Origin of the sequence: Eubacterium oxidoreducens (assembly GCF_900104415.1) — a bacterium.
Lineage (GTDB): Bacteria > Bacillota > Clostridia > Lachnospirales > Lachnospiraceae > Eubacterium_C > Eubacterium_C oxidoreducens.
The window spans coordinates 57,672-115,342 of the sequence record NZ_FMXR01000012.1 but is presented as its reverse complement, the minus strand read 5'-3'; the positions used below and the strand labels follow the sequence as shown (position 1 = coordinate 115,342).

Annotated in this window: 52 protein-coding genes and 1 other annotated feature (2 of these 53 cut by a window edge); of the genes, 17 read left to right on the top strand and 35 right to left on the bottom strand. The window is 41.4% G+C overall.

What is annotated here, in order from left to right; all coding sequences use genetic code 11:
• From rpsG to BLS20_RS08865, 4 genes are all read right to left on the bottom strand, one after another.
• Nucleotides 1-189: the start of a 30S ribosomal protein S7 gene (gene rpsG, locus BLS20_RS08880; RefSeq protein WP_207645156.1), read on the bottom strand. 282 nt of this gene lie to the left of the window's left edge; 189 of the gene's 471 nt are visible here — the first part of the coding sequence; its start codon is at nucleotides 187-189; the stop codon falls past the left edge of the window.
• Between the two features lie 193 nt (nucleotides 190-382).
• Complete coding sequence (gene rpsL / locus BLS20_RS08875) at nucleotides 383-805, bottom strand: 30S ribosomal protein S12 (RefSeq protein ID WP_090174019.1); 423 nt, start codon at nucleotides 803-805, stop codon at nucleotides 383-385.
• 222 nt (nucleotides 806-1,027) lie between these two features.
• A complete protein-coding gene (locus BLS20_RS08870) occupies nucleotides 1,028-2,971 on the bottom strand; it encodes a PEGA domain-containing protein (protein WP_090174018.1) in 1,944 nt (647 codons plus the stop codon).
• Between the two features lie 318 nt (nucleotides 2,972-3,289).
• Entirely contained in the window at nucleotides 3,290-5,287 is a 1,998-nt protein-coding gene (locus BLS20_RS08865; protein WP_090174017.1) for a hypothetical protein, read from the bottom strand.
• A gap of 236 nt (nucleotides 5,288-5,523) precedes the next feature.
• Here BLS20_RS08865 and BLS20_RS08860 point away from each other — a divergent pair, with 236 nt between their 5' ends.
• The 6 genes from BLS20_RS08860 to BLS20_RS08835 all read left to right on the top strand — a co-directional run bounded on the left by BLS20_RS08860 (nucleotide 5,524) and on the right by BLS20_RS08835 (nucleotide 11,463).
• On the top strand, nucleotides 5,524-6,222 hold the full coding sequence (locus BLS20_RS08860) for a response regulator transcription factor (protein ID WP_090174016.1): 699 nt from the start codon (nucleotides 5,524-5,526) through the stop codon (nucleotides 6,220-6,222).
• A complete protein-coding gene (locus BLS20_RS08855; RefSeq protein ID WP_090174015.1) occupies nucleotides 6,222-7,463 on the top strand; it encodes a sensor histidine kinase in 1,242 nt (413 codons plus the stop codon). The genes BLS20_RS08860 and BLS20_RS08855 overlap by 1 nt, the downstream gene beginning before the upstream one ends.
• A 115-nt stretch (nucleotides 7,464-7,578) precedes the next feature.
• A complete protein-coding gene (locus BLS20_RS08850; protein ID WP_090174014.1) occupies nucleotides 7,579-8,685 on the top strand; it encodes an FAD:protein FMN transferase in 1,107 nt (368 codons plus the stop codon).
• Between the two features lie 12 nt (nucleotides 8,686-8,697).
• On the top strand, nucleotides 8,698-10,074 hold the full coding sequence (locus BLS20_RS08845) for an FMN-binding protein (RefSeq protein WP_090174013.1): 1,377 nt from the start codon (nucleotides 8,698-8,700) through the stop codon (nucleotides 10,072-10,074).
• A gap of 30 nt (nucleotides 10,075-10,104) precedes the next feature.
• Nucleotides 10,105-10,572: an FMN-binding protein gene (locus BLS20_RS08840; protein ID WP_242870560.1), complete on the top strand. Its 468-nt coding sequence runs from the start codon at nucleotides 10,105-10,107 to the stop codon at nucleotides 10,570-10,572.
• 9 nt (nucleotides 10,573-10,581) lie between these two features.
• Nucleotides 10,582-11,463 (top strand): 4Fe-4S binding protein, encoded by an 882-nt coding sequence (locus BLS20_RS08835; protein WP_090174012.1) that lies wholly within the window; start codon nucleotides 10,582-10,584, stop codon nucleotides 11,461-11,463.
• 39 nt (nucleotides 11,464-11,502) lie between these two features.
• Here the strand turns inward: BLS20_RS08835 and hydF are convergent, their stop codons facing one another.
• From hydF to hydG, 4 genes are read right to left on the bottom strand one after another with little or no spacing between them, the layout of a single operon-like run.
• The gene (gene hydF / locus BLS20_RS08830) at nucleotides 11,503-12,708 is read right to left on the bottom strand and encodes a [FeFe] hydrogenase H-cluster maturation GTPase HydF (RefSeq protein WP_090174011.1); all 1,206 of its coding nucleotides are present in this window, start codon (nucleotides 12,706-12,708) and stop codon (nucleotides 11,503-11,505) included.
• Nucleotides 12,705-13,751, bottom strand: coding sequence for a [FeFe] hydrogenase H-cluster radical SAM maturase HydE (gene hydE / locus BLS20_RS08825; protein WP_242870559.1), 1,047 nt, complete (start codon nucleotides 13,749-13,751; stop codon nucleotides 12,705-12,707). The genes hydF and hydE overlap by 4 nt, the downstream gene beginning before the upstream one ends.
• A gap of 39 nt (nucleotides 13,752-13,790) precedes the next feature.
• Nucleotides 13,791-14,045, bottom strand: coding sequence for a TM1266 family iron-only hydrogenase system putative regulator (locus BLS20_RS08820; RefSeq protein ID WP_090174009.1), 255 nt, complete (start codon nucleotides 14,043-14,045; stop codon nucleotides 13,791-13,793).
• Nucleotides 14,046-14,056: 11 nt separating this feature from the next.
• Nucleotides 14,057-15,475: a [FeFe] hydrogenase H-cluster radical SAM maturase HydG gene (gene hydG / locus BLS20_RS08815; RefSeq protein ID WP_090174008.1), complete on the bottom strand. Its 1,419-nt coding sequence runs from the start codon at nucleotides 15,473-15,475 to the stop codon at nucleotides 14,057-14,059.
• Between the two features lie 513 nt (nucleotides 15,476-15,988).
• On the opposite strand from hydG, the gene BLS20_RS08810 reads away from it, so the two are divergent.
• Together BLS20_RS08810 and BLS20_RS08805 are read left to right on the top strand one after the other, a co-directional pair.
• On the top strand, nucleotides 15,989-17,824 hold the full coding sequence (locus BLS20_RS08810) for an NAD(P)-binding protein (RefSeq protein WP_090174036.1): 1,836 nt from the start codon (nucleotides 15,989-15,991) through the stop codon (nucleotides 17,822-17,824).
• Nucleotides 17,818-19,578: a [FeFe] hydrogenase, group A gene (locus BLS20_RS08805; RefSeq protein WP_090174007.1), complete on the top strand. Its 1,761-nt coding sequence runs from the start codon at nucleotides 17,818-17,820 to the stop codon at nucleotides 19,576-19,578. Before BLS20_RS08810 ends, BLS20_RS08805 begins: the two co-directional genes overlap by 7 nt.
• Nucleotides 19,579-19,749: 171 nt before the next feature.
• On the opposite strand, the gene BLS20_RS08800 is transcribed toward BLS20_RS08805, so the two are convergent.
• The 14 genes from BLS20_RS08800 to BLS20_RS08735 all read right to left on the bottom strand — a co-directional run bounded on the left by BLS20_RS08800 (nucleotide 19,750) and on the right by BLS20_RS08735 (nucleotide 36,660).
• Nucleotides 19,750-20,436 carry a DUF554 domain-containing protein gene (locus tag BLS20_RS08800; protein ID WP_090174006.1) on the bottom strand — a complete coding sequence of 229 codons (687 nt, stop codon included), beginning with the start codon at nucleotides 20,434-20,436 and terminating at the stop codon, nucleotides 19,750-19,752.
• A gap of 66 nt (nucleotides 20,437-20,502) precedes the next feature.
• On the bottom strand, nucleotides 20,503-21,039 hold the full coding sequence (locus BLS20_RS08795) for a histidine phosphatase family protein (RefSeq protein ID WP_090174005.1): 537 nt from the start codon (nucleotides 21,037-21,039) through the stop codon (nucleotides 20,503-20,505).
• A complete protein-coding gene (locus tag BLS20_RS08790) occupies nucleotides 21,036-22,388 on the bottom strand; it encodes a cobyrinic acid a,c-diamide synthase CobB (protein WP_090174004.1) in 1,353 nt (450 codons plus the stop codon). Before BLS20_RS08790 ends, BLS20_RS08795 begins: the two co-directional genes overlap by 4 nt.
• Nucleotides 22,389-22,495: 107 nt before the next feature.
• The gene (gene rpoC, locus BLS20_RS08785) at nucleotides 22,496-26,479 is read right to left on the bottom strand and encodes a DNA-directed RNA polymerase subunit beta' (protein ID WP_090174003.1); all 3,984 of its coding nucleotides are present in this window, start codon (nucleotides 26,477-26,479) and stop codon (nucleotides 22,496-22,498) included.
• Between the two features lie 18 nt (nucleotides 26,480-26,497).
• Entirely contained in the window at nucleotides 26,498-30,379 is a 3,882-nt protein-coding gene (rpoB, locus tag BLS20_RS08780; RefSeq protein WP_090174002.1) for a DNA-directed RNA polymerase subunit beta, read from the bottom strand.
• Nucleotides 30,380-30,623: 244 nt separating this feature from the next.
• A complete protein-coding gene (locus BLS20_RS08775) occupies nucleotides 30,624-31,457 on the bottom strand; it encodes a hypothetical protein (protein ID WP_090174001.1) in 834 nt (277 codons plus the stop codon).
• Nucleotides 31,458-31,603: 146 nt separating this feature from the next.
• Nucleotides 31,604-31,981, bottom strand: a complete 378-nt coding sequence (gene rplL, locus BLS20_RS08770; RefSeq protein WP_090174000.1) for a 50S ribosomal protein L7/L12 — start codon at nucleotides 31,979-31,981, stop codon at nucleotides 31,604-31,606.
• A gap of 78 nt (nucleotides 31,982-32,059) precedes the next feature.
• Nucleotides 32,060-32,653, bottom strand: coding sequence for a 50S ribosomal protein L10 (gene rplJ, locus BLS20_RS08765; protein WP_090173999.1), 594 nt, complete (start codon nucleotides 32,651-32,653; stop codon nucleotides 32,060-32,062).
• Nucleotides 32,654-32,740: 87 nt separating this feature from the next.
• Nucleotides 32,741-32,873 (bottom strand) — a sequence feature (ribosomal protein L10 leader region).
• Nucleotides 32,874-32,920: 47 nt separating this feature from the next.
• Nucleotides 32,921-33,613: a 50S ribosomal protein L1 gene (rplA, locus tag BLS20_RS08760; protein ID WP_090173998.1), complete on the bottom strand. Its 693-nt coding sequence runs from the start codon at nucleotides 33,611-33,613 to the stop codon at nucleotides 32,921-32,923.
• 66 nt (nucleotides 33,614-33,679) lie between these two features.
• Entirely contained in the window at nucleotides 33,680-34,105 is a 426-nt protein-coding gene (rplK, locus tag BLS20_RS08755; protein WP_090173997.1) for a 50S ribosomal protein L11, read from the bottom strand.
• A gap of 36 nt (nucleotides 34,106-34,141) precedes the next feature.
• Entirely contained in the window at nucleotides 34,142-34,693 is a 552-nt protein-coding gene (gene nusG / locus BLS20_RS08750) for a transcription termination/antitermination protein NusG (protein ID WP_090173996.1), read from the bottom strand.
• 16 nt (nucleotides 34,694-34,709) lie between these two features.
• Nucleotides 34,710-34,916: a preprotein translocase subunit SecE gene (secE, locus tag BLS20_RS08745; RefSeq protein WP_090173995.1), complete on the bottom strand. Its 207-nt coding sequence runs from the start codon at nucleotides 34,914-34,916 to the stop codon at nucleotides 34,710-34,712.
• Nucleotides 34,917-34,942: 26 nt separating this feature from the next.
• Nucleotides 34,943-35,092 carry a 50S ribosomal protein L33 gene (rpmG, locus tag BLS20_RS08740; RefSeq protein ID WP_143010247.1) on the bottom strand — a complete coding sequence of 50 codons (150 nt, stop codon included), beginning with the start codon at nucleotides 35,090-35,092 and terminating at the stop codon, nucleotides 34,943-34,945.
• Nucleotides 35,093-35,301: 209 nt separating this feature from the next.
• Nucleotides 35,302-36,660, bottom strand: a complete 1,359-nt coding sequence (locus BLS20_RS08735) for an Ig-like domain-containing protein (protein WP_090173994.1) — start codon at nucleotides 36,658-36,660, stop codon at nucleotides 35,302-35,304.
• A 274-nt stretch (nucleotides 36,661-36,934) separates the two neighbouring features.
• Between BLS20_RS08735 and fliD the strand changes: the two genes are divergently transcribed.
• The 4 genes from fliD to BLS20_RS08715 all read left to right on the top strand — a co-directional run bounded on the left by fliD (nucleotide 36,935) and on the right by BLS20_RS08715 (nucleotide 41,669).
• Nucleotides 36,935-38,242 carry a flagellar filament capping protein FliD gene (gene fliD / locus BLS20_RS08730; RefSeq protein WP_090173993.1) on the top strand — a complete coding sequence of 436 codons (1,308 nt, stop codon included), beginning with the start codon at nucleotides 36,935-36,937 and terminating at the stop codon, nucleotides 38,240-38,242.
• Between the two features lie 73 nt (nucleotides 38,243-38,315).
• Nucleotides 38,316-39,335: a tetratricopeptide repeat-containing glycosyltransferase family 2 protein gene (locus BLS20_RS08725; RefSeq protein ID WP_090173992.1), complete on the top strand. Its 1,020-nt coding sequence runs from the start codon at nucleotides 38,316-38,318 to the stop codon at nucleotides 39,333-39,335.
• 16 nt (nucleotides 39,336-39,351) lie between these two features.
• Entirely contained in the window at nucleotides 39,352-40,509 is a 1,158-nt protein-coding gene (locus BLS20_RS08720) for a glycosyltransferase family protein (RefSeq protein WP_090173991.1), read from the top strand.
• Complete coding sequence (locus BLS20_RS08715) at nucleotides 40,506-41,669, top strand: CgeB family protein (protein ID WP_090173990.1); 1,164 nt, start codon at nucleotides 40,506-40,508, stop codon at nucleotides 41,667-41,669. The genes BLS20_RS08720 and BLS20_RS08715 overlap by 4 nt, the downstream gene beginning before the upstream one ends.
• Nucleotides 41,670-41,671: 2 nt before the next feature.
• Here the strand turns inward: BLS20_RS08715 and BLS20_RS08710 are convergent, their stop codons facing one another.
• The 11 genes from BLS20_RS08710 to BLS20_RS08660 form a co-directional block, all read right to left on the bottom strand.
• A complete protein-coding gene (locus BLS20_RS08710; RefSeq protein WP_090173989.1) occupies nucleotides 41,672-43,444 on the bottom strand; it encodes a proton-conducting transporter transmembrane domain-containing protein in 1,773 nt (590 codons plus the stop codon).
• Between the two features lies 1 nt (nucleotide 43,445).
• Entirely contained in the window at nucleotides 43,446-43,820 is a 375-nt protein-coding gene (locus BLS20_RS08705) for a hypothetical protein (RefSeq protein ID WP_090173988.1), read from the bottom strand.
• 12 nt (nucleotides 43,821-43,832) lie between these two features.
• On the bottom strand, nucleotides 43,833-45,314 hold the full coding sequence (locus tag BLS20_RS08700) for a monovalent cation/H+ antiporter subunit D family protein (protein ID WP_090173987.1): 1,482 nt from the start codon (nucleotides 45,312-45,314) through the stop codon (nucleotides 43,833-43,835).
• Between the two features lies 1 nt (nucleotide 45,315).
• Nucleotides 45,316-46,809 (bottom strand): complex I subunit 5 family protein, encoded by a 1,494-nt coding sequence (locus BLS20_RS08695; protein WP_090173986.1) that lies wholly within the window; start codon nucleotides 46,807-46,809, stop codon nucleotides 45,316-45,318.
• Nucleotides 46,806-47,204, bottom strand: a complete 399-nt coding sequence (locus tag BLS20_RS08690; protein WP_242870563.1) for a sodium:proton antiporter — start codon at nucleotides 47,202-47,204, stop codon at nucleotides 46,806-46,808. Before BLS20_RS08690 ends, BLS20_RS08695 begins: the two co-directional genes overlap by 4 nt.
• The gene (locus BLS20_RS08685; protein WP_090173985.1) at nucleotides 47,194-47,643 is read right to left on the bottom strand and encodes an MnhB domain-containing protein; all 450 of its coding nucleotides are present in this window, start codon (nucleotides 47,641-47,643) and stop codon (nucleotides 47,194-47,196) included. The genes BLS20_RS08690 and BLS20_RS08685 overlap by 11 nt, the downstream gene beginning before the upstream one ends.
• Before the next feature lie 2 nt (nucleotides 47,644-47,645).
• Nucleotides 47,646-48,284: a hydrogen gas-evolving membrane-bound hydrogenase subunit E gene (gene mbhE, locus BLS20_RS08680; RefSeq protein WP_176762352.1), complete on the bottom strand. Its 639-nt coding sequence runs from the start codon at nucleotides 48,282-48,284 to the stop codon at nucleotides 47,646-47,648.
• A 4-nt stretch (nucleotides 48,285-48,288) separates the two neighbouring features.
• A complete protein-coding gene (gene mnhG, locus BLS20_RS08675) occupies nucleotides 48,289-48,609 on the bottom strand; it encodes a monovalent cation/H(+) antiporter subunit G (RefSeq protein WP_090173983.1) in 321 nt (106 codons plus the stop codon).
• Nucleotides 48,606-48,869, bottom strand: coding sequence for an MrpF/PhaF family protein (locus tag BLS20_RS08670; protein WP_090173982.1), 264 nt, complete (start codon nucleotides 48,867-48,869; stop codon nucleotides 48,606-48,608). The genes mnhG and BLS20_RS08670 overlap by 4 nt, the downstream gene beginning before the upstream one ends.
• Before the next feature lie 14 nt (nucleotides 48,870-48,883).
• Nucleotides 48,884-49,474 carry a Na+/H+ antiporter subunit E gene (locus tag BLS20_RS08665; protein ID WP_176762351.1) on the bottom strand — a complete coding sequence of 197 codons (591 nt, stop codon included), beginning with the start codon at nucleotides 49,472-49,474 and terminating at the stop codon, nucleotides 48,884-48,886.
• A 128-nt stretch (nucleotides 49,475-49,602) separates the two neighbouring features.
• Nucleotides 49,603-50,679 (bottom strand): tetratricopeptide repeat-containing glycosyltransferase family 2 protein, encoded by a 1,077-nt coding sequence (locus tag BLS20_RS08660; RefSeq protein ID WP_090173980.1) that lies wholly within the window; start codon nucleotides 50,677-50,679, stop codon nucleotides 49,603-49,605.
• Between the two features lie 66 nt (nucleotides 50,680-50,745).
• On the opposite strand from BLS20_RS08660, the gene BLS20_RS08655 reads away from it, so the two are divergent.
• Nucleotides 50,746-51,873, top strand: a complete 1,128-nt coding sequence (locus BLS20_RS08655; RefSeq protein WP_090173979.1) for a DUF4422 domain-containing protein — start codon at nucleotides 50,746-50,748, stop codon at nucleotides 51,871-51,873.
• A gap of 42 nt (nucleotides 51,874-51,915) precedes the next feature.
• Here BLS20_RS08655 and BLS20_RS08650 read toward each other — a convergent pair whose 3' ends face one another.
• Complete coding sequence (locus BLS20_RS08650) at nucleotides 51,916-52,668, bottom strand: CBS domain-containing protein (RefSeq protein WP_090173978.1); 753 nt, start codon at nucleotides 52,666-52,668, stop codon at nucleotides 51,916-51,918.
• Between the two features lie 17 nt (nucleotides 52,669-52,685).
• Nucleotides 52,686-53,819 (bottom strand): glycosyltransferase family protein, encoded by a 1,134-nt coding sequence (locus BLS20_RS08645; RefSeq protein ID WP_090173977.1) that lies wholly within the window; start codon nucleotides 53,817-53,819, stop codon nucleotides 52,686-52,688.
• Between the two features lie 209 nt (nucleotides 53,820-54,028).
• Here BLS20_RS08645 and BLS20_RS08640 point away from each other — a divergent pair, with 209 nt between their 5' ends.
• The 4 genes in view from BLS20_RS08640 to BLS20_RS08625 are tightly spaced (at most 13 nt apart) and all read left to right on the top strand, a layout consistent with a single transcriptional unit that may run on beyond the window.
• Complete coding sequence (locus tag BLS20_RS08640) at nucleotides 54,029-54,940, top strand: N-acetylneuraminate synthase family protein (protein WP_341443210.1); 912 nt, start codon at nucleotides 54,029-54,031, stop codon at nucleotides 54,938-54,940.
• 13 nt (nucleotides 54,941-54,953) lie between these two features.
• Nucleotides 54,954-56,117, top strand: a complete 1,164-nt coding sequence (locus BLS20_RS08635; RefSeq protein WP_090173975.1) for an N-acylneuraminate cytidylyltransferase — start codon at nucleotides 54,954-54,956, stop codon at nucleotides 56,115-56,117.
• The gene (locus BLS20_RS08630) at nucleotides 56,114-57,286 is read left to right on the top strand and encodes a CgeB family protein (RefSeq protein ID WP_090173974.1); all 1,173 of its coding nucleotides are present in this window, start codon (nucleotides 56,114-56,116) and stop codon (nucleotides 57,284-57,286) included. Before BLS20_RS08635 ends, BLS20_RS08630 begins: the two co-directional genes overlap by 4 nt.
• A protein-coding gene (locus tag BLS20_RS08625) for a glycosyltransferase family protein (protein ID WP_090173973.1) crosses the window boundary here: on the top strand, nucleotides 57,283-57,671 show its beginning. 784 nt of this gene lie beyond the right edge of the window; only the first 389 of its 1,173 coding nucleotides appear in the window; the start codon lies at nucleotides 57,283-57,285; its stop codon lies off the right edge, out of view. Before BLS20_RS08630 ends, BLS20_RS08625 begins: the two co-directional genes overlap by 4 nt.

Below are 57,671 nucleotides of genomic sequence, written 5' to 3'. Positions count from 1 at the left end.
TTCGAACACTTCAAGAGCAGGCTTTTCAGTCTTCTCTGCGATCTTTTCGAATGCTCCGTATACAATCTTTTGAGCAACGCCTTTCTTACCATCTAACATGATGTTGTTGATCAGCTTAGTTACTACCTTGCTGTTGTACATAGGATCAGCTAATACTTCTCTTTTCTGAGTATGTCCTTTACGTGGCACGTTACTTCCCTCCTTAATCATTAAATTTTGTTCGATTAATTCAACGGTACTCACATGTATCCCTAAATGTGTTCGCGCGGAAATATATAAAACTCCCATGGGGAGTGTGCAAAACCAAAATTGTTTTACTTCACTTTCCAACACTAACCATAAGTTCGTTTGTGATACTATTGGTTGTTACAAAGAATTCTATTTATTTCTTTGCGTCTTTAGGCTTCTTAGCTCCGTACTTAGAACGAGCCTGCTTTCTGTTAGCAACTCCTGCAGTGTCAAGTGTACCACGGATTACGTGATATCTTGTACCTGGTAAGTCTTTTACTCTACCACCACGAATCAGAACAACGCTATGTTCCTGTAAGTTGTGGCCTTCACCCGGAATATAAGATGTTACTTCGATTCCGTTTGAAAGACGTACTCTGGCGATCTTTCTAAGAGCTGAGTTAGGCTTCTTAGGTGTTGCAGTCTTAACAGCTGTACATACACCTCTCTTCTGTGGAGAAGAAGTATCTGTAGGTCTCTTCTTTAATGAGTTGTAACCCTTCTGAAGAGCTGGTGCTGTTGACTTCTTTGCAGATGTCTGTCTACCTTTTCTTACTAACTGGTTAAATGTTGGCATGTGTTTCACCTCCTGTAAATATTTATAGTATGCGCCCATTTCTACGCATGCCCTATTATTATATTCGCGTTATTTTAAAGTGTCAAGCCTTTTCTTTTTTCGTTCCATACAAAAAACAAACGCCCTTTTCTTCATTAATATATAGTATGCTTTCAAAAAAAGAAAACGGCTCTTAAAAAGAACCGCTTTCTTCCATATATCATATACTCCAAAATGGAACATCTACTTTACTACTTTTACTTTCACCTCAATCGTTTTGCTCGCTGCCGTGTAATTCGTGGTAGCTTGTGACTTGATGGTAACCTTTGCTGCATAAGTTCCCTTCTTCGTCTTTTTCTTTACAGTGATCTTACCGGTATTTTTATTGATAGAAAGTTTCTTGCTTCCAGAAATAGAGTAGGTCAGCTTACCGCCTGTCTTTGACGCCGAAACCACACTTAGCTTGATTGCTTTTTTCTTAAGCTTCTTTACCTTTACTTTCTTGGTTGTTGCTTTTGCGCTAATGCTTCCGGCTGCCTTTTTGATTGTAATCTTGGCAACGTTAGATGTTGCGGATGCATAGTTTGTATCTGCAGCAACCGTTGCTTTTACGTAGTAAGTTCCGGCATTTACTACTTGAGCAGCCTTGATTTCTTTTGTGCACGCCTTATCTGTGTAATAGTTATAGGTAACAGCTCCTGTACTTCCGCTCACCGTTGCCGTATCGGCTGCTACTGCCTTTCCCGTATAGATCACGGTCTTATCTGCCAATGTAATTTGTGAATCCGCTTTTGTGATGGTCAATTTCGCAATGTCTGATTCTGCCGGCAGCATGTTGGTTCCTGTAGATACCGACGCTTTCACATAATAAGTTCCGGCATTTACAATCTCTGATGCGTTAATTTTCTGTGTTCCTTGTGCATCTTTGTAATATGTATATGTTACCGTTCTACTAGTGTCCTCATCCTCGCCTACTGTTACCTTGGCGCCATCTGCCGAGATCGCCTCACCGGTATATACCGCTGTCATATCATCCAAAGATACTGTTGACGCTTTTACCGTAACTGTAGCTGTAATTGTTTCATAACCCTCTGCATATACGGTAATTGTATAGTCTCCTGCTTTTAACTCGTTATTATCATCATAAAAATCAGCGAATCTTGTTACCGTTGCCGCATTACTTCCTACGCTTTCTCCGTTGTTTACAGAAATCTCAAGCTTATTGTAATGTGCACCGCTTGTTGACATCTCACCGTATAAATCAATCCAGTGTACAGTTCCGGCTGTATTGGTTCCGTCGCTGATAGTTGCAGCATATACATTATCCCAGTATTCGCTCCATGTCCAACCATCTACAGTGTCATCAAAGCTGATTACAAATTCACCTGTACCATACTTCGAAGATGTATATGACGCCGTTGATACAACCGGTGTCACCTCTGTTGCAGACGGTGCTACGGTTGGATTCTCCTTTAATGTAAGTGCAAGTGCCTCTTCCTGCTCTGTCGTCAAAGCCAATCCTGCTGCACTTTTAATTCCCGCTTCCACATACGTATCCGCATCTACACTTTCCACAGTTCTTCCTAATTTCAACCCATTAATGTATGTTGTTGTCGTTTCATTTGTAGTCTCATCTGTCGTAGACGAAGTACCAAATGTTACGAGCGACGAAATATCACCTGCGTGATGACTGGTATAATTTGTCGCACTGGTTACTGCATCAAACTCTTCTTGTGCCGATCCCGAAATCGTAACACCCTTACTGCTGTAAAAATCTGCATATGTGGTTGCTGTTCCGGTTTCATCATCATATCCATATAATGCTCCGCTAAGCGGCGTAGAACCCGGAGCTGCTACATAATAATAATTTGTTCCTGAAATCTGTGTTACTGCAGTAGATGGATAATAATAAGAAGTTGTTGTACTACTTCTTCGATTGGTTACATCCACTCGAAATTCCACGGTACTAAAATTGGTAACCGAAGACGCATCTACATAATAGTATGTGATTCCTCCAATGCTTGTAGACGATGACATCGCAACATCTGTCAGCGAAGTATTATCTTCTGTGCTGTATGGTGTTGATGTGTCCTCATCTGCTAGCGTATAAATTGCACCGCTTCCTAAAACCATTGCTGCCGATAGTGTTCCGGCAACTAATTTGCTAATGATAGAATTGCTTTTCATAAAGCCCTCATTACCTCCTATTTCCTGTTTTGTCCACTTTAGTTTCTTTGTGTGTAGCAACTATATCTCTTGCGTCACGCGTCAAACTCAAGAGAGAGCTGGCTAACTTCGAATATTCTATCACTAACTCATGTTTGTGTCCACATTTTTCTGACATATTTTGTCTTTTTTATTCCTATATTCAGTTTGTGAGTCAAGACTCGCTCCAACTTGAATAATATACTATATCAAAAGAAACGGTTCTCGTTCATCACGAAGAACCGTTTCCCAAAAACAATCTCAGCCTCAGAGTACTACTCCTACCAAAATAAAGTACTATTATTCTGTTGTAAATGTATATGTAGAATCCTGAATGTTATCACCTGAAATCGTCACAGTTAAGGAAGTTCCTGCTTCCGGTGCACTATCCAATGTGATAGTAGTATCTGTTAAAGAGCCACTTGCGTATGTTGTTGTCTTATATCCAGAACCTGATGCAACCTTGTAGGTACCATTTGTTATATCCGCTATCGTAATGCCGGTAAGCGTTAACGTTGTTCCTGTCAGTGATGCGCTAAATGTGAGTGTCGGATATGTTGCTTTGATTTTCTCTTCAAGTTCACTAATCAGGTCTGCTGCATCATAAGAAGTTGCTGTTGTACTCTCATCAAGCATTGCCTCAGCTTCTGCTACATGCTGCTTAAGATCTGCATTATTGTCATATCCTGTTGTTGCCTTTGCCTGATCCACAAGTGTTTGTAACTGTGTTTTCTGATCTGCAGTAATCGGTGTTGCATAATATTTCAAAATCGGACCATAGTTATCTGATGTAATTGAAATAGTATACTTTGATCCATCTACAATTGTAGCTAGCAAATCCGCAGTAGCCTGTCCATTTGTAACTTCTGCGTTCTGTACGACATAAGAACTGCTATGTCCTGATGTTGTATAGATAGAAACTTTTGCATTTTCCAATTCTGTTGGAATTCCGCTCAAGCTTACGCTGCTTGCATCAAATGTATAAGTGAATCCTGATAAATCTCCATCGTAATATTTTGCTAATGCAGTCTGGTTTCCATCGGTAGCGGAATCAAGATCCACCGCATCAATTGTGATAACACCTTCACTTGTGATTACGCGAACGTCATTAATTGTTGCTCCATTTGTTCCTTCAAACCAGTAATAATGTCCTGCCTCAGCACTATTATGAGCTCTGCAAAGCCCCTGACCTTCCGGAATAGACCATGCAATCTGTACATCCGCTACTTTTGTTCCATACCATAAATTCTCAAGTGCAGTCATTGCGAGTGATGCTGTCTTATTATCTGTCGTTGTCATATCTACAATTGCACCATAAATTACGGCATCTTTATAAGCTACTGTATCGTTTGCATCCTTATATGCAATTCCCTTTACATCTGCATCTGCACCGGTACCAATTCCCACAAGATCAATTTGGTAATCTCCATAACCAGCTGTAAGGCTCTGTTCTCCTACTGATAAAGTAGACGCCGTATTCAATGTTGATGCTGCCATAGCAGAAAAGCTATATGATCCATTCGAGTCAATTGTAAGAGTGGAATAAGCGGTCGGCTCCTCGGCAAGATCTACAAAATAATAATCATCATTTGCTGTCAGATTTGATGCAAGCTTTGCATAATCGCTTTCTGTCACACGAACCGGAAGGGTAACGCCCATAATATAAGTTCCGTTATTATAGGTTCCTCTTGCAAGTCCATCTGTTCCTAAGAACTTACTTGTTGTTGCCGTCGATACCGCGTCAACGCCTTCTTCCACTTCCCATACAGCGGTATCAGTTGGATTGTATGCAGCATAAAAATCTGTATATGGAACGTTCATAGTTACATACTTATAAGCTGTCGTTGTTACCGGTGTCGTGTTGGTACTTGAATTATTGTTCGTTGTATTGTTACTTGTACTACTATTAGAGCTGCTTGAAGTCTTTTTGATGGTATAGATATAAGTCTTTGTTGCCTTCTTAACCTTCTTCGTCTTTAACTTTTTGTTTGTAATCTTAGTGCTTGACTTCACAGCATATACTTTTAACTTCGTTGTCTTTTTGATGGTAATTGTTTTTGTCTTGGTACTCTTAACAACCTTACCTGTCTTCAAAGTGCTTCCGGTTGTGTAATATACTTTGTACCCTTTCTTAGCCTTCAGTTTGATTGTAATTGTCTTATTATACGTTCCCGCTTTTTTTGAAATCGTATAACCCTTGGCTTTCACGGTTGCCGCCTGAGCCGAAACCTGTGGTGCTACAGAGACTACGACTGCCGCAGCCAATGCAAGTGCTAATAACTTTTTCGTACTTTTCACTTTTCTTCCTCCTGTATGTCGTGTATCATATTAGTTGCCGATTAGCAATTCTTATTAGTCTGCGCTAATCCACCACATCATACAGTTGGCGTTTTATTTGTGCAAGCACTTTTTCAAAAGTTCTCAAAGTGTTACTTTTGCGTCTTTTTTCTGTCGCATTTCTATGCTTTGATACTTATGTTTTATCTTGTTTATTAACATATTGTTAAATTACATTTTGAAAGGAATTTTATATAATGAGTACCACAAATCAACCTATTGTTCTAATATGCGACGACCATGAAGCCGTTCATGAAAGTCTAACCCAATTTTTTGAAAGCAACCATCTAAGCACTCGCAGTGCCTACACCGCTCACGAAGCATTAGATTGCATTAAGCATACTACTTTCGATCTTATTGTTTTAGATGTGATGCTACCGGATATGTCCGGAATTGAAATCTGTCAGACCATAAAGAAAAAATACTCTATCCCTATTATATTTCTAAGTGCCAGAAGTGAAGAATTTGATCGCATAATCGGTCTGGAAATGGGCGGGGATGACTATGTCACGAAACCCTTTTCTCCTCGTGAAGTCGTCATTCGCGCACAAAAGCTTATCGATCGAAACAAACATCTCTCCGATAATGGTGCAACCATTCGAGAATTTCACGGACTAACCGTTGATATCGATACCTTGTCTGTTTATGTACTCAAAAACAAGGTCGATATGACCGCAAAAGAGGTCATGCTTTTATATTATTTAATTTCCAATCCTTATAAAGTGCTAAACCGCGAGCAAATATTGAAAAATGTGTGGGGATATGATTATTACGGCGATACCCGTTCCGTAGATGCCGTCATAAAAAGAATCCGAAAAAAACTTCCCGACTCAACTGCAACTTTTGAGATTCAGTCAGTCTACGGTGTCGGATACCGTTTAGGAGAAAAAGCATAATGTTTTCTATCAAGAAGAGATATTTCGTATACAGCATCATAATCTATATTGCATTATTCCTTGTCGGAGCATTTATCCTATTGCTCTTTCAGCGTTATTCTCAGCACGGACTGCGTGAAGAAGCCGCGCAATACGCAAGTGAATATGTCGCTTCCGGCTATCAGCCCGTTGATATTCGCAATATGAATCTCACAACTTTGCTGCTTAAATCCGGTGAACTTACTTTTCTCGCCGGCCCGAGCCACCATCTTAACATCAATTCCACAATTGAAAATATTGTATTGCGCAACCAAAATAAGGATTCCTTCTACGTTGTAATCTTCGATATGAAAACCGGACAATTTCTATCCTTAGCCGGTCAAAGCATCAGCGATGATAAGGACAAACCTTCCATGATCATCCTTGGGCATTATCTGACTTATTTAAATTCTGTATATATGGCATACTTTTTCATATATACACCTGCATATCTTCTTGTATGCTTAAGTCTGTTTCTCATTGCACGCTACAACGACCGTGTTCGTTTGATTCATCAGCAATATCTTGCAAATGTATCTCACGAACTTAAAAGCCCAATCTCCTCCATCTCAGCTATCGCAGACACTTTATCCGAGATTGACTCACTTGATGAAAAAACACGTTCTAAATATTATGGGATTATCCTACGTGAGTCAAAACGACTTGATCATACTGTAAAAGACATCATTGAATTATCCAAACTGCAAGACCCGTATCAGGAAATAAACAAGGTCACAGCCTTCGGGGACGACATCTTTAATCCAATTCTTTCACGCTATCAGGAATGGTGTGAAAATCTGGATATTCATTTTGTTTTAAATCCTTCCATTCACCAATTACCTGCATTATACACGGATATCTCCATGATCCATAAACTCCTCACGATTCTTATGGATAACTCTATGAAATTTATGCAACCCGGTGATACCTTGTCTATTGATAGCACGCCTCATTCCGATTATGTCGACATTCATATCTGCGATACCGGCTGTGGCATAGCTGCGGAACATTTGCCTCATATCTTTGAGCGTTTCTACAAAGTAGATGACAGCAGCAATCTCTCCGGAAGCGGCCTCGGCCTTTCAATGGCACAAGAAATTGTTCACCGTCTGGGCGAATCCATTAAAGTTAAGAGCGAACCCGGCAAAGGAACTTGCTTCACATTTACAATACACAAAAACGCCACTAAAAAAAGACACTATTGTGACAAAAACAGCATCTAGCAACTCTTTTTATTTTTGCTATTGCATTTTCTCGCAAATTCCTTTACCATATGTATGATTTTAAGTTAGTTTCGATATAACTTTATTAGACATTTGAAACAAAAGGTGAATTATTATGAAAAAAAGAATGATTGCTCTGTTTTTTATCGGGATTTTGGGATTGACTGCACTATGCGGCTGTTCCAAAGCCTCTTCGGATCCTTCCTCAACAGAAGGCGATACAAGCGCTTCCGATAACGAAACCTATGAGGTTGTAGATAACGGAAACGATTCTTATTCTCTTGAACTGTTTGCGATGGATACCTATATGACATTAACTGCCTACGGTGATCAAGAGACTTGTTCTGATGCACTGATTGCATCTGCCACGGAAATCAATCGTCTAGAAGATCTCTTTTCCACCAATATCGCAAGCAGCGAAGTTGCTCAAATTAACGCCAATGGTGGAGGCAGCGTATCCGATGAAACAGCTTATTTGATTGAAAAATCGTTAGAATATTATGAACAGACCTCTGGCGCATATGACATTACGGTCTATCCACTTGTCTATGAGTGGGGATTTACCACACAGGACTATAAAGTACCCGATCAAGCTACCATTTCATCCTTGTTAGAACTGATTGGCTCCGACATGCTTCATATAGAAGATAACACCGTAACCTTTGATAAAGAAGGTATGATGATTGACCTGGGGACAATTGCCAAGGGATATGCTTCTCAACAGGTTATGGGTATCTTTGAAAAATACGGCATAACAAGCGGTCTTGTCTCGCTCGGCGGCAATGTCCAAACGCTCAATGCCAAGCCGGATGGTTCTGACTGGAAGGTCGCAATTCAAAATCCGGATGTCTACAATGGTGCCACTGACTATATGGGTGTCTTAGAAGTGACCGATAAAGCAGTCACTACTGCCGGTGGCTATGAGCGTTATTTTGAAGAAGATGGCATAATTTATCGTCATATCTTTGATCCTTCAACCGGATGCCCTACTACCAGTTCTTTAAAATCCGTTACCGTTGTTGCGGATGATGGAACTGATGCCGATGGCTATGACACACCATTATTTGTCATGGATTTAGAGGCGGCAACAAAGTTCTGGCAAGAGCATGCGGATGATTTTTCTATCATTTTGATGGATGAAAATGACCAAGTCTATGTATCAGAAGATATCGCGGATGATTTTTCTTCTGACTACGATGTAACTATATTAAAACGCAAATAAAGGAATCGCCAAATGAAAAAAAATACCGAATTTTTAAAAAAATTATCTATTTTAAAATATGTAGTTCCTGCAGGCGTTGTTGCCGTTGCAGTTGGCGCAAGTCTTATTTCCTATACTGCTCCGACTTATACTATACAAGCTAAAGAATCGGCTGCTACCGAAGTTGCCTCTACCGATGAGATTGCACTTCCTGAGCAGGAATCTTTACCTCAGGAAGATACCAACAAAGGGGATGCTGACAAATTGGCCGATGTTGAAGAACCATCCACCTACAAAGACGGAACCTATACCGGTTCTGCTCAAGGATGGGGCGGACTGATCAAAGTGGAAGTCACTATCAAGGACAACACTATCAAGTCCATCAACGTCCTAAGTGCTTCTTCTGAAACACCGGCTTACTTTGCAAGAGCAAAAGCGGTCATAAATTACATTATCAGTGAACAGACAACCAATGTAGATACGGTTTCCGGAGCTACATTTTCCTCTAATGGAATCATCAAAGCGGTCCGTAACGCGCTAGCGAAAGCTGCCGGTGATGACAGTGCCACCACCGATGAGGATAGCAGTACGAACGCAAATTCCAGCAACAATAATTCCAACAAAAAACCGGCTTCTTCCAGCGATAATTTTGATGCCAATTCTACTTTTAAGGATGGCACTTTCTCAGGTAGTGCTGAGGGATGGGGCGGAACGATTACGGTCTCAGTTACCATCAAGTCCAACAAGATTACGGCCATCAAGATTACAGATGCTCCGGATGAAACACCGGAATATCTAGAAAAGGCAAAGGGTGTAATCGCTTCTATTATCAGCACTCAATCAACCGATGTTGATGTGATTTCCGGAGCAACCTATTCTTCTTCCGGAATTATTGAAGCTGTCAAATCAGCTTTGAAAAAGGCTCTTGTGACGCAAAGTTCAGATAGCACGAATACCTCAGATTCGTCTACAACCACAGACACCAACACGGATAACACCACAGAAAACACAGAAGAAACCGATGAGACAAATAGCTCACCGTCTTATACATACAACATCACCGTGACCATTAACAAAGATTACTCCGGTAGTGACTTTGCGCCTTATGATGTGACCATACCGGTCACAATTCGCGATGGTCTCATTGTCGCAATTGGTACTTATTCTACAACAACGAATTCGACCAATAAACTATATATGAAATGGGCAGCTAACGGAAAAGGCACGTATACCGGTGTCTATACCCAGATTGTTAAGTCCGGCACCACAGAGGATATTGACATTGTAAGTGGTTGCACCTACTCATCTGAGGGTATTATTGAAGCTGCTAACGAAGCACTCTCACAATATCAGCAAGAGGTCGTCAATGTCACAGCTTCCTATGCACTACTTAATAATATGCCAGACTAATAACTATAGAACAAAACGAGGAAATATCAAATGAAAAGCAAATACAAAATCTTTTTCCAAAGCATGGTCGCTCTTATTGCGATTGTGGCCATCCTTTGTATCTATCAGGCTATCACTCTCTACCGTATTCAGGCTGACGAAATTGCCAAACTTGAAAATGACGTAGCCTCCTATGAGGAGACCCTTCAAAACTATGAGGAAGCTACCGGAGCCACATCTACAACTTCTACCGGATTCCAAGACGGTTCTTACACCGGAAGCGCGCAGGGCTTTGGCGGAAACATTGATGTTACGGTTGTGATAAATGGCGGAAAAATTGAATCGATTAACATCGACTCTGCTTCCGGCGAAGATGCTGCCTACCTTGATATGGCAGTAAAGATTATTGACAATATTATTGATGCACAATCTCCTGATGTCGATACCATCAGCGGCGCAACCTATTCCTCAAACGGAATTAAAAATGCCGTTATCAGTGCGCTTGGGCAGGCAATGTAGGAGGGCATCATGGAAATAAAAAAGAATAAAAAGATCCGCTTAGCAATCAGCATTATTATCCGGGCTGTTTTTTTCTTTCTGTTCCCGGCTATCTTTTCGACTGCCTTTAGCGGAATAAAATATCTTTGTACAACGATTATATCCAGAGAGCCTTTTGAGATGAACGGCTTTCTCATCACACTCATAGCCATCCTCTTATTTACAATATTTTTTGGAAGATATTTTTGTGGCTACGGATGTGTATTCGGAACCTATGGCGATGTCCTCTATCAGATTGCCAGTTGGGTGCGAACTGCTTTTCGAAAGAAAATGGGAAAACCCAAAACGCTTCCAAAGCTTTCCCCAACACTTGGCAAAATCTTCAGTTACGGAAAATATGCCGTATTATTGGTTGTCGTTCTCATCTGTTTGCTGTCTGACAAAGCATCACAGATTGGCACAATCAGTCCTTGGACTCCGTTTTCCAGATTACAGGCTCTTCAGGCACCTGCCAAGGGAAGCGGCCTTGCAATTATCTTTTTGATTTTAATTTCAATTGGAATGTTACTTGTTCCTCGCTTCTTCTGCCGCTTCTTGTGTCCACTTGGAGCAATCTTCTCACTTCTTCCGGTACTTCCATTTTCTGTGGTAACACGCAAGAAAGAAGACTGCGTAAGAGGCTGCAACCTATGCGAACGCGGCTGCCCTGCCGACCTGCAACTGGCAGATACTCAGACCGAAGAAAGACAATCTATGGGCGAATGCTTTAATTGTAGTAAATGTGCATATTCTTGCCCAAAATCGAATGCGTCTGCAAAAACCATGCCGGGCGGTAAGATTGGATTCGTCTGGATTATTGTTAAGGGAGCAATCTTATTTGCCATCTGTTTTTACTTAACCAAAATGATGTAAAAAAACTCAGCCAAAGAATTTTTTCTTCGGCTGAGCTTTTTATTTTTCAAATATCTGTATGGCCCTTTTCAAAATGCCATTTACATGCGCGATCAAAATACCATAATTGGTAAATGGAACGCCCTCATCATTCGCTGTTTTCATGCGATATATCATCTCTCGTTCATTGAGCATGCATCCACCGCAATGAATCACCAGTTTATATTCACTTAAATCTTCGCAAAATTCTCTTCCGGAGGTTGTCTTAAACCGAATCTTCTTACCGGTATAGACATTCAACCAGTTCGGAATTTTAACGGTTCCAATATCTTCACACTGGCGATGATGCGTACACCCTTCCGAAATCAATACGGTATCCCCGTCCTGTAAATCATCAAGCGCACGGACGCCTTCAAGCGCAGAATCTAAAAATCCCTTATATCTGGCCAGTAGGATTGAAAATGAAGTCAGCATAATGTTATCCGGTACAATCTGATTCACATAATGAAATACCTGCGAATCCGTAATCACCAAGGCCGGCGGCTCCTTTAGCTCTTTGAGCGCGCTTGCAAGTTCTGTCTCTCGCACCACCATAGCCTTAGCTCCGGTCTCTAAGATATCCCGAAGCACCTGCTGCTGCGGCAGGATAATTCGTCCCTTTGGTGCCGACTCATCTATCGGAATCACAAGAACAATCACATCTCCCGGCGAAATCAAATCGGCAATCAGATGCTTGTCTTGCTTCGACTCTTTTAGCGTCTTTCCGATTAATTCCTTTAATTCGTAAATATTTTCTCCCGTATTGGCGCAAACCACGATACTTCCCAAAAAACCTTTTTCCTGAGCAAATTCTTCTTTTGGCTTGATGCGAATCAAATCGCTTTTTGTATAAACGACAAGAAATGGAATCGACTTCGCCGTAAATAATTCCACAAGCTGTCTGTCTGATTCATCTGCCGGCTGCGTCGCATCCATTACCAAAAGAGCAATGTCCGTCATATTTAATACTTGCTTCGTCTTTTGAACTCTCTTTTCTCCAATCAGTCCTTCATCATCAAATCCCGGTGTATCAATCATAAGAACCGGACCTATCGGGAGAAGCTCCATCGCTTTTCTGACCGGATCCGTTGTTGTACCTGCAACATCCGAAACCACAGCCAATTCTTGTCCGGTTACAGCATTTATCAAAGATGACTTTCCTGCATTTCTCTTTCCAAAAAAACTGATATGAACCCGCTCTGAAGACGGTGTCTGATTTAAACTCATGCTTTTTTCTCTCCTTGCCAAAGTGGACTGTCTCCTCTATCCACAACAATCTCATAACCTATAGCTTCCATACGGGCATTAAGACAATTAACGCACTCTGCCGCCTCTTCTCCGGTACAGATTTTATGATCATACAATTCATATTTCTTTCGAACGATGGTCGGTGACAGGTTCGGCATAACAACATTGGCGCCACAACGAATTCCCTGTTCTCTGCCCGTCTCCGAAATTGTCCCAAGCGCTGTTGTTGCCGGAATCAGGCCAAAAGGCAGTATAAGGCGAAGCAAAGCTATGCAAAACAAAGTATCCGTTACGGTTCCGCTTTGTTTATCCTTAAACGGCGTATCATGATGCGGAACAAACGGTCCAATCCCAACCATTGCAGGGCGAAAGTCCTGTATAAACATCATATCCTCTGCCAAAGTCTCACTCGTCTGATTAGGGCTGTCCACCATAAAGCCACAGCCTACCTGATATCCGATTTCCTTTAATGCCTGCAGACATTCTATGCGACGTTCATAGTTCATCTGTTTTGGGTGCAAGGACTCATAATGCTCTTTATTTGCCGTCTCATGACGAAGCAGATAGCGGTCGGCTCCAGCATCGAAAAATTCCTGATAAGCAGCCTTGTCCCATTCTCCGATGGATAGCGTAATCGCACAATCCGGATATCTGCTTCGAATTGCACTTACAATCCGAATCATATCCTCCTTCGCAAACGCGCCGTCCTCGCCTCCTTGCAATACGAAAGTTCGAAATCCCAACCGATAGCCTTCTTCGCAGCAAGAAAGGATTTCTTCTTCACTCAAACGATAGCGGCTTACCTTAAGATTACTCTTTCTGATTCCACAATAATAACAATCATTTCTGCAATAATTTGTAAATTCGATCAAACCGCGCTTATAAACCTTATTTCCAAAATGCTCCCGGCGAACTTCATCTGCCATCCGAAACAACTTTTCATCGCTTTGTCTTGTTCTGTTATCAAACAAAAAGATCCATTCTTCTTTTGTCAGTCTATGTTCGCGCTTAAGCTTTTCCATAATTGCCGGCGTATTCATATATCTTGTGCCTTTCTATTCCTACTTATTCGAATAAATTGCTTTTGCGGTAACACCCTTTAGCATTCCAATCTTTCCGGACACACTGCTGATTACATCATTTGGCGCATCAAGTGCCACACTAATCATCGAAATTCCTTTCTCCCGATACGGAACCCCCATCCGTCCGATGATATATTCCCTGGCATCATGAAGAATCTCGTTTAGCTTATGGATGCTCTCATCACAGCTGTCTCCATCCACAATAATGCCTATCAAAGCAACTCGGTTTCCCATCTAACAACCTCCTAGAATCTAAAATCACGCTCAGATCCATTTTCAATCTTTTCAAGCTCATCTCTCAAGATTTCACGCACCTTATCGCTCTTCACATCCGGCATATTATCTTCGATAATTTTCTCTCCGACCTTTCTCGTCTCCGGCGAAGCATAGTCCGTTAAATATTCTTTTAATGTAAGAAGCGCATTTGGCAGACAGCAGTTTTGGATCTGCTTTGCTTTACACAGCTCCATAAAACGGTCTCCCGTACGACCTTCGCGATAACATGCCGTACAAAATGATGGAACATAATCCATTTCCATCAGCCATTTCATAACTTCATCAAGCGACCTTCTGTCGGATACATCAAACTGCGTCGTATCTTCCGGACGCACTTCTTCTGTATATCCGCCGACAGAAGTTCTAGAACCGCCGGAAATCTGCGAGATACCAAGCTGTAGCACACGCTCTCTACTCTTTTGTGATTCTCTGGTGGATACAATCATTCCCGTATACGGAACTGCAATTCTAATACATGCTACGATTTTGGCAAATGTATCATCATCAATGGAATTCTTAAAATCTTTGACATCAATATCATCCGCCGGACAAACTCTTGGTACGGAAATCGTATGCGGTCCGACTCCATGAACTGCTTCAAGATGCTCCGCATGCATCAAAAGCGCTGCAAATTCATATCTATATTTATCTAATCCAAACAATACACCAAGTCCCACATCATCAATGCCGCCTTCCATCGCACGGTCCATCGCCTCAGTATGATATGCGTAATCGCTCTTTGGTCCCGTCGGATGAAGCTGCTCATAGGTTTCTTTATGATAGGTTTCCTGGAACAAAATATATGTACCAATTCCGGCCTCAGCCAATCGTCTGTAATTTTCCACCGTCGTTGCCGCAATATTGACATTAACGCGTCGGATTGCACCATTTTTATGTTTAATAGAATAAATCGTTTTGATGCATTCTAAAATATATTCCAGCGGATTGTTCACAGGATCTTCGCCGGCTTCAATTGCCAGACGCTTATGCCCCATATCTTGAAGCGCAATGACTTCCTTCTTAATCTCTTCTTGTGTCAGTTTAATTCGCGGTATTGTCTTATTCTTGCCATGGTACGGACAGTACGTACATCCGTTAATACAATAATTTGATAAATATAACGGCGCAAACAAAACAATTCGATTACCGTAATAATCCTGCTTAATTTTCTTAGCCAATGCAAAAATTTCTTCATTTTTCTCCGGAATCTCACAGGCAAGCAAGACAGATGCATCACGGTGTGAAAGCCCCTTTTCTTCTCTGGCCTTTTTCAAAATTGCATCAATCACTTCTACGTTTTGCTTATTTTCATCTGCATATTTAAGTGATTCTAATACTTCTTCTTCGCTAATAAACTCTTCTGCTTTTAAAGACTGTGGATTATACATAATATATCCCCTTTCTGATTTAAAATAATTCTTATAGAGACTCTTTATAATTGTTAACAATTTATGAACAAAAATAAGCCTCAAAACATAATTACCAATGCGAAAAGATTTCTTTTTTCTACTACCAAACTTTATTTAAATAAAAAAAGCGCCCGCTAACGGCGCAAAAAATAAAATCGATAAATCTATCGAAACCCTTGAAATCTAAGCCTTTCACGTTGGGTGCGCCCCTTCCTGTCAGTACTTATGTTTTGTTCAAATTAACACATTTTCCTTGAATTAGTCAACTGCAACAATTGTTACTATCATACATTTTTTGTTATGTCAATGAAGTTTTTTTAGATAAATATACGAAAAATTTACAAATCATTAGTTGCATCTATTAAACATTAGTTTTTCCATTGTATTGCTTTTCCTTTATAATAACAAAGTAGGATAGGAATTATTCCCTATCTTACAAAATCCAAATAATAAAAGGGAAAATAAACTATGTACCAGAAAGGGGATGTACTTTTGAGCAGACTTACCTTTGAAACACAAAGTCGCAGTGATACATTCATCCAATCGTTATATGGCGATATCGGAAGACGTATAGCTGCATCACCATCGGATGTGTGTCCGGTGGATCTTACTTACAGTTTACTGAAGATGGCTCAGACTCAGACATGTGGTAAATGTACTCCATGCCGTATCGGTCTCGAGCAGGTCGCAGGTTTACTTGACAAGATCAAATCACACAAAGCAACTATGGCGGATTTAGATGAAATTATCCGTCAGTCCAACCAGATTATGGAAACTGCTGACTGCGCTCTCGGAAAGACCGCAGCACGCATGGTTCTTTCCGGAATCGAAACATTCCGAAAAGACTATGAAGCACACATTAACGAGCATCATTGCACAACCAATCCGCAAAGAACAATTCCATGTGTTGCCGGATGTCCAGCCCATGTTGATATTCCGGGATATATTTCACTTGTGAAAAATGAAAGTTATGCAGATGCTGTTCGCGTGATTCGAAAGGACAATCCATTCCCGGTTGCTTGCGCACTGATTTGCGAACATCCATGTGAACACCAGTGTCGTAGAGCTTATATCGATGCACCTGTCAATATCCGCGGAATCAAGCGTACCGCAATTGAAAAAGCCGGAAAAGTGGAAGCTCCGAAGTGTGCAGAAAGCACCGGCAAGAAAGTTGCCGTTATCGGTGGTGGTCCTTCCGGACTGACAGCAGCTTACTTCCTTCAGTTGATGGGACATCAGGTTACGGTATTCGAACGCCGCAAGAGACTTGGCGGTATGTTGGTATACGGAATTCCGGATTATCGACTTCCTGCAGACATGATTCAGCAGGATATCGACTGCATCTTATCTACCGGTGTAGAAGCCAAATTAGAATCCAACATCGGTAATACGCCGGAAGAAATCAAGAAATTAATTGGCGAATATGATGCTGTATATGTAGCAATTGGTGCTCACCAAGGAAAGAGCGTTCGTATCGATGGCGAAGATGCCAATGGCGTATTATCTGCTGTTGAATATCTTGGCAAGATCGGCGATGGCGAGATTCCGGACTTTACCGGCAAGAAAGTTGCCGTTATCGGTGGTGGTAACGTAGCTATGGACTGCACACGTTCTGCAATTAGATGTGGTGCAAAAGAAGTTAAGATCGTATATCGTAGACGTAAAGAAGATATGACTGCACTTGTTGAAGAAGTAGACGGCGCTATCGCAGAAGGTGCTATTATGATGGACCTTCACGCTCCTCTTCGGATTGAAAAAGATGCAAATGGAAATGTTGCAGCTTTAATCGCTGAACCTCAAATGCCTTCTGTTGTGAAGGGCGGACGTGTATCTCCTGCCCCGGCCGGCAAGGGCGAAGTAAAGATTGATTGTGACATCGTATTGGTTGCAGTTGGACAAGGAATTGAATGGGAAACATTTGATGCCGCTGGCGTAACTGCACAAGCAGGTCGATTTGTTACAGAGCCATGGGCTGAAGTTGCATCGTTAGATGGTGTATTCGCCGGTGGTGACTGTGTATCCGGACCTAAGACCGCTATTCTCGCAATCTCTGCAGGTAAAGTTGCTGCAAGAAATATTGACAATTATCTTGGATTCGATCATAAGATTAAGCTTGATGTCGAAATTCCGGCTCCTGCATTTGCTGATCGCGTTCAGTGTGGCCGTGTAAATATGGCAGAGCGTGAACCTCTTAGCAGAAATCACGACTTTGACCTTATGGAAATGCCTATGTCAGACATAGAGGCAGCGCAAGAAACCAACAGATGTTTACGCTGTGACCACTATGGTTGCGGAATGTTTAAAGGAGGGCGTGAGTTAGAATGGTAAATATTAAAATAAACGGAAAAGCTCTCCAGGTAAAAGAGGGCACAACAATTCTCGATGCCGCAAAGGAAGCAGGATACAATATCCCTACTCTTTGCTGGATGAAAGATTATAGCGACATCGGTGCATGCCGTGTCTGTGTTGTTGAAATTGATGACAACAAAACACTTGCTGCATCTTGTAATACAGTTGTTCAAGAAGGCATGGATATTAAGACCAATTCTCCACGCGTTGTGGAAGCAAGACGTGAAAATATCAAACTTATGCTTTCTCAGCATAATGTGACATGTCCAACTTGCGAAAGAAATATCAACTGTGCATTGCAAGATCTTGCTAATAAATATGCCGTTAGCTCAGATAATGAGATTCCTAAAATGCTTGCAATCAATGAATGGGATACGACTCTTCCATTGATTCGCGAAGAAGATAAATGTATCAAATGTTACCGTTGTGTACAGGTCTGTGAAAAGATTCAGTCCATCGGTGTTTGGGATATGGTCGGAACAGGTGCCAATACAACTGTTGGTGTGAAAAATAATGTTCCATTTAACCAGTCTGACTGTGTGCTTTGCGGCCAGTGTATTACTCACTGTCCTACAAATGCACTTCACTCAAGAGATGATGTGATGGAAATTGCAAATCTCCTTGATAAAGAAAAGAATCCAGATAAAGTCATCGTCGTACAGACAGCACCTTCACCTCGAACAGCATGGGGCGAAGACTTTGGACTTGATCCGGAATTTGCAACAGAAAGACGTATGGCTGCAGCTCTTAGACGTGCCGGATTTGACTATGTATTCGACACCAACTTCTCAGCTGACCTTACTATTATGGAAGAAGGAAATGAATTCCTTCATCGCTTCACTCATAAAGAGGACTATGCATGGCCTATGTTTACCTCATGCTGTCCTGGATGGGTTCGTTTCTTAAAGAGCCAGTATCCGGAAATGACTGACCAGTTATCAACTGCCAAGTCCCCACAGGGTATGTTTGGAGCAATTACAAAGAGTTATTTTGCTGAAAAGATTGGAAAGGCACCGGAAGATATCATCTGTATTTCCGTAATGCCTTGCTCTGCTAAGAAAGAAGAGCTTGAGATTCCAAACCTTAATGACGCTAAAGAAGGAATCAAGGATGTAGACTATTCACTTACAACCCGCGAAATGAATCGATTATTCAAATACTTAAATATCGATATTGAGAATCTTCCAGAGGAAGGATTCGATTCCCCACTTGGAAGCGGTACCGGTGCAGCTGTTATCTTCGGTGCTACCGGTGGTGTTATGGAAGCAGCACTTCGTACCTGCTACTTCGTTCTCACAGGTGATAATCCTGATGCTGATGAAACCTTTAAGGCAGTTCGTGCTACCGGCAGTGATAAGCCTTGGGTAGAAGCAGAATACAATGTCAATGGTGCCATTGTCCGCGCTGCTGTAGTTAACAGTCTTGGCAATACCAGAAAGCTTCTTGAAGCTTTAAAAGCCGGCGAAGTTGAATATGATTTCGTAGAAGTTATGGCTTGCCCAGGCGGATGCGTTGGTGGTGGTGGACAGCCAATCCACTTTAACGAAGAACGTGCTACTGATCGTGCAAAAGTTATCTACAATTATGATAGCAATAACAAGATGAGATTCTCTCACGAGAATCCTGATGTACAGACACTTTATGATGAATTCCTCAAAGAGCCTCTCGGCGAGAAATCACATCATCTGTTACATACCGATCATCAAGGCTGGCAAATGCCATTCTTCAAGTAAGATACTTAGATGATTTTTTGCTACCACATCATTTTTGGTGTGGTAGCTTTCTTTTGTTACAAATTCCCCGAACCGGCACTGTTTTTTTCTCGATTTTGTAACTTTTCTTCTCTCTATCGCTCTTTTTGTTACAAAATCTATATTTCCCTAATCATCCCAATGCCGAAGACTCTAACCGATGGCCGATTTAATTGCAAAAAAGATAATCGGTATCGCCAACGCCGGCAACAAATTCAGCGTCTTTAGATTCTTAATATTTAAGATATTAAGTCCCGAAGCAAAAATCAAGAATCCACCGACAATACAAAGCTCGCATACAAGATCATCCGAAATAAATCCGGAAGCGTGCTTCGCAATCAGATAGATACATCCCTGCCAGGCAAATAATACCGGTGCCGCCAACGCCATTCCCATGCCATATGTGGATGCAAGCACCATTGATGTAATAAGGTCAAGTGTCGCATTCGTAAATAAAAAAGTATGATCTCCATATAACGCACTCATCACAGGACCCATAATGGATAATGTTCCAATACAATATAATAAGATACCGGTCGAAAGACCTTTTCCTAAATTATTTTCACTTTTAGAACGCTTATTGACTAATCTTTCGAATTTACCTTCCAGATCCAGTGCCGTTCCAATCAATATACCAATCGCCAACGAAACGATAAACAGCACCGGATAATTACTATCCGGCATATTATTGACTATGGCATTAATTCCGATTCCGCAAGCCGCAAGTCCACATGCTCCAAATAATGCTTTTTGATACTTTTCACCAATTCCCTTGTGCAGGATACTTCCTACAATCGCTCCCGCTAAAATAGTAGCAGTATTTACTATTGTTCCTATCATAATACTTTCTCACTTTAAAGTCATAAATTTCGTACTTTCTAAGTTTCGCATACTCATCCCACAAAATCAAGTATTATCAAGCTCCAATACGCAGCTTTCTCCATTTTTTATTTGATACGAGAAGTATTCGCCTCCATCATAAGCCTCCATAATTGCCATAATCGTTCCTCCATGGACTACTAAAGCAATCTTCTCTGCCTTGTTCCTTTTCGCATGCATAAGAACCTTTTGAAATCCCTGAAGAATTCTATCTCGAAAGTCGTCTTTAGATTCTCCGCCAGGAAACGGCATTAAACCTCCCGATTCGATCCAGGCCTTATAATCTTCGTTCGACGAAAGTTCTTTATAATTTTTATTCTCAAAATCTCCAAAATCACATTCCTTAAGTTCTTCCACCACAACAGGCATTTGATTTGGATACAGAATTTCGGCAGTCTGTATGCATCGTCTCATCGGACTGACATAAATCACAGACGCCGCCGGAGGTGTTATCCTCTTAAGAGCGGCGACTCCCGCACTGGACAAGCTTTCATCTGTCGTGCCAATGTATCTACCAAACTCATTTCCCAAAGTTTTACCATGTCGAATCAAAAAGATTTTCATGAATGGTTCTCCTTGTATTCCCGACATCTCTTGGCAAATATTCTTGGCAAATATGGCTGCGAAGGATAATAAAGATGGGCAAATCCCGCCAACATATTCTTATTAGAAACCATGCACTGCCACGTCTTCTCAGACAAAGGCTTCTTAGCAACCATTGCATTTCCCGGCTTCGTTACATCGTAATAATGGGATTCGTGCGCCCGAATCACCATCTGCTCTTCGCCAAATGCACTCCCCATCAAATCAACATATCCGAAGCGTACAAGTTTCTCATTATGAAATCCATTTCCCTCAATAGCGCCAACCATCTCAAACTTCTCACCTTCCGGATCTTCAAGTGTCTCGTGAAGATACAAATAGCCTCCATTTTCGGCAAGACACGGAAGGCCGTCTGCAATCTTTTCCTTAATTTCCTTTCGAATTTCATAATTATCCTGTAATTCTTGTGCATTCCTCTCCGGATATCCACCGCACAATATTAATCCGTGAATATCTTCTGGTAAATGCTTATCATGAAGTGGAGAAAAACGAACAAGTTCGATGCCGTTTTCCTCTAACATTGTAAGATTATCCTGATACATAAAACAAAAAGCCTCGTCTTCGGCAAGTGCCACTCGAAGCGTCCTTTCTCCCGGCTCTTCACTTCGAACCTGCAATACGTCCATCGCTTTTCTTGCAATATTACTAATCGTCTCAAGATCTAGTGTCATTCTTAAATCATGCGCAAAATCATAAATACGTTCCCTAAGTTCCGGAATTTCCTGTGGCAAAACAAAACCAATCTTTCTTCCAAGAAGCTTCGCTTTCTTCGTATCCGGCACATATCCGCATACCTTAATCGGAAGTTCAGACTCAATCTGTTCTTTCAGCCTAGGATACAAATTCGGACTGATACGATTGAGGATAACACCCTTTATATGATTATTCTCCTGATATTCCATAAATCCCTTCAAAAGCGCAATCAGCGATAAAGAAGTTCCTCTAGCATCAAGCACAAGTATCACTGGCGTTCCCGTCTTTTTCGCCACTTCATAACTGCTCGACTTTAGTGAGATTCCTGCCACACCATCATAATATCCCATCTGTCCTTCCATAACTGCAAATGTAGCATCTCCAATATGCTTTAAAAAATTCTGTTGCAAATGTTGACCAGCCAAAAAAGGATCTAGATTATAGCTCTTAGTCTCTAGCACTTTTTTATGAAACATCGGACAGGAAAAATCCGGTCCGCATTTATAGGCTCTTATTTCTTGACCGCTTTCTTTTAAAAGCGCCAATAAGCCACAAGTAATTAATGTCTTCCCACTTCCACTCTTTGGTGCTGCAATCATAATTCTTGGTAGTCTCATTACTTATTACTCCCTCTATACCTTACTTAGGTAAAAAATCATTTCTTTTTATTGTAATAAGAGCGCATCACTTTTTCAAGTGATACGCTCAGTTTGCGATCAGAATATTATTCTTCCGTTTCTTTAGTTGTTACTGCTACAGCTTCTTCTGTAACCGGCGTCTCATTTTCAGCTACGGTTTCAGTTTCCGGCTGTCCCTGTGTTTCAAGGTTTTCATCTTCATCAAAGATAATTTCATCATCATCGTCAAGATGAAGCATATGCTCATCCGTATTTAATGCAATATTTTGATAACGCTTCATACCTGTACCTGCAGGAATTAGCTTACCTAAAATTACATTTTCCTTAAGTCCAATCAGCGGATCGACTTTACCCTTAATCGCTGCATCTGTAAGTACCCTTGTTGTTTCCTGGAAGGAAGCTGCTGAGAGGAAGGAATTAGTTGCCAAAGAGGCCTTTGTAATTCCAAGAAGCTCCTGCTTACCAACAGCCGGCTCTTTACCTTCTGCGATTAACGCCTCATTATTGTCCTCAAATTCAAGGAAATCAACCAGCATACCTTCAAGCTGCTCAGAATCTCCATGCTCTTCGATACGTACTTTCTTAAGCATCTGACGTACAATGACTTCGATATGCTTATCGTTAATATCTACACCTTGCAGACGATATACTCTTTGCACTTCACGAAGCATATAGTCTTGAACAGCACGTACACCTTTAATCTTTAAGATGTCATGCGGATTTACAGAACCTTCTGTCAGTTCATCACCAGCTTCAAGTTCCTGTCCTTCCATAACCTTAATTCGTGAGCCGTATGGAATCAGATAAGTCTTAGATTCACCATCTTCTCCTGTTACTACGATTTCACGTTTCTTCTTCGTCTCCTTAAGAGCAACGGTACCTGCAATCTCTGTAATAATTGCAAGTCCCTTAGGCTTTCTCGCCTCAAAAAGCTCCTCGACACGAGGAAGACCCTGTGTGATATCGTTTCCGGCTACACCACCGGTATGGAATGTTCTCATGGTAAGCTGTGTACCCGGCTCACCGATAGACTGCGCTGCGATGATACCAACTGCTTCACCAACCTGTACAGCCTGTCCTGTTGCCATGTTGGCACCATAACACTTCGCACAGATTCCATTATGACAACGGCAAGTTAAAATGGTACGAATCTTCAAAGCTGCCTTAGGATTTTCTTTGTCATTTTCCTCGTCCCAAATCTTAAGACCTTTTACATCAACACCCTTATGCATAACTTCTTCTGCACGTCTTGGAGTAATCATATGATTCGCCTCTACAAGGACGTTACCTTGTGCGTCGAGAATATCCTCTGCCGCAAAACGTCCTGTAATACGATCTTGTAAAGATTCGATAACTTCTTTTCCGTCCATGAAGGCCTTTACTACCATTCCCGGAGTTTCTTTGCCCTCTTTGTTCTCCATACAATCTCTTTCACGGATAATGAGTTCTTGTGATACATCAACAAGACGACGTGTCAAATATCCGGAATCGGCTGTACGAAGAGCCGTATCAGACAGACCCTTACGAGCACCATGCGCTGACATGAAATATTCAAGTACATCAAGTCCTTCACGGAAATTAGACTTAATCGGCAACTCAATTGTCTTACCGGTTGTATCCTGCATAAGTCCTCGCATACCTGCAAGCTGCTTAATCTGGCTGTTAGAACCACGGGCTCCTGAATGTGCCATCATATGGATGTTATTGTATTTATCGAGTCCATTTAACAGTGCTTCTGTAAGATTGTCATCCATGTCTTTCCAGACTTCGACAACTTCTTTATAACGCTCTTCTTCGGTAATCTTACCACGCTTATAATTACGTGTAATCTTATCTACCGTTTCCTGTGCTTCCCTAATCATATCCTGCTTCTGAGCCGGAACGGTCATATCAGAAATAGATACGGTCATGGCTGCACGTGTGGAATACTTATATCCCATAGCTTTGATAAGGTCAAGTGTTTCAGCCGTCTTAGTAGCACCATGAGTATTGATAACCTTTTCAAGAATCTTCTTAAGCTGTCCCTTTCCTACATGGAAATCAACTTCAAGATTCAGATAATCTTCCGGCTTCTCACGTTTTACAAAACCAAGATCTTGTGGAATGATTTCGTTGAAAATCAAACGACCAAGTGTTGTCTGCACAAATCCGGTTACAACTTCTCCATTTGGTGTTTCAACCCGGCGATGAAGCATAATATGCTGATGCAATGTAATGACTTTATTCTCATAAGCAAGAAGCGCTTCATTCATATTATTGAAATATCTTCCAAGAATATCTTCCATAGAGCATACAACTCTTCTGTCACGCTCCGAATCGATACATACCCTTACATAGCTATCCGGTTCTATTGCCACAGCAACATCAACCTTTAATTCTCCGGATTTTATTTCTTCTTCACTTGCTGCATCATATGCCTTCTTCTTGGCAATCTGATATTCTCTAAATGCCTCAATCGCTTCTTCCGGTGATTCGAATTCCTTCACCACCTTAGCAACGATCTTTGGATCATCCGAATAATCTGCTTCTTTATGCATCGTCAGATAGTAAATACCAAGAACCATATCCTGTGAAGGTACGGCTACCGGACCACCATCAGATGGCTTTAACAGGTTATTTGGCGATAATAACATAAAGCGGCATTCTGACTGCGCTTCGACTGACAATGGAAGATGGACAGCCATCTGGTCACCATCAAAGTCGGCATTGTACGCAGTACATACAAGTGGATGCAGCTTAATCGCTTTTCCTTCTACAAGAATCGGCTCAAATGCCTGGATACCAAGTCTATGAAGTGTAGGAGCACGGTTCAACATAACCGGATGCTCTTTAATGACATCTTCAAGGACATCCCAAACTTCCGGCTGAAGTTTTTCCACCATCTTCTTAGCACTCTTAATATTGTGAGCCTTTCCATTTGCCACAAGTTCTTTCATAACAAACGGCTTAAATAACTCAATCGCCATTTCCTTCGGAAGACCACACTGATAAATCTTAAGTTCCGGTCCTACGACGATAACAGAACGTCCTGAATAGTCAACACGCTTTCCAAGAAGGTTCTGACGGAAACGTCCTCCCTTACCTTTGAGCATATCGGATAACGATTTAAGAGCACGGTTACCAGGTCCGGTTACCGGTCTTCCTCTACGTCCATTATCAATAAGAGCATCTACAGCTTCCTGCAGCATTCTCTTTTCATTTCGTACAATAATATCAGGCGCACCAAGTTCTAAGAGTCTTCTTAAACGATTGTTACGATTGATAATACGACGATATAAATCATTCAAATCAGATGTTGCAAAACGTCCACCATCAAGCTGTACCATAGGACGAAGATCCGGTGGGATAACCGGAATTACCGTCATAATCATCCATTCAGGCTTATTTCCTGATTCTCTAAATGCTTCTACTACTTCAATTCTCTTGACAATACGCGCCTTCTTCTGGCCGGTAGCATTCTCAAGCTGATCTTTGAGCTCTTCTACTTCTTTATCCAAATCAATCTTCTGAAGAAGTTCCTGAATCGCCTCGGCTCCCATACCTACACGGAAGTCCCATCCATATTCTTCTCTTGCCTGTGCATACTCTGCTTCTGTCAGAATCTGCTTATCTGCAAGCGGTGTATCACCCTTATCAAGAACAATATAAGATGCAAAGTAAAGTACTCGCTCTAACATCTTTGGAGACAGATCCAAAATAAGTCCCATTCTTGAAGGAATTCCCTTAAAGTACCAGATATGTGATACCGGTGCTGCCAATTCAATATGACCCATGCGTTCACGTCTAACATTAGCCTTTGTAATTTCTACACCGCATCGATCGCAGACAACGCCTTTATAGCGAATCTTTTTATACTTTCCGCAGTGACATTCCCAATCCTTGCTAGGTCCGAAAATTCTTTCGCAGAACAAGCCATCCTTTTCCGGCTTTAAGGTTCTATAGTTAATAGTCTCCGGCTTTTTTACTTCACCTCTGGACCATTCTCTGATTTTTTCCGGTGATGCCAATCCGATCTTGATTGCATCAAAATTTATTGACTGATAAGTTTCATTATTATTTGTTTCTGGCATTAAACCTGGTCCTCCTTATTAGTCTTCATCGAAATTATCTGTATCCGCATAGGATTCGTGAATCTCTTGTGGAGCGTCGTCTTCTATGCTTATAAGTTCTTCACTTTCTGCATCAAATTCCTGCTTTATGTATCCTGCTGCACTAAAGTCTTCATTGCTTTCAAATGCATAATTTCTATCCTCTTGGATAACCGAATTAAGATCTGTATTTCCATATTCACTGGTTTCCATAATCTCAATTTCGTTTCCGTCTTCGTTCAATACGCAAACGTCAAGTCCAAGAGATTGTAATTCTTTGAGCAATACCTTGAAAGATTCCGGTATTCCGGATTCCGGAATATTGTCACCCTTGATAATTGCTTCGTATGTCTTCACACGACCAATTACATCATCGGATTTTACAGTCAAAATTTCCTGCAAGGTATATGCTGCACCATAAGCCTCGAGTGCCCATACTTCCATTTCTCCGAAACGCTGTCCACCAAACTGTGCTTTACCACCGAGTGGCTGCTGTGTAACAAGTGAGTAAGGACCTGTTGAACGCGCATGAATCTTATCATCAACCAAGTGATGCAATTTCAGATAATGCATGTGTCCGATGGTTACCGGTGAATCAAAATACTCACCTGTACGACCGTCTCGAAGTCTTACTTTACCGTCACGAGAAAGCGGAACACCTTTCCACAATTCTCTGTGGTCTCGGTTTTCATATAAATATTCCATTACTTCCGGCAATAATTCTTCTTTATGTTTCTTCTCAAATTCTTCCCAAGAAAGGTTCACATAATCATTTGCCAGATCCAAAGTATCCATGATGTCATCTTCGTTTGCACCATCAAATACCGGTGTTGCAATATCAAATCCCAGCGCTTTTGCTGCAAGAGACAGATGAATTTCAAGGACCTGTCCGATATTCATACGTGATGGTACACCAAGTGGGTTAAGTACGATATCAAGCGGACGTCCATTTGGAAGGAATGGCATATCTTCTACCGGTAATACGCGGGAAACGACACCCTTGTTACCATGTCGACCGGCCATCTTATCACCTACGGAAATCTTTCTCTTTTGCGCAATATAGATACGCACAGACTGGTTAACTCCCGGTGAAAGCTCATCCTTATTTTCTCTTGTAAATACTTTTGCATCTACAACAATACCGTATGCACCATGTGGCACTTTCAAAGAAGTATCACGAACTTCTCGTGCCTTCTCTCCAAAGATGGCACGAAGCAATCTTTCTTCTGCTGTCAGCTCGGTCTCTCCCTTTGGAGTTACTTTACCAACTAAGATATCACCGGCACGTACCTCTGCACCGATTCGGATGATACCTCTTTCATCAAGATCTTTAAGCGCATCGTCTCCAACACCCGGAACATCTCTTGTAATCTCTTCCGGTCCAAGCTTTGTATCTCTAGCTTCTGCTTCATATTCTTCAATATGAATCGAGGTATAAACATCATCCTGTACCAATCTTTCACTAAGAAGTACCGCATCCTCGTAATTGTAACCTTCCCAGGTCATAAATCCGATTAACGGATTCTTACCAAGTGCAAGTTCACCATTCTTAGTGGAAGGACCATCTGCAATAACTTCGCCTTCTGCTACTTGAGCTCCCTTAAATACAATCGGACGCTGATTGTAACAGTTTGACTGGTTAGATCTTGTAAATTTCTGTAATTTATAAATATCTTTTGTTCCATCTTCTGCCCTAATGATAATCTGATTTGACTCAGAACGCTCTACCACTCCGGCACGTTTTGCAACAACGCCCACGCCGGAATCGACTGCAGCCTTATTCTCCATACCGGTACCAACAACAGGTGCCTCTGTTGTAAGAAGCGGAACAGCCTGACGCTGCATGTTTGATCCCATCAGAGCACGGTTCGCATCGTCATTTTGCAGGAATGGAATAAGTGCAGTTGCAACAGAAAATACCATCTTAGGAGATACATCCATATAGTCGAACATTTTCTTTTCGTATTCTTGTGTCTCATCTCTAAATCGACCTGATACACTATTTCTTACAAAATGTCCCTCTTCATCAAGCGCCTCATTCGCCTGTGCTACATGGTAATTATCTTCTTCATCCGCCGTCATATAAACAACTTCATCTGTTACACGTGGATTGTCCGGATCTGTGTGATCTATTTTTCTGTATGGAGCCTCGATAAATCCATACTCATTAATTCTTGCATAGCATGCCAAAGAGTTAATCAAACCGATGTTTGGACCTTCCGGTGTTTCAATCGGACACATTCTACCATAGTGTGAATGATGTACGTCTCGCACCTCGAATCCGGCACGATCTCTTGAGAGACCACCAGGTCCAAGTGCCGACAAACGTCTCTTATGTGTCAATTCACCAAGAGGGTTATTCTGATCCATAAACTGTGACAGCTGTGAAGATCCAAAGAATTCTTTCACTGCAGCTGTTACCGGCTTAATATTAATCAGGCTCTGCGCATTCACTGTTTCGGCATCCTGCGTGGTCATACGTTCACGTACAACTCTTTCCAATCTTGAAAGACCAATTCTATACTGGTTTTGCAGAAGTTCTCCGACTGCACGAATACGACGATTGCCCAAATGGTCAATATCATCACTATTACCAAATCCATATTCTAAGTGCATATTGTAGTTAATAGAAGCAAAAATATCTTCTTTTGTAATATGCTTTGGAATCAAATCGGCAATATTTAAATGAATCTGTGTTGCTAATGTATCCGCGTCCGCTCCCTGATTTTCCTCTAAAATCTGAGCAAGAACCGGATAGTAAACCAATTCTGTCACACCAAGTGCTTTTACATCTTCGATGTCAACAAAATTACGAATATCTACCATGAGATTAGAAAGAATCTTGACATTGCGTTCTTCGCCCTGTACCCATACATATGGTACAGCTGCATTCTGAATCTTATCTGCCAATTCACGATTCACAATAGTTCCTGCTGTTGCAAGCACTTCACCTGTTGTCTCATCCACAACATCTTCACTTAAAGTTGCTCCGTTAATACGATTCTTAAGTGCCAGCTTTTTATTGAATTTATAACGTCCGACTTTGGCAAGATCATATCGTCTTGGATCAAAGAACATTGATGAAAGAAGACTTTCCGCACTTTCTACGGAGAGTGGTTCTCCCGGACGAATCTTTTTATATAACTCTAACAGACCAGTCTCATAATTCCCCTGCGGAGTATGCTCCGTGATTGATGGGTCCTTACCAAAGCTGGCCATAATTTTAGGTTCTTCACCAAATAAATCTATAATTTCCTGATTAGTACCTACACCAAGCGCACGAATCAGCACTGTAATCGGTACCTTTCTGTTACGATCAACTCGTACATAAAAAACGTCATTGGAGTCAGTTTCGTATTCTAACCATGCACCACGATTTGGAATGACGGTACTTGAAAATAGTTCTTTTCCCACTTTATCATGTGCGATATCATAATAAATTCCAGGGGATCTTACTAACTGGCTGACGATAACACGTTCTGCTCCGTTAATCACGAACGTTCCTGTCTCCGTCATAAGAGGAAGATCTCCCATAAAAATGGTGGTAACTTTTCTCTCATCCAGTTCATGATTTGTAAGTGCAACCTCCACCTTAAGCGGTGCTGCATATGTTGCATCTCGTTCCTTGCATTCTGTAATCGAGTATTTTACCTCATCTGTACAAAGCTGGAATTTGCCAAATTCCAGACTCAACTTCCCGCTATAATCGGAAATTGGTGAGATATCCTCAAATACTTCTGTTAAACCACCTGTCAAAAACCAATTGTAAGAGTCTTTCTGCACTTCAATGAGGTTAGGCATTTCAAGAACTTCTTTTTGTCTTGAATAACTCATACGTATGTTTTTACCGGTAGCAACAGGACGAATTCTGTTTTTCTCCATCGACGTTTCACCTCTCTATTTATAATACAGGGTCTATTTCGTGCATTTTAACCATTGACTTTGAACGAAACATCACCCCGACAGTCGTTCGTCCCCGTTTTTGGGCGCAAAAAGACTGCCGCACAATAGTGCACCATATAGTATATCGCACATTGCGCCGCAGCGTCAATATCTTTTTTATTTTTTGGTATTTTTCTACAAATTCTAGTTTTTTCAGTTTCCGTTTTTATGTTCAAAAATTTTGTTACAAATAATCCGGACGATTCCATTCATCCTTTATGCCATCAGCCTTCCAGCTGTTATCTTCTTCATCATATGACCACACATATAACACTTGAAACTTACTTGATGTCTTCATTGCATCATATACATATTTTGCGTCAATGCGATCGCGGTTATGAGACGGTCCACCCGGATCTGCCAAAAATACCGTGTTTTCTTCTTCATTGTAATGCCAGATATTTACATAATGTCCCGGTGTATCTTCCCAATAAGAATCATCATCGGCGCTGCACACAAGTACAATTGCGCTTTGTGCATTTTTCAGATTTTCACAAAAATCTTCATAATTATCCGGCTTGGTCGAAACCTCTACATCCATTCCAACACTTTTAAGCACCGTCTTCATATCACCCCATCCTATCGCTCCCGATTCGGCGGTCGGCGTATAACCGCTCACCTTTTGTGCATAAGTACACATCTTAAGCGGCGACACTTCATATGGTGAAAGTGTATCATAAATATTTGCCATTGCACACAGTCCACACCCGAATGATCCAAAAGCATTACCATTTACAATCTCCTGCGCCCATTCACCGGACCAATCCAAGCCTTTCGCCCAAGACTTAGGTCCCTGCAAAAATGTATACGTCGTTCGTTCTTTTTGTGCAAGTTCCTCTGCCAAATCACTTTCTTCTAGCGTCTCATCTTCCTCTTGCACAACTTCCTGCTTCGTTTCATTCTTCTGCGATTTTATCTTAACCTGCTCTTGTACATATGCCATTCCCAAAAACACGGCGCCGGCCACCAGCAGGATTACAATTCCAGTAATAAATAACTTTATATTTCTTTTGTTCATGTTAAACCCTCAAGCTATTTTCTCCGGATATTTCTTCATCCCGGATATAAAAATCGTACCACCCACGGTACAATTTTGCAAACATTAAAAACGGGATGAAAACGAATGTTTTCATCCCATACCGAAGTTCATTCTCAAACAACAAATTATTTAAGAGTAACTTTAGCGCCTTCAGCTTCAAGCTTAGCTTTGATATCTTCAGCTTCAGCCTTTTCAGCACCTTCTTTAACAACCTTAGGAGCTCCGTCAACAACTTCCTTAGCTTCCTTCAGTCCAAGACCTGTTACTTCACGAACAACCTTGATAACCTTAACCTTGTTAGGACCTACTTCTGTAAGTTCTACATCAAAGTCAGACTTTTCTTCTCCAGCTGCTGCTCCGTCAGCTCCAGCTGCTGCTACAACAACACCTGCTGCTGCAGATACGCCGAACTCTTCTTCGCATGCTTTTACAAGTTCATTTAATTCTAATACACTTAACTCTTTGATCGCTTCGATCATTTCTTCTGTGGTTAATTTAGCCATTTTATAATTCCTCCTAATATTTGATTTTCGCTTATCGCAAGCTTCAATATCATGGTCTTTTCGACCTGTTACATGTTCTTATTCTGCAGGTGTTTCTGCTGTTTCTTCTGCAGGAGCCTCAGTTGCTTCTTCTGCAGGAGCTTCAGCTGCTTCTTCTGCAGGAGCTTCAGTTGCTTCTACATCTGCTGCGCCGCCTTTTTCAGCAAGCTGATTGATAACACGAGCAAAGTTTGTAATCGGAGACTGGATGCTTCCAAGTAATTTGGAAAGTAATTCGTCTCTAGATGGAATGCTCGCAATTGTCTGAATTCCTGTTGCGTCATAGAACTCACCTTCTACAACACCTGATTTCAGCTCAAGATTTTCTGCTGTCTTAGCAAACTTAGCAAGGATTCTAGCCGGAGCAGTAGCATCTTCTTTCGATACTGCGATTGCTGTCGGGCCAACAAGTGAGTCAACAAGCTTCTCACAATCTGTTCCTTCGAAAGCACGCTTCATTAAAGTATTCTTGTACACTTTATAAGTAACGCCTGCTTCTCTAAGTTCTTTACGAAGAACGGTATCTTGTGCTACGGTCAGTCCGCATGCGTCAACAAGCACTACTGACTGTGCATCTTTAATACACTCAGAAATCTCATCTACGATTGGCTGTTTTAATTCTACTTTTGCCATTCTTTCCTAGCACCTCCTTATTTTATTCCATGTGATTTTCACATGTGCCTGAATGATCAGGACTTTGATGCCTTAAGACTATTGATGTCATCCATCAAAAATGCCTCTTCGCCATAAAGACAAAGAGGCACAAAAATTCAAATCTCATGAATTTCCTCGGCAGGCTCTATCGATTACGCCTTACGGCACCTGCTGTCTTCGGCAATTGCTTTGCTATTGTAGCACTGTATTTATATGATGTCAACCATTAAATACAAAACATAATTCTTAAGCAAACTGAGTTGTGTTTACTTTTACTCCAGGTCCCATTGTAGAAGCGATAGAAATGCTCTTCAAATAGGTTCCCTTTAATGAACTTGGTTTTGCCTTTACGATTGCATCCATCAGTGTCTGGAAGTTGTCCGCTAACTGCTCCTCTGAGAAAGAAGCTTTACCAATTGGCACGTGGATAATATTTGTCTTGTCCAATCTGTACTCAATCTTACCGGCTTTAATGTCTTCGATTGCCTTTGTTACGTCCATTGTTACAGTACCAGCCTTAGGGTTTGGCATTAATCCCTTAGGTCCAAGTACACGTCCAAGACGTCCAACAACACCCATCATATCCGGTGTAGCAACAACAACGTCAAAATCTAACCATCCGTCATTTTGAATCTTCGGAATCAATTCTTCTCCACCTACGAAGTCAGCTCCTGCTGCCTGCGCTTCATCTAACTTAGCGCCCTTTGCAAATACAAGTACACGAACTGTTTTTCCTGTTCCGTGTGGAAGAACAACTGCTCCACGGATCTGCTGCTCTGCATGACGTCCGTCGCATCCTGTTCTGATATGAGCCTCGATTGTTTCATCAAACTTTGCAGTAGCTGCTGTCTTTACTAACTTGATAGCTTCCGGTGTTTCATACTGAACTGTTCTATCAATATTCTTAGCAGCTTCCTGATATTTCTTACCTCTTTTCATTCCTAATACCTCCTGTGGTAATATCGGGAGAGGACCCTCCCACTAAAGTTATTTCTTAATTTTAAATTACTGTTCTACTTCTACGCCCATGCTTCGTGCTGTTCCTGCGATCATGCTCATAGCAGCTTCTAATGAACCAGCGTTTAAGTCAGGCATCTTAAGTTCTGCAATTTCCTTGCATTTTTCTTTAGATAAAGTTGCAACTTTTTTCTTGTTTGGTTCACCAGAACCTGACTGAATGTTGCAAGCTTTCTTGATCAATACAGCTGCAGGCGGAGTCTTTGTAACAAAACTAAAGCTTCTGTCTGCATATACTGTAATTACTACAGGGATGATAAGATCTCCCTGGTCTGCAGTTCTTGCATTAAACTGCTTTGTAAACTCAACGATATTTACACCATGCTGACCAAGTGCTGGTCCAACAGGTGGTGCCGGTGTAGCTTTGCCGGCTGGAATCTGTAATTTGATATAGCCTTCTACTTTCTTTGCCATTATCTTTTTCCTCCTATGTTATTAGAATCCTTTTTACTATGAATTCTTCTTAACTTCTGCGAAACTAATTTCTACCGGGGTTTCGCGCCCAAACATTTCTACATTGATTGTAACTGTCTGTTTCTGGTAGTTCATAGATTCTATCACAGCAACTGTATCTTTCCATGCGCCATCCAGAACCATTACGGTATCTCCTTCATCAAAGTCTACCGCAATCTGTTGTTTAGCCTGCGCCTGACCATCCAGCGTATCGCCTTGCTCAAGACCAAGCTTGTGGATTTCATCATATGTCAGTGGCACCGGTTTCGATCCCGGTCCAACAAATCCCGTCACACCTCTGGTGTTTCGAACCACATACCATGTATCATCATTCATGACCATATGTACCAGTACATAACCAGGGAACATCTTCTTTTGCACCTGTTTTTTTGCACCGTTTCGAAGTTCGACAACATCCTGCATCGGAACACGTACTTCAAGGATTTCTTCCTGTAAATGACGATTCTCAATCGCCTTATCAAGATTCACCTTAACTTTATTTTCATATCCCGAATAAGTGTGAACTACATACCAATTTGCTTCTGCCATACTTTCAGCCTCCTATTTACAGTCCTGTCAAATAATCGATTCCGTACTGAATGAATCTATCCAGGATTGCAATGATAATTCCAACAATTACTGAAACAACTACAACCGCTGCGGTCTGCTTTCCTACTGTCTTGGCAGGGAGCCAGCTTATCTTGTTAAATTCCTGCTTAAGACCGTCGCTCCAGCGTTCTTTGACCTCAGTCTTTTTCTCTGATTCGCTCATGTCATACCTCCTGATAAGAAAGACGATTACTTCGTTTCCTTATGTAACGTATGTGTCCGACAGAATCTACAATACTTTTTAATTTCCATACGATCAGGCTGATTCTTCTTCTCTTTGGTCGTATTGTAGTTACGCTGCTGACACTGCGTACATGCCAATGTGATCTTTGTTCGCACAACTTCCACCTCCACTTAATATTATTCTTGGTATTGCGGTCAATTTTAAGTCAAAAAAAAAAGACCTACTTCCATAGCCAATCCACAATATCATAATTTCGTCAAACTGTCAACCATCCGTTTCTTTTGCCCTCCGACAAGCCTCTCGCACCTTACTAAGTGGTTTACTCAGCCGGAGCTTTTGCCCCGACCGAGCCACATTAAGATTTTTATTTCACAATCACTTTTACTTTTTTAGACAAACCATTTTGCGCATAAGCATATACATAACATTTGCCTTTTTTCTTCGCCTTAATCTTGCCACTCTTACTTACCGTTGCAACCTTCGTATTCGTTGATTCGTATGCAACCTTGCGGTGTTTTTTTATTTTCAGTGCCGAAACTTCTTTTGTTACCAGTTTAAATGTCTTTCCTTTTTTGAGTGTAACTTTATTTTTGTTGATTTGAAGTTTTTTCGCATTTCCTACCTTGCCGCCCAGCGTTGCAGCATGTACCATCTTTGATGTCGAAACCACATTATTGTTTTTATCAAGAGCAACTACAATAAATTTATAGTAGGTTCCCTTCTTTACCTTTTTATTCTTTATTTTTTTAATGACAACTGAATTCTTCTTCGTCGTAGTAAGTTTTATTAATTTATTTTTCTTTGAACATGCATTACCATAAACGACATATGTTTTTGCTCCGCTGACTTTTTTATATTGAAGCTTCAAAGATTTTTTACTTACTTTCGTAATCTTTGCCTGCAGTAATGCGTAAACGCTTCCTTCCGGATCTGTCTCCTTTTTGTAGCTTGTCAGATAGCTTTCTGCTGCATCACTTGTTGCACCTTCGCCAATAGCCGTTCCGTCATCACCAACGCCTGAAGCGCTTGCTCCATCTTCTGAACCATCCTCAAGCACAGCTTCTGCATCCTCATAAGGATACTCTGTGTTATAATCCAGCGTCATCACATTACCAGAGCTTCCCGCATTAATACTCAAAATCGCCGAATCAATCGGACTTCCTTCTATTGTATGAATCGTAACTCCTGCATAGACATTCCCATCGCTATCTTGCCCTATACCAGATTCCGCAATGCCGGTCGCGTTCAAATCCGAATCACCTGCAAAATAATAATCTTTTAGCGATGCCAGCCCCTTAAACACATCCGTACTTATATACAGTGTATCCGTAGCTCCAATCGCCACCTTTTCTAATGAGGTGCAACCATCGAATGAATTTTGTACAATCGCGACTATTCCATCCGGAATAATAATTTCCTTTACGTTTGTATTATTTTGAAATGCCTCTGCAAGACAAAATTCAGAATTGTCCCCCGCATCATACTCAGTTCCATTGTATGTCACCGACGTTGGAACTGTAACCGTCGTTTCATTTCCATTATAACCTGTGAACCAGATTGATGCACCGCCGTCATAAATCGTTACATCCCAATCCCCGATCGTAGCCTCAACAAAACTTTCTGCGTACGCTTTTTGAGATAACTGCGGAGCTATCATTACGCTTGTTGCCACAACCGCCAAAGCAAGCATCACTGCACCAACTTTTTGAACCACTTTATTCATCTCTCATCCTCCTTGCTTCTTTGTATTTTTCATAATCGTCATTACCTGTGCATTATATCATACTTTCTTCCCATTTTCTACTTTTTAGCTTTTATGCATAGTCTTCTCCATTTTTTCGCTCCTATACCACACTTTTCTAAAAAAATCAATGAATTTTTCTATTTTTTTAGTGACAAATTGTTTTTTCCATGATATAGTGTAATTGTATAAATGGATTTACTATACCCTCGTGTACGTTCATGTACATTATTCAAGGAAGAAAGGAGGGATTCACATGGCAGCTATTGACTCTGTATTTAACTACTATGTCAGTAACTATGGTCACACAAACAATTCGCGTTATGATACACATAAGAAGAGTGAACTGCGAAACGTTTGGAACAATATTGTTAAAGTAAATAAAGAATCTCCTCTTTTCAAGTTAAAGGATGAGGATTCAGAATCTATTCAAAAGTTTGTAATTGATGTCAAGGAAAGTGCGAGATCTATCAACAATGTTATCGCATCCTTAACAACAGAAGACGGCGACATTCAGGATGCTTTCCAAAAGAAGATTGCATCTTCAACCAATCCTGATTTAGTTTCCGCTGAATATATTGGAGACAATGCAGATTTGGACGACAGTGATGATTTCACAATCTCGGTACAACAGCTTGCGAAATCCCAGGTCAACATTGGTAACTTCTTACCAAAGGAACAAAGCTCTATTGAAGAAGGCGATTACTCCTTTAACCTAAACTATCTCAATAACCAATATGAGTTCCAGTTCCATGTTAATGATAACGAAACGAATCTTTCCATACAGAACCGATTAGGCACTTTGATTTCAAATGCCAAGATTGGTCTTAATGCATCTTTACTCGATAATAATAAAGGTGGCGCTGCATTAAAGATTGAATCTACTCAGACCGGTCTTAGCGAGAATGAGCGTTATCTATTTGATATTAACGCCAATGCCAATACGAATGCAGTATCTCTTCTTGATACTCTTGGCATTGATCACGTTGCACAAAATGCACAAAACTCAAGATTCGAACTTAACGGAGTAGAACGCTCCTCTTATTCGAATACTTTTACAATTAATAAAACATTCGAAGTAACACTTAACGGCATAAGCCCTGATGATGATGACACAACCATCGGTTTCAAACCTAACGTTGATGCGATTGCGGATAATATCCAAGAACTTATAGATTCTTATAATCACGCAATTCAAACAGCCTATGATAAGAGTACTTCGCCAACTGCCACGAAGCGTCTGATTAATGATATCAGCAGTACAACCTATTCGATTCAAAATGAAATGGAATCGGTCGGACTGACTACCGCTCATGATGGAACTATTCATGTAGATAAAGGACTCCTTTCGCAGGCAATTGATAATGAGACTTCACAGGAAGAATTATTCGATGTTCTTTCCAAATTTAAGGATGCATTAAGCGCCAAGGCGCAAGCTGTTTCCTTAAATCCAATGAAATATGTTGACAAGGTCGTTGTAGAATATAAAAACCCGGGACATAATTTTGCTACTCCTTATATTTCTTCCATCTACTCAGGAATGATGATTGACCGATTCTGTTAACAGATATAGAACTATTTTCCCCGGCTATATGAGTCGGGGATTTTTTTTACTAAATCTTAAAAGAGGAATAATTATGGCAACAATTAGTTTATGTATGATTGTAAAAAATGAAGAAAAAGTCCTGGCAAGATGCCTCGACTCCATAGCCGATTTGATGGACGAAATAATTATCGTTGATACCGGTTCCACCGATCGCACCAAGGAGATTGCCGCTCGTTATACAGACCATATCTACGATTTTAAATGGACCTGTGATTTTGCGGCAGCACGCAACTTTTCTTTTTCCAAAGCAACTATGGAATACATCTACTGCGCCGATGCCGATGAAATCATTGACGAAGAAAACCACACTCGTTTTGCCCATTTAAAACAGGCTCTTTTACCTGAGATTGAAATTGTTCAAATGTATTATAAAGGACAGCTTCACCACGGAACCGTCTACAATTACGACCGCGAACTTCGTCCCAAACTCTATCGGCGTCTTCGCTCATTCCGCTGGATTGAACCTATCCATGAATGCGTCAGTCTAGACCCGCTCGTATTTGACAGTGATATTGAAATTCTTCATATACCACAAAGCGTACATGCCAATCGGGATTTGGCGATCTTCGAATCTATGCTTTCTAACGGACAACCACTCTCTAAGCGCCTTCGGACATTTTATGCCAAAGAGCTTCTTTTGCACGGGACGCAAGAACATTTCATGTTTGCTAAGGATTACTTTGCAGATCTTCTTAACAACAGTGAGATGGACAACGAAGATAGCAAAGAAGCTTTCATCATTTTGGCTCGTGCTTATCGACTGCTGGGTGATGCACCTTCCTTTTTTAAATACATATTAAAAAATATTGGTCTTGAACTAGACTGTTCTGAGATTTTCTTTGAACTTGGAATGTTCTACGAAAATCTATCGCAATATGAAGAAGCTCAAATCTGGTACTACAATGCCGCGTTTGAAAGTTCTGCCTATCTGAACATTCATTTTTCCGGTGACTATTCCCTGCAAGGACTTGCACGTTGCTATGATGCCGTCGGACTAACCGATCAGGCCGAGCATTATCGCACACTTGCCAAACAATGGACACCCGACTAAGTAATAAAGGAGGAACATGAGAACACATATTATATTAATTGAGGGAATCTATGACACCCTTGATACCTTTTCCGAAGAACTGCACAAGGTTCTGATCGCGCAAGGCTATTCTTGCCTTGTTTATATCGACGGTGTAACGCCTCTAGATACCCTGCGAGAATATCTACAAACGGACGATGCTGCGGTAATCACCTTTAACAATCTGGCATACTCACTCGAAAACGAACCCGGTGAAAATATCTGGGAGTTCTACCAGACTCCTTATATTAACATTCTTATGGATCACCCTTTTCACTATCGCAGCACCCTAAATAAGATGCCGTCTACCGCAATTATCGTGGCCACTGATAAAAACCATGCAGATTATGTACGGCGGCATTTTTCTAATATAGAGCACGTGTTTTTCCTGCCTCACGGCGGCATTTGCCCTGCAAATCCAACGCCGCCCATCAAAGAGCGTCAAATCGAAGTCTTATATGCGGGCGGTCTATCCCGCTTTCAAGCCGAGAGCATGATTCCGGAATTTGACAAAATGCCGGAAATTAACTTCGAAGAAGTCTCTGCTACCGTTTTAAATACCCTGGTGACACACCCGTCTTTCACCTTGGAATCCGTCTTGGAATCCTACTTTAAAGAACAGGGCTTCAATTATGACGATGACACGCTAAGCCTTCGCATCTCCCAGCTTCGGTTCTTAGAACTATATGCTACTTCCTTCTTTCGTGAACAGGCACTTTTACGAATCGCCGATTCCGGACATACTGTTACCGTATACGGCAATGGCTGGAACCGCTGGGAAGGGCTAAAACATCCCTATATCAACTATTGTGGCAGATGCTCCCAACGAGAAATATTATCGCATATGACAAACAGCAAAATTGTTCTAAATACGAATTCATGGTTTAAAGCCGGTGCACATGACAGAATCTTTAACGGCATGCTTGCCGGCGCTGTCGTTCTCACAGATTCTTCTTCCTATTTAGAGAAACAATTTACGCGCGAAAAACAGCTATGCTTTTTTTCTTTAGAGAACATAAAATCACTCGGCATCTATGCCGATCGTCTTTTAAATAATTTTGCGCTGTTACAAGAGATTGCCGATAACGGCTATCAAGCTGCGCGTAATTCCCACACCTGGAAATCACGGTTTGAAATAATAAAGGATTTTTTATGAAGATATTGATTTATAAATGGAAAGCCTATAACTATAAAGATATCACCGAGGGTTTTCGACAACTCGGACACGATATCTCTACGTTTGAATATCATTTTGAAAACTATGATGAAGATCCTACATTCGAACAAATGCTTACCAAGCGATTGTCCGAAGAGACCTTCGATGCCATCTTTACCGTTAACTATTTTGCTGCAATTGCAAATGTCTGCCACAACATGCATGTGGATTATATTATCTGGACCTGTGATAATCCCCTAATCAGTTTATATCACAAGTCAGCTTTTTATCCGGAAGTTCACATCTTCAGTTTTGATAAAGCCAATGTCCTCGAGCTGCGACAGATGGGCATGCGTGCTCACCATATGCCGCTTTGCTCAAACCCGCATCGGATTCATACCATGTTTCCATATCAAATGCCGCATTATAGGCATGAAATTTCTTTTGTTGGCAGTCTCTACGAACGCAACACTTACGACAAACTTGAGCCGAAACTTTCGGACTATCTTAGAGGCTACTTTGACGGTGTCATTCGCGCCCAGATCAACGTAAGCGGCGGCAATATCATAGAGCCAATGCTAACCAGTGATATTCTTGCACAGCTTCCGGAATATTTTGAATTAAAAAAATCCAAAGATTCGCTATCAAATCTGGAGTTGATTTTCAGCACAACCGTTCTTGGTTTCAAAGTTGCTGCCCAGCAAAGAATCGAATACCTCACTTCGCTTGCCCGTTCCCATTCGCTCAGCCTGTTTTCAAACTCTGATGCTGCATTGATCCCGGGCTGCCGATATTTAGGTTCTGTTGACTACTGGACACAGATGCCGCTCATCTTTCAAGAAAGCAAAATCAATCTCAACATGACCATTCCCAATATCAAAAGCGGCATACCATTGCGCACCTGGGACGTTCTTGCAAGTCACGGTTTTTTAATGACGACATTTACTGCAGAATTACTTGAGTATTTTGTTCCGGATCAAGATCTTGTAATCTTCGAATCCCTAGACGAGCTTTTAGACAAAGCAGATTATTATTTAAAGCACGACGAAAAAAGAGAGCAAATTGCCAAAAATGGATTTGACAAAGTACTCTCTTTACATCCAATTACCAATCGCTTAACTCGCATTTTAGAGCAATTTTCCTTAGAACGGGTTTGGTAAACCTATCTAACCTTTGCAAGTACAAGCAATATAATTCCTATTACGATAATCGCAGCCATAACGCTGAACATTCCCTCACCGATTTTCATTCGAAAGGCATCTTCTTCATAACGAAGAGAGCCTTTTTTCTCTTCCGGAACATTCATTGGTCTGCGCCATTTGTATGGCTGGTGACTCGTCTTTTGTATATGATCATACATTCTCTTTCCGCCGCCGCCAAGGAAACTGCACACCTTAATCACCAATCTAGAACCTTTCAGCAATGCTCTTTGCCCCGGACCTCGAAGCAAATAATCAATGTCCAGATTGATTGCATGATGCGGTGCAAGTTTCTTCCTGAACAACATAAAAATCAGCATCGTGGCCGCCATCAAAAGCACATATTCGAATACATGACTGATCGTATATGGATGATATTCAATACTATGCGGAAGCAAACGATAAAACAGCTGCGGCGTCACACCAATAAATACGCACAGTCCGGTTCCAATCAGCATAGCAGCTTTCATCGTACCCGGAACTTTCTTGATCTGATAATCGCTCCTTGGTGTTGTAAAAAACACATAATATCCTGTTTTAAACAGAATTGATAATGCCGTCATAACGCTTCCAAGTGTCATCAAAATCATCACCCAGGTAAGACCATTTTCCTCTGCCGCAAGAATCGACCAGGACTTTCCAACAAATCCCGCAAACGGTGGAACTCCGGAAATAGAAAGTGCCGCAATAAAATAGCAAACCGTTACAAGCGGCATCTTCTTATATAAACCTCCCAGGTCTGTGATATTACGTTTTCCGGTCGCAAAAATAACAACACCCGCGCACATAAACAACGTCATCTTGTACATAATATGCGTGAATGCAAGACCTTCACTCGCATTTGCTCCAACAGCTCCGCCGATTCCAATATCCGTCACCATAAATCCCACCTGAGAGATAATATGATACGACAAAATCTTTCGAAAATCCGAAGTTATCAAAGCATACATCGCACCGTAAATAATCATAATCACGCCAAGCATAATCAATACCTTAAATCCGATAAAAGAAGTAAGAAGTGCAAATACCGCCGCTTTCGTCGTCAGTGCATTCATATATACACCACCGGTCAATGTACTTTCCGGATATGCATCCGGAATCCAAAAGTGAAGAGGTACGACTCCTGCATTAATAATCATGCCAAGGAAAATCAGCCAGAATGACAGGTTCATATCGCCTCCCGTCATCTGCACGAAATAAAATTCTCCTTCTACCATCTGATCTACAACACCAAACAACATCAAACTACCGCCAACCATATGCATGAGCAAGTAGCGGAATCCTGCTCGTGTCGCAACCATCGTATGAGAATCCCAAACCAAAAACAAAGACACAATTGCCATAATCTCCCAGAAAATAAAGAGCGTCAGCCAATCTCCTGCAAGTGTTATGCCAAGTGCACATCCTACATATGCCGTAGAAGCAAATCCTTCTAGTCGGCTCGTATGCCCAAACGAAAAAATTGCGCCAATCACACCAACGGATGCAAAGGCAATCAAAAAAATCAAATTATATTCTGTTACTTTCATGTAAAAGAGTGTATAATCCCCAAATACATTGAGATACCCTTTTGTTCCAATCGGATTGGTCATAGTCAGATACCAGGCAAAAATTGCAATTGCCACATGGCACACACGTCTTATTTTGACCGGAAATATCGCCAAAAGTATGCCCGCAACAATCAGGAAAATACCGGGATGGACATCATATATAAATTCAAATGGTAATGTAATCATCCTATTCTCCTTCCTCTTCCCCTTGAATCCTCTTATCAATTTCTTCCTTGGTCTTAATTACAAAATCTTTCTCCGTAACTTCTACAGGTGCTGCAACCTCTGCATCTAGTGATGCGTCGCCTCCTGCAAGGAACTCTCTTCTGACATCAACAGAAGGATTGGTCTTATCCAAAATCTTATAAAACTCTTCTTCTCTTTCCAGCCACGCAGCCCAAACCCCTTTTGCAAACAAGATAACAAGGGTACCTCCGCCAATTCCAACCAGCAAAAGAATCCATCCAAGAATCATTTCCCCGACTGCAATCTCAACGATAAAACTAATCACTATAAGCAAAATCAAAACGAGGTAAATCTTCTTAATATTTTTTTCTTCCATAAAAGACTCTCCTTACGAAATTGCCGAGGCCGCCATCTTGGCCAAGGAATACAAATGAACAAATATATTAGGCGCGATTCCAAGCAATACCGACAACACGGTAGTCGCACATATCGGGATCAACATCCTAAGATCCGCTTCTTTAAATTCTGTATAATCTCCGGAAATATCCTTTGTAAAGAACGCTCCGTAAGTTACCGGCATCAAATACATCAGTCCAAGCAAAGCGCTAATCAACAAGATTACAATATACGCATGATTGCCCTGCTCTAACGCTCCCAAAGTCAGATTCCATTTACTGATAAATCCAACCGTTCCGGGTAGACCAATAATTCCGAGCGATGCGATCGTAAAGCATCCAATCGTTATCGGCATCTGCTTTCCGATTCCGTGCATCTGCGATACATCCGTTTTATGTGTGGTTACGATAATCGCGCCGGCACACATAAAGAGTGTAATCTTCATAAGCGCATGTGCCACGATATGGTACAACGAACCCACATATCCGGTTTCGTTCAAAATACAACATCCTAGAATAATATAGGAAAGCTGTCCAACCGTTGAAAACGCAAGTCGTCTTTTGAGATTATCCTGCGACAATGCAATAATGGATGCCAGAATAATCGTTGCTCCGGCAAACCATTGTAGTATCTGACAAACCCCGATTTCTTTCAGAAGCTCCGTTCCATAGACATATCCCACAATTCGAATCACACAAAACACTCCTGCCTTTACAACTGCTACCGCATGGAGCAGTGCACTTACCGGAGTTGGAGCAATCATTGCAGACGGAAGCCAGCCGTGAAAAGGCATCATACCAGCCTTGATTGCACCGGCTGCAATCAGCATAAAGAATAAAACACCAAGCTGCACAACCGAGCCCATATGCGAATTCATAAATCCACCAGCTGTAAAATCCAGCGTGTTGCTCATCATATAGACAACCACAATTCCTGCGAGAAAAACCTGTCCCGGAATCAAAGTATAAATCAAATATTTTCTACCGGAAAACTTCGCTTCATCATTTCTTTCATGAAATACCAACGGCCAGGTTGCAATCGTCAACATTTCAAAAAAGACAAAGAACGTCAGCAGGTTTCCTGCATATGCAATTCCCTGCGCTGAACAGATACACATTGCAAAAAATGCATAGAATCCAGTCTGATCCTTTTCATGATGTCCGCGCATGTAGCCGATTGCATAAAACGCAACCGCAACATACAAAAATGACGATACCACCGCAAACAAAGCCCCGGCTGCATCTGCACGAAAAGCAAATTCCAACGTATCTGTCAGTTTACAAAGAACAAAACGATAGGTATTCCCCTGATATACGCCACCTGCAATTACAAAATTCACAATTGCACATGCAATAGCCGCGCCCACACTAAAACTTTCTCTTATATTCGGATATTTGGAAAAAAAGAAAATCAATCCGCAGGCAATCAGCGGAAATGCCGGCGTCAAAGCCGGTAATATACTTATGATTTCCATGCTACAGCACCCCCTTTAAAACCGGAAGTGCCACGCTATCCACGATCGTTCCGTTGAAAATACCCATTGCAATCATACCGATTCCAAACACAATAATCGGAATCAAAATCGGCAGCGGCAGCTCTGCATGTTTTGGATGTTTACCTACTTCATGCAGCTTTGCAGCCGGCGAAATAAATATCTTTTCTACCACGCGAAGGAAATAGATTGCATTCATCAATGAACTTACAATCAATACCGCAATATAGACATAATAGCCTTGATCCATCGCTCCAAGCATCAAATACCATTTGCTAAAAAATCCTCCTGTAGGCGGAATTCCCACCATCGCCATTGCTCCAACAACAATGGCAAAACAAGTCCACGGCATCTTCTTATGAAGCTGACCAAACTGATTAATATTAACAATACCATAGCGATACTGAATTCCGCCGATGGCAAAGAACAGACCGCCTTTCATAAACATATGATTCAAAATATGCAAATAAGATCCCGTCACACCATATTCGTTTGCAATGCCGACACCTAATGCAATATACCCAAGCTGCGCCACAGACGAATACGCCAACATACGTCTGAAATCCTTTTGCGCCATTGCAAACAAAGATCCGTAAATCATGCCAATTGCACCAATCACACCAACAATTAATGTCGCATGCTGAACGACCAAATGATCAATCCCGAATATGAAAAAGAAAAACCTTATCATCGCAATCGCCGGCACCTTGCTCATTGCACCGGAAATCAGCGGCGAAGCTCCCGGATGTGCATACGAATAAGCATCCGGCTGCCATGCATGAAACGGAAAGATTGCCATCTTGATTCCAAATGCTACAATCAAGCTGACACATACGACAATCATAAGTGGGTTGTCCATCTGCGTTTGCAATAGTTCCGCCATGTCTGCCATATTCAAACTACCGGTCATCGAATATAGCATTCCAATACCAATCAAATAAAACGATGCTCCAATTGTTCCAATCAACAGATATCGAAAAGCCGACATGACCGAACGTTTCCCGCCCATTGCAATCAGACCATAGCAAGAAATCGAAGCAATCTCCAAAAATACGTAAAGATTAAATACATCTCCCGTCAGTGTCATGCCACAAAGTCCAACCGAAAGAAGACCCAATAATGTAAAGAAGCCTCCCGACTGAAGCCATTTCTTCGATTGAATATAACAAATACAGTAAATACAAGTACACAGCGCCACAAGCATAATGATACAAACCATAAGGGCATTTAGTGGATCTACCACAAATTCGATTCCCAGCGGCGCCTGCCAATTTCCGACCGCGTAATGAATCTCATTTCCCTCCGTCTGCATTACCTGCGCAAAAAGCAAGACAGCACAAACAAAGGCAGCTGCTTCGCAGGCTACCACAAGAGCTTTTCCTATATATCTATGAAACATGCTGAAAAATGTGCATAGCAAAGAGCCGGAAAGCACAATGACTATAATCAGCACGGGAAGGTGTTCTAGTAAATTCATTTGTTCTCCTCTGCCTCATCCTGTTTAATATTAAGAATCTTATCTTCTTCTACCGAACCGTAATGTTCTTTTAATCGCATCAGCAGCGAAAGCGCCACTCCGGTTGTACCAAGACTTACGACAATCGCCGTAAGCATAAGCGCATGCGGAATCGGGTTCATGTACTGATCCGCATCATGATTTCCCTCCTCCAAAATCGGAATCGTTGTACCGGTCTTTTGTGCAAAACATAAGAAAAACAAAATGACCGCTACCTGCATTATATTCATACACATCATTTTCTTCATATAATTTTTGCAGGTAATCATGCCGAAAATTGCAATGAAAAACATCACAAAAATCAAGCAGTAGATCCCCCTAGATGCGAGTAAAGACTGAAACATATCAATCATCATGTTCTTCAAAATCCTCCCTCTTAAGAAGTGCCTCCAAAATTGTGATAATCGTCATCATAACACAGACTGTAACGCCAGCTTCGATTAAAAAGATTCCCAGCACGTGAAGCTGTTCATATTCAAGCCAGCCAAACGGCATCTTGTCATATTGCAAAAACATACCGCCATTAAACAGCGACAACCATCCGGTGAACACATAAAAAAATGCGCCCAGCCCCGCAACCGATACTGCGATTGCACTTGGGATCTTAAAATTAGCGTCCTTTCCTTTCACCAGCCGCGCGAGCACAATTCCAAGTGCCAGCACTGCGCCGGCCTGGAATCCACCGCCCGGGCTTTCTTCCCCGGCTGCCAGTATGTATACTGCATAAATCATGGAGAATGGTATGATAATACGCGAGGAAACATCCAGTACCACTCCACCGAATTTCTTTCGCATACCTACTCCTCCTTTTTCTCCTCATCCTTTTTCTTCTTGTGACCCAGGATTTCCGGCATATCCATCTTGCCGGTGCCATGAATCAAAATCAGTGTTACCACAAGTCCGGATACGAACATCACGCTCGTTTCAAACATTGTGTCATAACCTCTGTAATCCGCAAGCGTTCCGGATACAATGTTATTCGCGCCCGTATCTTCCTTGCTGTGTTCAATATAGTAATTCGACACATGACTGTTCGGCGCAGAATCCGCATCCCCAATCTCCGGCAGAAATTTCGTTGCGCTACAAAAAGCCACGCATATGACCGCCAGTACAATACCGGTTGCCACTTTTTCTATCAAAGAACGCTTTTGCGACTTTGTCATCTTCTTTTTTTCTTTTGTCTTCTTACGACTTCCGGTTGCAAACCGATCGACCGACTTTAACGCTACCGCAAAAAATACCGTTGACATCGTTCCGATTACAGCCTCTGTAAAGGCCACATCCGGCGAACCAAACACCAGGTAAGTCATTACCGCACAAAAACTGAATGCGCAAAACAAAATCGTACAAGCAAATAGATCTACACTTGCCATAACCGCAATCGTAATACAGATTAAAAACAGCACTATGATTGCTTCTACCAATATTATCTGCATACGCTTACTCCTCTCCCTCATCAGCCCGATCTACACGTTCCATCGGAAAATCATTTTTATATGCTGCTCTGGCAAGTACATGCGACCCAATTGGATTGCAGGCACACACGATGCAAAACAATATCACCACTTTAATAGAAAGCAAATTCCATCCGTTATATACAATAAAACCGATTGCAATCAAAAGCAGCGCAATCGTCTCACTGTTACCGGACGCATGCATCCTTGCATAAAAATCCGGAAGTCTGTAATATCCTATTAGGGATGCGACACAAAAAAAGATTCCCAGCGCCATAAAAAACGCCGCTATGATTTCCTGAATCATTTCTTCTTACCTCCCAAATATTTTGCAACCAGTATATTGGTTACCATTCCCAAAATTCCATAAGCAATCGCAATGTCAATATACATTTCAATGCGTCCGTCCAAAAAACCAAATAAAATGATTAGAATCAACACATCTGCCCCGATTACAGACAGCCCGTTCATCCGATCATACATATTCTTGTCTTTTATCATCTTAACAATCATCATAAAAATGACGAACAGCAAGACAGCCACAAATATCAAAAATACAATCCGCATAATCCGTCACCTCACTATAATTTCTTTACTACGCTTTCCTTGCCCGAACAATTCGAGTGTGGCGTCACAGTATTCGTATCCAAAATCTCCACCGTATCATCATAATCATATAACCAGGCAACCTTCTTGGCCATGCTGCCATCAAGAATGCCTTGCGCTGCTGTCCTCGTCAATGCGTGAATCTCATATACATTGGACTTATTCACATGAAGTGTAATCGTTCCCGGCGTTAAGGTAATCGAATTAGCCAAAAGCGCAATTGCAAGCGGATTATCAAAATTCACCCGAAAACAAATCACCTTCGGCTCAATCCTAACAGTCTTTTGCATTACCGCTTTTGTAACATCAAGATTCGCCAGGACAAGTTCTTTCATTAACCAAATAAAATAAGCGAAGAATTTAACCAGCGATACATCAAATACAAAATATTGTTTTGTCTGGGATAAATTACGAATCGTAAAAAGCGGCATACAAATCCATGCCACCACAAAAGAAGCTGCCGCACCCATAATCAAGAATTTCATTGTATAAATCTGGGTGATCAGTAGCCAGAATATAAACATATAAACTACAAATCTGATATAACTTTTATATTTCCCTCTCATATCCATAACAAAGAAATTATAGCATGAAAAGCATATGTCGTATAGCATTTCGCTGATATTAGGCAGGTTTTTGTGAAAGATGTTAGTGTATAGTCACTATGTATACTCGCTACACCAATACTATCTTCCTAGTCGTTTTTTGTAAGATTTGCCAACTGCGTGACTGCTTTTGGATAGTTCCCGCACTTACGGTACATTTCTATTGCTTTTTCTTTGTTCCCCGTGCATTCGTAGATAACCCCCTGGTTATAATAAGCAAGATAGGAATTAACGCCTTCCACTTTTCCTTGCGGAACCTGTGCTGCTTTTTGAAAGAACAAGATTGCCTCATCAAATCTTGCATTTTGCATTTCGATTAATCCCATCATAAAACAAAAGTCTGCCAAATGGCCAAAATAATCTACCACGCCCTCTAATCCTAAAGCTTTTTGAGTCTGTCCGGAATTCATTAGTGCATAGCCATATGTTTCCACCAAATCCTGCACATATTCTAGTTTCTCATCCACATCAAAACCAAGCGCTTTATCGAATTGTTCTGCTGCTTTTTCCATCTCCCCATCCATGTAATAGCTCTTTCCAAGCTGATAGAGAAGATATGGATCATCGCCTCTTTCATTGAGTTCCTTTAACAGTAACGCTTCATTACGCGTGGCTTTTTTTCTTCTTTCCTCATCGGAGCCATAATATCCGTCGTGTTCCAGATAAATATTGGTCTCAAAAAGCACAACCTGCATCTGCGGATCATTTGGCACAAGCTGCTCATGAATCGCTCCTTCGTAGTGATAATACGCCTTTTCAAACACTCTTGATATCCATTCCCTTGCAGCCGGTTTTGCCGGAATCAGATTGCGGCGCAGAACTCTTCCCACCTGCCCCGGATGCTTACGCAAAAGCATTTCTAATATTTTTTCATCGCACGGTTTCATGAGATACTCATCCGAATCGAGCATGAAAATCCATTTTCCTGTCGCTTGTTTTATCGCCTCGTTTCGCGCTGCCGCAAAATCATCTATCCACTCAAACTCTGCTATCTTTAGCCTTGCTTTATGAGGCTGTTTCTTCAGTTCGCTAAGAGCCTGTACGGTACTATCCTGCGAACCGGTATCGACAACTACAATTTCCACCTCCATAGAAAGCAAATCTTGCATTGCACGTATTAATTTTTCTTTTTCATTTTTCGTTATAATACAAATGGAAAGATTCATATTTTCTACCCTTTTATGATATAATTTATGTAAATATTAACTTGCACCTAACATAGGAGAACTGCCATGGCCACTACGTTTTTTGTTATGACACATAAGAAGTTTCAGCCTCCGGCAAACGAAGCCTATATTCCGCTTCATGTCGGCCGAGCACTCGGAGACGATTTAGGTTACCTTGGTGATAACACCGGAACCGATCAGATTTCTGCAGAGAATCCATATTTCGGAGAACTCACCGGCCTTTACTGGATATGGAAGAATTACGAGGGTCAGGAAAATATCGCAACCAATCACTATCGTCGTTTTTTCTACGATGAGGACGGACATCTTATGACCTCTGCCAAAGCAGATGAGCTGCTTAAAACCCATAACATCATCGTTTCTAAGAAAGCAACTATCCCACAGACTTACCGCGAATATTATGCAGAAGCCCACAATCTCCGCGATTTGGAAGCAATTGGACGCTCCATAGAAAAAATCTATCCGGGCTACTATCCTTTCTTTGAAGAGGTCTTGTCCGGACACATTGTATATTCCGGCAACCTGATGATTATGCCACGCAAGCTGTATGATGAATATTGCACCTGGCTGTTTACCATTTTATTTGATGCGTCTTCTGAAATTGATGTATCCGGATACGATTTGTATCACGCCCGTGTCTATGGCTTTTTGTCCGAAGAGCTATTGTTGGTGTGGGCGCATGCCAAGGAACTTTCCGTTTACGAAGCCACGGTCGGATTCACAGAAGAAAAAGCCGAAACGCAAGAACTCAAGCTTGCCGTAGCTGAGCTTCTAAAACAAGGTCATGTAAAGGATGCTCAGGAATTATTTAATAATATTATGGCTATCCGCCCCGATCTTTCTTTGCCGGCTTCTGATTTCCACGGAGAAATTGAAAAGCTGCAACCGATTCTTTATATTATGAATCTGGAAAAAGAAAACCATATGAGCGGCTTTTTGGATGTTTCCCATGAGCTTCCTCAATTGTTTGAGCATTACGATACTACCTATAAGATTTTGCAACATATCTCTACGCGAAGCGAAAGCGACGAAGACCTCACTTACTTAGCAACACACTTTTTTAGTCCTGCTGCACTTGAAGTCTACCTGGCTTACGATCCTTACCAGCAATTTCATAGCAAGCCACTTGATGAACCGTATATGCGTGAGTGGTGGCAACAGATGAGCAGTTAAAAAAATGCCGTTAGCCGTACAAGAGTGCCGCTGACGGCATTCCTATTCTCTTCCATAGACGTCTTCAAAGCGGATAATATCATCTTCGCCAAAATAATCACCAAGCTGTACCTCCGTAATAATCAAAGACTCCGTATCCGATGTATTAATCAGTCGATGTTTACACCCGGTAGGGATGTAGATATGTTCTCCCACGCGAATTGGCCTCTTTGTCAAATCAAGCTGTACCTGACCTTCTCCATGCACTACAATCCAGTGTTCTTCTCTCCTGTGATGTTCCTGCAAAGAAAGTGCCCCGCGCGGGTCAACCCGGATAATCTTCGACTGAAAATATTGATTAAGAACCGTTGTTTTGTAGAAGCCCCACGGTCTTTGAAAGATTTCATTTTCTACAATGGAATCGTCCATATTAATCCAGTCAAGATCGTATGCATAATCCATATCCTGAAGCAAAAGCGCATGCATATTCTGTTTTGTAATTACATTGAGCACGGTTTTATCCTTTGCTACAATCGGCAAAAACTCGATACGCGTATCCTTAAAGATATCGATAATGGTTGCAATTGTATCCTCACATCCAATGCACGTAAAATCCTTCTGATACGCCTTTTCAATCGAATCCTCAAGCGACGCTCCCTGCAAAAAAGCACGGCGCAAATCACCATCTGTCAAAGTCCCCATCAGCCTTTGCTCTTGATCTACCACCATCAAAAAACCTTTGATATTGGCATCAATCTCCGAGAGTGCTTCTCGCATCGTCTTATTGTAAAGAATCAAAAAATTATCCAGTGTCATAAGCTCCCCCTTTTCGCTTAGCTGTTTTGTCCGAACATGTGCCGGATCTTGTCTTCAAATCCATGGCGAGTTTCAATCGCTCTTTTTCCATTGGCGGCAATCTTTGCACACACGTCTGGGTGTTCCATATAGTAATGTGCTTTTTCAAATAATTCTTCCAGGGCCCCATATACCTCGATTTCTTCTCCTATTGCAAATTGTTCTGCGATTTCTGCTTGATAGTTACTGATGCAAAATCCCCCGCAGGCCAACACGTCAAATACGCGAAGCGGAATTCCTGTGCGAATGGACTTTAGCGTAATATTAAGATTCATCTGACTTTCGGCAAATACCGTCGGCATTTCTGAGATATAATCTGCATACCCATGATACTGAACCTGATCAAGTTCCGGATAAGTATCGTTGCCATATACGTGCATTTCATGTTTTTTAGAGAGCATCGTCAAAATCAGATAGCGCTCACGCCTTGTTACTTCCTGCGTAAGCAGATAGCGCATCTCTTCAAGCGTGACCTTTGTCTTACCCCCGGATGCCTTGTGATATTGTTCATTCAAGCGCTTTACAACCTCTTTTGTCACCAGATCATCAATTAGAAATCCGCCATAAACCTGAAGCTGTGAATTGATGATTCCTTCTAAAAAACCTTTGTCATAATCCGAAAGGACACTCGCATAATAGCTATATTCGTTCTTATATAACTTACCAAGAAGCGAAATGCCATGCGGCTTAGCAGCACGTCGAACTGCTTTTTCAAATACAACCGGTGATGCTGCAAGCGGCAGATGGTGCACTTTAATTCCTTCCTTAGCATATAATTCTACCTGTCCTCTATCAAAAAAATACCCTTCATTACAGGTGTTATGCCGAAGCGAAGACAGATTGCGGATATGAAGCGGCGCATCATACACCCAGAAGATATATGGGATTCCCCTTTGCTCACATATATCTGAAATCAAAGGTGTGTAATTCACCGAAAATACTTTATCATACTTCCCGCTCTTTAGCTTTGCCTCCATCATTTCACAAAAAATCGGATCGTCCTCCCAATCCTTTAGTTGATAGAAAACCTCTTCATATTCTATCCGTTCTTTTTGAAAAGCCATTTCAATTCCTTCATTTAAAAATGACTTCCATTTCCAAAATAAAACCATAATTTTCTTACTCCGCTATCAATATTGTCTCTTTTAATGAGCCGGTATCCAAATAACTTGGCAATATTCCCTCATCATCACTTACAACGTTACTACATATATCGTCATTTGAAAGCAAATTCTTCATTTACCTTTATTATACCTTTTTCCTACTTTTCACACTAGTTTTTCCTAATTTTCTTTCCTTCTTCTCCGATAAATCTTGTATAATGGATTTATATAGTATTTTTATAAGAAACGGAGTGTATGAGATGTATCAAAAACCTTATCTGATTGCGGAAGCAGGTTGCAATCATAAAGGCGACATGGAGATTGCAAGACAGCTCATTGAGATTGCTGCAAAAACCTGTCATGCCGATGCGATTAAATTTCAAAAAAGATGTCCTAAAGAATTACTAACAAAGGAGCAATACAATGCGCCGCACCCAAATCCAGCCAATTCCTACGGCGATACTTATGGCGCGCATCGTGAGTTTTTGGAACTTACCAAAGACCAGCACAGACAACTCAAAACCTGGTGCGAAGAATATGGCATCACCTATTCAACCTCTGTGTGGGATCTGACCTCGGCAAAAGAAATCGCACAGTTGAATCCGAAATTTATCAAGATTCCTTCTGCCTGCAATACACATTTTGAAATGCTTGGCTACTTATGCGACAACTACGAAGGCGAGATTCAACTTTCTTTTGGTATGACAACACACGAAGAAGAAGAAAAAATCGTCTCCTTCTTTGAAGAAAAAAAACGTGCCAAAGATCTTGTCTTATTCAACTGTACTTCCGGTTATCCGGTTCCTTATAAGGACGTATGTCTGCTCGAAATCAACCGCATGCGTGCCTCTTATGAAGACCGCGTAAAGGCTATCGGTTTTTCCGGACATCACATCAATACCGCAGTTGACATTGCTGCATATACGCTCGGTGCTAACATCATAGAAAGACATTACACCTTAGACCGTACCTGGAAAGGTACCGATCACGCAGCTTCCCTTGAACCCGGCGATATGAAACGCTTAAAAGAAGAACTTACAAGCGTGTACGAAGCTTTAACCTTTAAAAATCAAGAGATTCTGCCAATCGAACAGGTACAACGTGACAAATTAAAATATCGCAAACACTAGGAAGGACACTCACATGACTGTAGCATTTATTCCTGTCCGCGGGGGCAGCAAATCCATACCACTTAAAAATATCAAACCCATCCTTGGAAAGCCGCTTGTCTATTGGACGGTTAAGGCGGCCTGCGAATGCAGTGCCATTGATAAGGTTTATATCGCAACAGACTCTGATAAGATCAAAGAAACCGTGGAACATTTTCATTTTCCCAAGGCCGTTGTAATCGGCCGAAGCGCCGAGTCGGCATCAGATACCGCATCTACAGAATCGGCTATGCTTGAATTTGCTTCGCAATATGACTTTGATAATATTGTCTTAATTCAGGCAACCTCGCCGCTTCTTACGGCAGATGATTTAACCCGCGGTATGAAACTTTTTGAAAGCGATGGCTGTGACAGCGTTTTATCCGCCGTCCTGCAAAAACGCTTCTACTGGGAAGCCGATTCGAAAGGGTTCGCTTCGCCAATGAACTACGATGTCTATCATCGTCCTCGCCGTCAGGATTTTGACGGCTCTTATACGGAAAACGGTGCATTTTATATTACTCGCAAGGAAGATCTTCTTCGCACAAAAAACCGGGTATCCGGCCGCATGAAGATCTGTGAGATGAGCGAGGAATCTTTTTTTGAAATTGATGAGCCTTCTGACTGGGTCATCATCGAAGCACTAATGCGGAAAAAAGGAATTACCGCTGCACCTTGCGATCTTTCCAAAATTAAACTGTTTTTAACTGACTGCGATGGCTGCCTGACCGATGGCGGCATGTATCTGACCGAAAATGGCGATGAACTCAAGCGTTTTCAGGCGCTTGACGGTAAAGGTATTGCCATCTTAAGAGAGCACGGCGTAAAAGTCGGAATTGTCACCGGCGAAACCCGCAATCTTTTGAAAACACGTGCCCAAAAGCTGAAACTTCATTATCTTAAAATGGGTGCCGATGACAAATTGCCAATCGTCAAGCAAATCTGCGACGAACTTGGAATTTCTTTATCTGAAGTCGCTTATGTCGGAGATGACCTTCCGGATATCCCGGTCATTCAGGCTGTCGGATATGGCTGCTCTGTTCCTAATGGACGTGAGGAAGTAAAGGCTGTCGCCGATTATGTGACCACAGCAGCCGGCGGAAACGGAGCAATCCGCGAAGTTACCGATCAGATAGCAAAAGCAAAGGGGATTCTATGAAAGTAATTGTGCTAGATCGACCAGCATTTGGAAAACTTGATATGCTAGAGGCCTTTGAATCACTTGGTATTGAGACGACGCTCTATATTCATAATGATATTCATGAGCCTGTCAGCGAAGAATTAGAAAAAGACTTTGCCGATTTTGCCTTTGGAGCAGGCTACGACTTTGTCTTTTCCTTTAATTATTTTCCTGTATTATCAAGAGCTGCTAAGCGCGCTGGATTAAAATATGTCTCATTTGTATACGACAGCCCGTTGCTGACGTTATTTTCTTGTACCATCATTGAGCCACATAACTACGTCTTTTTATTCGACAGCGCAATGTATCAGCGCCTATCTGATATCGGTATTAAGACCGTGTATTATTTACCGCTATGCGCCAATCCTAAACGCACACTTCATCTAAGCCTTAGCGATGCGGCCAAAAAAGTATTTACCAGTGATGTCTCCTTTGTCGGATCTTTGTATAACGAAGAGCACAATCTCCTTGATCGCATCACGGATATGGAACCTTTTTCCAAAGGTTATCTTGACAGTCTTATGGAAGCGCAGCTGCTTGTCAGTGGCATGAATTTTGTTGAAGATTGCCTTTCTGCCACAATCCTTGAGCAGTTTCGCAAAAAAAGTCCCTATGCCAGACAACAAGATAATACAGCGCCGGACTCCTATATCTATGCTAACTATTTTGTGAATCGTAAGATCACTTCTATTGAGCGAATCCGGTTGTTAACTGCCCTTAGCGAAAATCACTCTCTTAAGATATTTTCCAAAGCAGACCCAAAAACAATTCCCAAGGCCACCTTCCCGGGAGAAGTAGAATACTACAACCAGATGCCTTTGGTTTTTCAATGCTCTAAAATCAATTTAAACATTTCTCTTAGAAGCATCATAAACGGTATTCCGCTTCGCGTGTTTGATATTATGGGAAATGGCGGCTTTCTCCTTACAAACTTTCAAAGCGATTTGTTACATTACTTTGTACCGGGAGAAGATTTTGTTTATTACGAGAATTTACAGGATTTACTTTCCAAGACGGACTACTACCTGTCACACGAAAAAGAAAGAAAAGAAATTGCCGCAAATGGACTTGCACGCATCAAAGCAGATCATACTTATCTGCACCGTGCGCAATTAATGCTAGAAGTTGTAAAGGGAGAATTATCATGAATGTATTAGTTTATCGATATGGCAGTATCTGCGAACCGGATCTTATGGAAACCTTTGAAATACTTGGTTTTCACGTAGATACCATAGATGCGGAAATCACGAAAAAAAATCTCAAACCAAACGATCAGTTAAAACTGCTTCAAAATGCACTCGAACAAAAAGACTATGCCTTCGTCTTTACGATCAACTTCTTTCCAACCTTATCCGCAGTTCTTGAGATTTATAAGATTCCTTATTTGTGCTGGATTGTAGACAGCCCTGTTATGGAATTATATTCGGATATGATTCAAAACTCTGTAAATCGTATCTTCTTATTTGATTACGCTCTTTACGAGGAATTTTCTCCCTACAATCCATCCGGTATCTTCTATCTGCCTCTTGCCAC

Bases quoted from the DNA above. Each gene is read 5' to 3' on its own strand.
- rpsL (WP_090174019.1), bottom strand. From the start codon at position 805: ATGCCAACATTTAACCAGTTAGTAAGAAAAGGTAGACAGACATCTGCA.
- BLS20_RS08870 (WP_090174018.1), bottom strand. From the start codon at position 2,971: ATGAAAAGCAATTCTATCATTAGCAAATTAGTTGCCGGAACACTATCG.
- BLS20_RS08860 (WP_090174016.1), top strand. From the start codon at position 5,524: ATGAGTACCACAAATCAACCTATTGTTCTAATATGCGACGACCATGAA.
- BLS20_RS08855 (WP_090174015.1), top strand. From the start codon at position 6,222: ATGTTTTCTATCAAGAAGAGATATTTCGTATACAGCATCATAATCTAT.
- BLS20_RS08850 (WP_090174014.1), top strand. From the start codon at position 7,579: ATGAAAAAAAGAATGATTGCTCTGTTTTTTATCGGGATTTTGGGATTG.
- BLS20_RS08845 (WP_090174013.1), top strand. From the start codon at position 8,698: ATGAAAAAAAATACCGAATTTTTAAAAAAATTATCTATTTTAAAATAT.
- BLS20_RS08840 (WP_242870560.1), top strand. From the start codon at position 10,105: ATGAAAAGCAAATACAAAATCTTTTTCCAAAGCATGGTCGCTCTTATT.
- BLS20_RS08835 (WP_090174012.1), top strand. From the start codon at position 10,582: ATGGAAATAAAAAAGAATAAAAAGATCCGCTTAGCAATCAGCATTATT.
- hydF (WP_090174011.1), bottom strand. From the start codon at position 12,708: ATGAGTTTAAATCAGACACCGTCTTCAGAGCGGGTTCATATCAGTTTT.
- hydE (WP_242870559.1), bottom strand. From the start codon at position 13,751: ATGGAAAAGCTTAAGCGCGAACATAGACTGACAAAAGAAGAATGGATC.
- BLS20_RS08820 (WP_090174009.1), bottom strand. From the start codon at position 14,045: ATGGGAAACCGAGTTGCTTTGATAGGCATTATTGTGGATGGAGACAGC.
- hydG (WP_090174008.1), bottom strand. From the start codon at position 15,475: ATGTATAATCCACAGTCTTTAAAAGCAGAAGAGTTTATTAGCGAAGAA.
- BLS20_RS08805 (WP_090174007.1), top strand. From the start codon at position 17,818: ATGGTAAATATTAAAATAAACGGAAAAGCTCTCCAGGTAAAAGAGGGC.
- BLS20_RS08800 (WP_090174006.1), bottom strand. From the start codon at position 20,436: ATGATAGGAACAATAGTAAATACTGCTACTATTTTAGCGGGAGCGATT.
- BLS20_RS08795 (WP_090174005.1), bottom strand. From the start codon at position 21,039: ATGAAAATCTTTTTGATTCGACATGGTAAAACTTTGGGAAATGAGTTT.
- BLS20_RS08790 (WP_090174004.1), bottom strand. From the start codon at position 22,388: ATGAGACTACCAAGAATTATGATTGCAGCACCAAAGAGTGGAAGTGGG.
- rpoC (WP_090174003.1), bottom strand. From the start codon at position 26,479: ATGCCAGAAACAAATAATAATGAAACTTATCAGTCAATAAATTTTGAT.
- rpoB (WP_090174002.1), bottom strand. From the start codon at position 30,379: ATGGAGAAAAACAGAATTCGTCCTGTTGCTACCGGTAAAAACATACGT.
- BLS20_RS08775 (WP_090174001.1), bottom strand. From the start codon at position 31,457: ATGAACAAAAGAAATATAAAGTTATTTATTACTGGAATTGTAATCCTG.
- rplL (WP_090174000.1), bottom strand. From the start codon at position 31,981: ATGGCTAAATTAACCACAGAAGAAATGATCGAAGCGATCAAAGAGTTA.
- rplJ (WP_090173999.1), bottom strand. From the start codon at position 32,653: ATGGCAAAAGTAGAATTAAAACAGCCAATCGTAGATGAGATTTCTGAG.
- rplA (WP_090173998.1), bottom strand. From the start codon at position 33,613: ATGAAAAGAGGTAAGAAATATCAGGAAGCTGCTAAGAATATTGATAGA.
- rplK (WP_090173997.1), bottom strand. From the start codon at position 34,105: ATGGCAAAGAAAGTAGAAGGCTATATCAAATTACAGATTCCAGCCGGC.
- nusG (WP_090173996.1), bottom strand. From the start codon at position 34,693: ATGGCAGAAGCAAATTGGTATGTAGTTCACACTTATTCGGGATATGAA.
- secE (WP_090173995.1), bottom strand. From the start codon at position 34,916: ATGAGCGAATCAGAGAAAAAGACTGAGGTCAAAGAACGCTGGAGCGAC.
- BLS20_RS08735 (WP_090173994.1), bottom strand. From the start codon at position 36,660: ATGAATAAAGTGGTTCAAAAAGTTGGTGCAGTGATGCTTGCTTTGGCG.
- fliD (WP_090173993.1), top strand. From the start codon at position 36,935: ATGGCAGCTATTGACTCTGTATTTAACTACTATGTCAGTAACTATGGT.
- BLS20_RS08725 (WP_090173992.1), top strand. From the start codon at position 38,316: ATGGCAACAATTAGTTTATGTATGATTGTAAAAAATGAAGAAAAAGTC.
- BLS20_RS08720 (WP_090173991.1), top strand. From the start codon at position 39,352: ATGAGAACACATATTATATTAATTGAGGGAATCTATGACACCCTTGAT.
- BLS20_RS08715 (WP_090173990.1), top strand. From the start codon at position 40,506: ATGAAGATATTGATTTATAAATGGAAAGCCTATAACTATAAAGATATC.
- BLS20_RS08710 (WP_090173989.1), bottom strand. From the start codon at position 43,444: ATGATTACATTACCATTTGAATTTATATATGATGTCCATCCCGGTATT.
- BLS20_RS08705 (WP_090173988.1), bottom strand. From the start codon at position 43,820: ATGGAAGAAAAAAATATTAAGAAGATTTACCTCGTTTTGATTTTGCTT.
- BLS20_RS08700 (WP_090173987.1), bottom strand. From the start codon at position 45,314: ATGGAAATCATAAGTATATTACCGGCTTTGACGCCGGCATTTCCGCTG.
- BLS20_RS08695 (WP_090173986.1), bottom strand. From the start codon at position 46,809: ATGAATTTACTAGAACACCTTCCCGTGCTGATTATAGTCATTGTGCTT.
- BLS20_RS08690 (WP_242870563.1), bottom strand. From the start codon at position 47,204: ATGATGATTGATATGTTTCAGTCTTTACTCGCATCTAGGGGGATCTAC.
- BLS20_RS08685 (WP_090173985.1), bottom strand. From the start codon at position 47,643: ATGCGAAAGAAATTCGGTGGAGTGGTACTGGATGTTTCCTCGCGTATT.
- mbhE (WP_176762352.1), bottom strand. From the start codon at position 48,284: ATGCAGATAATATTGGTAGAAGCAATCATAGTGCTGTTTTTAATCTGT.
- mnhG (WP_090173983.1), bottom strand. From the start codon at position 48,609: ATGATTCAGGAAATCATAGCGGCGTTTTTTATGGCGCTGGGAATCTTT.
- BLS20_RS08670 (WP_090173982.1), bottom strand. From the start codon at position 48,869: ATGCGGATTGTATTTTTGATATTTGTGGCTGTCTTGCTGTTCGTCATT.
- BLS20_RS08665 (WP_176762351.1), bottom strand. From the start codon at position 49,474: ATGAGAGGGAAATATAAAAGTTATATCAGATTTGTAGTTTATATGTTT.
- BLS20_RS08660 (WP_090173980.1), bottom strand. From the start codon at position 50,679: ATGAATCTTTCCATTTGTATTATAACGAAAAATGAAAAAGAAAAATTA.
- BLS20_RS08655 (WP_090173979.1), top strand. From the start codon at position 50,746: ATGGCCACTACGTTTTTTGTTATGACACATAAGAAGTTTCAGCCTCCG.
- BLS20_RS08650 (WP_090173978.1), bottom strand. From the start codon at position 52,668: ATGACACTGGATAATTTTTTGATTCTTTACAATAAGACGATGCGAGAA.
- BLS20_RS08645 (WP_090173977.1), bottom strand. From the start codon at position 53,819: ATGGTTTTATTTTGGAAATGGAAGTCATTTTTAAATGAAGGAATTGAA.
- BLS20_RS08640 (WP_341443210.1), top strand. From the start codon at position 54,029: ATGGATTTATATAGTATTTTTATAAGAAACGGAGTGTATGAGATGTAT.
- BLS20_RS08635 (WP_090173975.1), top strand. From the start codon at position 54,954: ATGACTGTAGCATTTATTCCTGTCCGCGGGGGCAGCAAATCCATACCA.
- BLS20_RS08630 (WP_090173974.1), top strand. From the start codon at position 56,114: ATGAAAGTAATTGTGCTAGATCGACCAGCATTTGGAAAACTTGATATG.